This window comes from Pseudomonadota bacterium (assembly GCA_039196715.1).
In the GTDB taxonomy this organism is placed as follows: Bacteria; Pseudomonadota; Gammaproteobacteria; order CALCKW01; family CALCKW01; genus CALCKW01.
On record JBCCUP010000023.1, the window covers coordinates 1 to 57084 of the forward strand.

Below are 57084 nucleotides of genomic sequence, written 5' to 3' on the forward strand. Positions count from 1 at the left end.
CGCTGGCGGCGAGCACGGCGCCGAGTACGGCGGCGCACAGGGGCAAGCGGCTGCGCCGCAGCGTGCTCGATGAGGGGGAAAAGCACGGGAACGGCCGCAATCGCATCAACATATTCACTCGCTTGCGTAGCATTAAAGTAATACGTGGAGGTGCGGATCGGCAGCGCAGTGGAAACCTTGAGCGGAAATTGCTTTTTTTTTCGCGCGCCTGTGAGCTTGGGTGAGGTGTGTCGCCAGTCGCCCCTGCCGCTGGCCTCGGGGCCGGAGTGGGCGGTACAGTGTGGGCACGCCGCGACACAGATGAACCGATAGCAGCCATGCACAAACTGTTGTACGTCAGCGCCGTCTCGCTCGCCGTGCTGATGGGATGCAGTGGCACCGTGTCCACCGTGCCGCCAGCCTGGGACGTGGACCGCGACTACCGCCTGACGATCCTGCACACCAACGACCACCACGGCCGGTTCTGGCCCAATCGGCACGGCGAATACGGCCTGGCGGCGCGCAAGACGCTGGTGGATCGCCTGCGTGCCGAAGTCGCAGCTGAGGGCGGCAGTGTGTTGCTGCTGTCTGGCGGTGACATCAACACCGGCGTGCCCGAATCCGACTTGCAGAACGCCGAGCCGGATTTCAAGGGCATGTCCATGCTGGGCTACGACGCCATGGCCATTGGCAACCACGAGTTCGACAACCCGCTGTCGGTGCTCGACGAGCAACAGGGCTGGGCAAACTTCCCGATGTTGTCGGCCAACATTTATGACGAGTCTGGCGATCGGCGTTACCAGGCCTACGAAATCTTCGAGAAACAGGGTCTCAAGATTGCGGTCATCGGACTCACCACCGAAGACACCGCGCGCATCGGCAACCCCGAGTACATCAGCGAGCTCGAGTTTCGTGACCCCAAACCCGAGGCTGCGACGCTGATCACGCAGCTACGCGCCGAGGAAAACCCGGACATCGTGCTCGCCGTAACGCACATGGGGCACTACGTGAACGCGTTCAGTGGCATCAACGCGCCGGGTGACGTCGCGCTGGCACGGTACCTCGAGCCCGGCATGCTCGACCTGATTGTCGGCGGACACTCGCAGGAACCGGTTTGCATGGTGCGCGAACTCAACGCCTACGCGGACTTCAAGCCCGGCGATGTGTGCCAGCCCGATCGGCAGAACGGCACCTGGATTGTCCAGGCCCACGAGTGGGGCAAGTACGTGGGCCGGGTCGATCTGGTGTTTCGCAACGGCGAACTCGCGCTCGAGAACTACGAGTTGATCCCGGTCAACCTGAAGAAGAAAGTCACGGTGAACGGCGAAAGCACGCGCGTCCACATCCAGGACGAGATCGAGGCCGACACCGACGTCGCCGCGTTCCTCGCGCCCTACCAGGCGCGGGGCGAAGAGCTGATCGGGTTCAAGGTTGGCAGCAGCACGGGTCGCCTCGAGGGCGACCGCAACAAGGTCCGGTTCGGTCAGACCAACCTCGGTCGCCTGATCGCCACGGCGCAGGCGGCCAAGGCGCGGGCGGATTTCGGCGTGATGAACTCAGGCGGTGTGCGGGCGTCGATCGAAGCGGGCGACATCAGCTACCGCGATGTGTTGACGGTGCACCCGTTCGGCAACAGCCTGACCTACACCAGCATGACCGGCTCCGAGGTCGTGGACTACCTGAATGTGGTCGCGGCAATGCCGGTCGATTCTGGCGCCTACGCGCAGTTTGCCGGCATCAGCATGACGGTCACGCCCACCGGGGTGCGCAACGTGGTCATCGGCGGGGAACCGCTCGATCCGAAGCGCACGTACCGCTTCACCGTGCCGAGCTTCAACGCGGCGGGCGGTGACGGCTACCCGAAACTGATCGAACACCCGGGCTACGTCGACACCGGTTTTGTCGATGCCGATGTGTTGAAGGAATTCATCGAGGTGAACAGCCCCGTGGACCCGGCGAGTTTCGAGCCCGCGGGCGAGATCGTCTACCGCTAGGCGTGGCGACCGGCAACAAGACCGGGCCGACCACGGCGTCCGTCCCCGGCTTTCTGGCGGGTGTCGAGCCGCGGCGCCGTCGGGAGGATGCAACGGTGTTGCGGGCGCTGTTCGAGGAACTGACCGGGTGGCAGGGCGTGATGTGGGGCTCGAACATCGTCGGATTCGGCGCCTACCACGACGTCTACGCAAGCGGACGCGAGGGTGACTTCCTCGCGACCGGCTTCAGCCCGCGCAAAACGGGCTTGTCCATCTACATCTTGCCGGGCTACCAGGACGACAGCGCACTGCTCGCGCGCTTGGGCAAACACCGCGCGGGCGCATCGTGCCTGAGCGTGAACACGTTAGCTGACATCGACCTTGACGTGTTGCGCGAGTTGATCAAACGTGGACTCGCCGACCTCAGTGGGCAGTGGCCGGTCAGACCGTCGTGACAGGCTGAGCGGGTTGCAACGTCTGCCCTCAGTACCCGTACACCGGTGACCAATCGTCGCCCCAGGCGAGGCGCCAGAGTTCGCCGACCATGGTGTTTTGAATCGGACGCCCGCCGCGCCAGAGGTCGGCTTCGGGCCGGGCATGGGTGTCGAAATAGGCGTCGATGCGCGCCGCAAGGTGCTCTGCTGTGTCGCGGTGATCGGGGTCACCGACCAGGTTGTGCGTCTCCTGCGGGTCGGCGGTGGTGTCGAACAGCGCATCGCCGATGGGCACGTCGCCGCCGCTGAAGCGACGGAAGTAGCACCAGTGGTCGGTGCGGATCACACGGGTTTCCTCCTGCTCGGCGTACACCTCGTCTGCGCCCCAGTGCCCGGGCTCCTCGGCACCCGCGAGCAGCGGGGCGAGCGAGCGGCTCGGCGCGCTCGCGTCGGGTTCGAGCCCCACGCTGTCGAGCACGGTCGCGAACAGGTCGAGGTTTGAGACACAGCGGTCTGAAGTCCGACCCGACGCGATTGCTCCGCTGCGACGGATGATCAGTGGCACCGAGTGGGCGGCGCGGTGGAGGTTGGACGGCCAGGTCGATGCGCCGTGCCCCCAGAAGCCGTGGTGGCCGAGTGACAATCCGTGGTCGGCAGAGAAGACGACCAGCGTGTCGCCCTTGTCATCACAGGCATCGAGCACCTGGGCGATGGCATCGTCAATCAGGGAAATCTGGCTGTAGTAGTCACGGTAGGTTGGCAGGTGGTTGGGTGCCCGCATCAGCATCGAGAAATCCAGCCCACCGCCGCTTTGCGACTTGACCCGGTCGTAGTTGTCGACCGCCACCCGCGAGATAGGGTTGCGTGGGATGGTCGCGATCGGGCTGTCGTCGTAGAGGTGCGAGAAGCGGTTTCGCTGGCCCGAGTTCGTCGCAGGCCAGTGCCCATAGGGTGAGGGCAGGGGGAGGTAGGCGAAAAAGGGTCGGTCGGCGTCGCGGATGAACCGGGTCGCGCGCTCGCAGAAGAAGTCCACCGAGTGGCCCGTGTGGTCGAAGTGCCGGCCGTTGTCGGTCATGCGGTTCTGGTAGAAGCTGCGAACGTGGCCGTGCTCCATCGTGACCCAGTCGTGCCAGCCCGGCCCGGGTGTGGCCGTCTCCCCGAGGTGGTATTTCCCGAACAGCCCGGTGATGTAACCGTGCGCGGCCAGGCGCTCGGGCAGGGTGCGGTGCCCCGCCAGCGCGTGCCAGCCCGCGGGCCACGCCTGCCTGTTTCGATCGTCGATCCAGGAGTGCACACCGTGTTGGGACGGTAGCAAGCCGGTCAGGACCGAGGCGCGGCACGGCGAGCAGAACCCGTTCGGACAGAAGGCGCGGTCGAAACGCATGCCCTGCGCGGCCAGCCGGTCGAGGTTGGGTGTGTGGACTTCCGCATTGCCGTAACACCCGAGCGTCTCGGCCTGTTGGTTGTCGGTCAGGATCAGGACGACATTGGGTTGCGACATGCTGTTGTCCTTGCTGCGCTGGGTGGGCGGATTCACTGCAGAGCCGACCTGCTTCGCATCAGTGTCGCTTCAGCAAACTGATGTCGTGACAACCGGTGCCAGCACTGCGACTGTCAACCAAGCCAGTCCGACAAGCAGTACCACCGGCAAGACATACTTGACCAGCAGCTTGTACTGGGCTGCGGCGAGCTGCCAACCCAACAACTGCATGGCAAGCCGCTCGACAATCGACTGCTTGAACTCGCCCTGTTCTGCGGCCGCGACGACCCGCGTGCCTTCGGTGCGCACGCGCGCGAGACCGAGGTCGGCAAGCGACCGGCGTCGGGTGCGCAGGCGCTTGGAGTACACCCAGGTGCCGAGGAACACGAACAACGAGATGAACAGGGCGAGGTTCTGGTGGGTGTTGATGTCGTTCGGGCAGGTGCGCCAGGGCCACCAGACGCCGGCGAGGTAGGCGAGGAACACGGTCAGTGCAATCACACAGACGTTGTGGTTGGCCTGGCTTAACAGCACGTTTTCGTGGAGCCGCTGGCGCGCTTTGGTGTGCAGGGCAAACAGGTGTCCTATGTTGAGCGACACCGCGGCGGCGTCATCAGCTGATGCTGCACGCGCGTCGATGTGGATGGGTAACTGTCTGGTGGCGGAGCGCCCCCACGGTTTGGCCAGTGCCGTGGGTGCGTATTCGTCGTGGTTCGCCAGCAGTCTCGAGATGGCCGATTTGTGAATGACCGCTGCCGGTGCTCGCACCTCCACTTCGTCCAGGCTGTCCGTGACGCCCTGGTTGCACAGCATGTGGATGTTTCGTGGTTTGTAGCGGTAGAGCGCTGCGAGGCCGCGCCGGCTGTTGTGCAAGGGGCCGTCGAAGCGCGCCATGCCGCGGATCTGCGCTTCGTTCTCGGCTTTGAAACCGGCCTCGAAACCCTGCCGGGTGGCAGCGTGCTTGTATTCCTCGATCATCCATTGCAGCGCCTGGTTGGCCAGTGCGTCATCGGGGTAGCCGCCGCCGAGGTCGGCGTGCACGCCGGCGAACCACACCTGCTTGACGTCAGCGTTGCCGTGGGAAGCACATTCGTTCCAGATCAGCGGCTTGAAGGTTTGTCGTGCCTCGTCGAGTGCCAGGGCCTGGCGCGCACACTGCACCCGCGGGTTGATGTCGTGGTCGTTGAAACGCAAGGGTGTGATCAGGTTGTTGACCACCACAGCCAGCTCATCAATGGGCAGGCCGTAGGCAGCCACCGTGTCCCAGACGCCGAGAAACTGAATCCGTGGACTGCAGTAGGCCTCGGCGGCGCCGCCGAGGTAGCGCGCCTGAAAGCGCGCCTGCGTGTGGTGCCGGTAGGCGAGACTGAACAACGGCCCATGCGGCAGTGTGTTCGGGGCGCGGTCCTCGGCGCGCCAACTCGATCGAAACCGGTAGGTCCGCCAGGCCTCTTTTGCGATCCTGACCGCGCGGCCGCGACGGTCCGGCGGCAACCGATGCCAGGCTTCGGGGTCGTGCGTCGCGGCGGCGGCCATGTCGTCCTTGTCCGCCAGCGGCACGATGCCCAGCTTGCAGACCATGGCAGCCACCAGCCGCACGGTGAATGCACCGCGGCTGAAGCCGACCATGACGATGCGATCTCCCGGCTTGTAGTGCAGACACAGCGACGCGTAAAGCTCCTGCACGTTGCCTGCGAGTCCGATGCCGAAGGCGCCCCCGGCGGCGCGAGCCAACGGGAAATTGGAGGTGCCCACGCCATCGTCGTAGAACGCGAGTTGGTGACTGCCGTCGCCGAGGTGCAAGGCCTGGTAGAAGCGCCAGACGTTGCTGCGGTGCGAGGACGCCGCACTGTTGCCGGTACCGTCTGACAGCAGGTAAATCGTGCGTGGTGTCATCTTGTCCCCTCGGCAAACTCTCAGCGTCCGGCCCGGCCGTGCCTTTCAGAGGGCGCCGCCGTATCATGCAGACGCGCATCATCGGAGATTTGGCCGTGGACACCAAGACCCTTTTGGACGAATTGCTCAACGCCGGGCGCGAATTGGGCCAGCAGGCCAAGGCCAAGGGGAGTGGGCTCGCGGACTCGGTGCTGGACCTGCCGGACACCGGTCCGGAGCGCGACGCTGCTTTGGCCGGGCTCGGCAAGGGCGCGGCTGCTGCGGGTGTGCTCGCGCTGCTGCTCGGCACCGACGGCGGGCGCAAGTTGACCGGCACTGCGATCAAGCTCGGCAGTGTCGCGGCACTGGGTGGGGTTGCCTGGAAAGCGTGGCAGAACTGGCAGGCCAAGCAGGTGGCCACCCCGCCAACCGACGCCGACGCACCGGTGCCGAGGCCGGTTGATGCGCTGACCGGTGAGGCGGCCGATCTCCGTAGCCTGCGGCTGCTGCGCGCGATGATCGCCGCCGCGCGGGCCGACGGCCATGTTGACGACGAAGAGCAACGGCGCATCGAAGCCCGGCTCGGCGAGTTCGACCTGCCAGCCGACGCGATGGCGTTGCTTCAGGCCGAAATGCAGAAGCCCCTCCAGCCGAACGATGTGGCTGACGGCGTCACCGACCCCGAGGAGGCGGCGGAGATCTACCTCGCCTCGTTGACCGTGATCGACCTCGACAACTTCCTCGAGCGCGCGTGGATGGACGAACTGGCGCGGGCGCTGGCCTTGCCGGACGGTCTCGTGCAGGAGTTGTACGAACGCAGCCGCGCCTAGCGGGCTGCGCCGACGGCTCGTCAGGCCTGCCGTTCTGATTGCGCCTTATTAGGTCGCAAACTGTCCATTTCAGGCGATTAACAGGCGCCTGTTGATAAGTCGCCGCGGGCACCTGCGCCCACAATCGCGCCCACCGCGCAGGCGTCCGAACGGCACTTCAGTGCACGTGAAACGATTTCACGTGAACACAAGTGCGGTGCCGGGCCGCTTGTTCTGTTTCACCGCGCGTGGCCCCGCGCGCCCCAGCTGGACCCAAACGACCATGGCTGTCAAATCCGACATTGAAATTGCGCGCGAAGCGTCGATGCACCCGATCACCGACGTGGGCGCCAAGCTCGACATCCCGGCTGATCAGCTTCTGCAGTACGGTCCACACAAAGCCAAGATTGCCTACGATTTCATCAACTCACTCGCCGACCGACCGGACGGCAAGCTGATCCTGGTGACCGCGATCTCACCGACACCGGCCGGTGAAGGCAAGACGACCACGACCGTCGGCCTCGGCGACGGCCTGAACCGCATCGGCAAGCGCGCCACGGTCTGCCTGCGCGAGCCGTCGCTCGGGCCCTGTTTCGGCATGAAGGGCGGAGCGGCTGGCGGCGGCTACGCGCAGGTGGTGCCGATGGAAGACATCAACCTCCATTTCACCGGCGACTTCCACGCGATCGGCATTGCGCACAACCTGCTCTCGGCAATGATCGACAACCACGTCTATTGGGGCAACGCGAACGCACTCGACACCCGGCGCATCGCATTCCGCCGCGTGGTCGACATGAACGACCGCTCGCTGCGGCAGATCACGTCGAGCCTCGGTGGTGTGTCCAACGGGTTTGCCCGTGAAGACGGCTTCGACATCACGGTGGCCTCCGAAATCATGGCGATCTTCTGTCTCGCGAAGGACCTGGACGACCTGACGGACCGCATCGGCAACATCGTCGTGGGCTACACGCGCGAGCGCAAAGCGGTCCGCGCGCGCGACATCAAGGCGCACAGTGCCATGGCGGTGTTGCTCAAGGACGCGCTGATGCCGAACCTGGTGCAAACCCTTGAGAACAACCCGGCCTTCATCCACGGCGGACCCTTCGCCAACATCGCGCACGGATGCAACTCGGTGTCGGCCACCAAGACTGCGCTCAAGCTTGCGGATTACGTGGTCACTGAGGCGGGCTTCGGCGCCGACCTCGGCGCGGAGAAGTTCTTCGACATCAAATGCCGCAAAGCCGGGCTTGCGCCGGCGGCGGTGGTGGTGGTCGCGACCGTCCGTGCCCTCAAGATGCACGGCGGTGTGGCCAAGGCCGACCTCGGCGACGAGAATGTCGCGGCAGTTGAGGCCGGGTGCTCGAACCTCGCGCGGCACCTCGAAAACGTTAAGAAGTTCGGCGTGACGCCGGTGGTCGCAATCAACCAGTTCATCAACGACACCGATGCCGAGCTCGCGGCGGTCTCCAAAGTGGCCGAGGCGCTCGGTGCCAAAGCCATTGTCGCGTCGCACTGGGCCAACGGCGGCGCCGGCACCGAGGACCTCGCGCGCCACGTGGTCGAGGTGGTTGACGCCGCAGACACCAGCAGCTTCGCGCCGATCTACCCCGACGACATGCCGCTGTTCGACAAGATCAAGACCGTCTGCACCGAGATCTACCGTGCCGAAGAGGTCACGGCGGATGCGAAAGTGCAGAAGCAGCTCGCCGACTGGGAGGCCGACGGCTATGGCGATCTGCCGGTGTGCATGGCCAAGACCCAGTACTCGTTCTCGACCAACCCCGATCTCAAGGGCGCACCGGAGGGTCACACGGTCAACATTCGGGAAGTGCGCCTGTCGGCCGGAGCCGGTTTCATCGTGGCGATTGCGGGCGACATCATGACCATGCCCGGTCTGCCCCGCGTGCCGGCGGCAGAGGCGATACACCTCGACGACGCGGGGCAGGTTCAGGGACTGTTCTGACCGTCCTGGTCGCAATCGGCGTCAGCCCCAGGGCGGTTGTCTCTCCGACAGGCGTCCAGCGAGGAGCGCGCACGTTGGCTCCTCGCGTTTTCCCTGGCGGGCTACGCGCACGGGTGCCGTTTACCGTTGGCACTGCCCGCCGTGTGTGCCGGTGGCCTGCACCCGACGATCGGCCGACGTGCGCGGTGTGCGACCAGTCCAGGCCCCCTTCGGCTATTGCGCGGCGGTCGGGGAGGCGCGCGATGCTGTCCGCATCGTCTGATGCCATGCGAGCCGTGAGCGACATGCCGTGGGCAAGAACCTCATCGTGTGCTGCGATGGCACCGGTACCGAAATCACGACCAACGAATGGGACGTCCTGACGTTCCACCGTGTGCTCAAAGCCGGTGACGATCAGGTCGCGTTATATGGCCCCGGTGTGGGCACGCTGTCCGACAGCGACCGCTGGTCGACCTTCAAGAGCCGGGTTCGGGGCGTGTTCCGTCTGCTGACCGGTCACGGTCTGGACGCTAACGTGCTCGACGCCTACCGCTTCCTGATCCGGCACGACCGCGAAGGCGACCAGGTCTACCTGTTCGGGTTCAGCCGTGGCGCGGACACCGTGCGGGTGCTCGCCGGGCTGATCAACGTGATGGGCGTGCTGCGGCCCCACCAGTAGCACCTCAGCAGCTACGCGCTGGCAGCCTACAAGCGGTCGAGAGAGCAGGACGACCTCAGCATTGCCTGGCGCGTGCTGGAGGTGCTCGATACGCCACGGGTGACCGTTCGCTTCATGGGCCGCTGGGACACGGTGGCCTCCGTCATCGTGCCGCGGCTCGACCGCCTGCGCCTGCCGTCCTTCGAGACTCTGCCGTTCACCCAATGCAACCCCTGTGTCCAGGTGTTCAGGCACGCGATGTCGATCGACGAGCGACGGTGCATGTTTCGCCCGGCCCGATGGGCAAAGCCCCAGGTCTTCAAGGCCAGTCCGTACCTGAAGGACGACCAGACGGTGCCGCAAGACTGCAAACAGGTCGCGCTCACCGGGGTGCATGCGGACGTTGGGGGCGGCTACCCGGAGCGTGAGAGCGCAGCCTCGAAGTGTCCGCCGGCGTGGATGGTGGACGAGGCGCGCGAGCGCGGGCTGGTGTTTCGCGAACGGCTGGTCAAACGCCTGGTGTTCGGGGACACGCCTGCGAATACAGTCAACGGTGGACCGCGTGATTACCCGGCACCGGATGCCTGCAGCGTGCTGCACGACTCGATGTCGCCGAGTTGGCGCGTGTTGGAATACTGTCGCCGCCGGCGCCGTTTTCGCGACTACCCCGGCGGCGACGCGGAGACCGGCGTGTGTCTGCCGCGTGCCGAGCCACGGTACATCGCCGCAGACGCGCGCATCCACCCGTCGGTCTGGGACCGTATCGACGGCGACTAACTGCCGCCGAATCTGCGAGCGCGCGGCTCGGGCGCGAGTCGGGGGCCGTCCGGTCCGCCGTGAGGCGGGGGCGGCGACTACACTCGGTGTTCGCTGAACGGCAGGGTTGCCTGTGGACACCATTGACTTGTCTGCGCTCGAAGGTCTGATACCGGCGTTGGCCGATTGGCCCGCGCGCGTCGTGGCCATCCTGTTCGCGACGGCTGTTCTCGCTCTCGTGGCCAACCTGGTGCTGCGTCGGTTGCACAGCGGTTCCCACTGGCTGCCAGGCGTGTGGGACGACGCACTGCTCGATGCGCTGCGCCGGCCGCTGCCGCTGTTGGTCTGGACCGTCGGGCTCGGCCTCAGCCTGCCGCACTGGCCCCTGTCGGCCGACGGCAAGCTGCTTGAAAACCTTTGGGCGGCGCACAACACCGCGATTGAAATCGTGGTGTTGTGGTTCGTGTACCGGCTGTTCGACCGCGCCAGCCGACTGCACGTGGCAGCGCAGCAGGCGCGAGACAGCCGTTACGACGACAGCTCCGTGTACGCCGTGTCGCGGGTGCTGAAACTGCTGGTGGTGTTGGCAATCGTGTTGGTGGTTCTCAACGCGCTCGGCGTGTCCGTCACCGGTGCGCTCGCGTTCGGCGGGATCGGCGGAATCGCAGTCGGTTTTGCAGCCAAGGACCTCCTATCCAACTTTTTCGGTGGCCTGATGATCTTCATCGAGAAGCCCTTTGTCGTCGGCGACTGGGTGCGCTCGCCGGACCGGGAGATCGAGGGCACCGTCGAGGACATCGGCTGGCGTCTCACGCGGATCAGCACCTTCGACCGGCGTCCGATCTACGTCCCGAATGCGATCTTCAACACCATCGTGCTCGAGAACCCGTCGCGGATGGCCAACCGTCGACTCTCGCTGCAATTGCGGCTGCGATTGCAGGACCTGCACCGGGTCGAGGCGGTGGTGACCGACATTCGGCAGTACCTCGAGCAATCCGAGGCCATCGACCAGACGCAAACGTTGATGGTCAACTTCGATGCGATCGGTGAATCGGCCCTGTCCGTGTCGGTCTACTGCTTCACGCGCACGACGAGCTGGGCCGCATTCCAGGATTGCAAACAAGCCGTGTTGTTCGCCATCGCCGACATTGTCGAGACCCACGGCGCCGCACTGGCGCTGCCGGCCCGCGAGCTCCACGTGACCTCGTCGCAGGGTGTCACCACCCCCTGAGCGAGTGCCCGCGAACACCGGGTCGCAGCACGTGCGGTCAACCGGATGGAAACTCGGGCACCACCTGCGTCGCAAGCGTCTCGAGCACCCAGTCGATCGACTCGGACGAAAAGCGCAGGTTGAAAGCCACGTGGTTCACGCCGATCCGCTGCAACCCGTCGAGGTGCTTGAGCAACGCCGAGAGCCCCAGGCGGTAGCCGAGGTGTATCGGTGAGGGTGGCGTGTCCGGGTTTCGGCACAGGTCGATGTACAGGCTCTGCGAGAACGGCTTCCACGGCGATTCGGTGTCCTCCAGTGCACGCAGCCACTGGGCAAACGCGGTGGCCTGCTGGGCGAGCGGCCGGGGGTAGGTCAGCCAGCCGTCGCTGTGCTCGGCAATCCACTCGAGCGGTTGTCGGCTGTGTCCGGTCACGATCAGCGGGATGTCGCCGGCGTGGCTTTTGGGCAGGAGTTCGACGCGGTGGCTGTGAGCAGCGTGTGTGTCCGCCCAACCGGACGGCCGGTGCGTCGCAGCGCGCAGTACCGGCAGGGCCGCACGAAACCGCTCACCACGCGGTTCGAAGGGCACTTCGTACACGCCGTATTCGATCGGTCGATCGCCCGATGCCACGCCCAGAATCAGGCGGCCTTCGGTCAGGCGGTCAACCGACGCCGCAGCTTTTGCAAGGTCGATCGGGTTGCGCAACGGCAGGATGATCGATCCGGTGCCGAGGGCCACGCGCTCGGTGTGCGCAGCGAGGTAGCCTAGCCACACAAAGGGGTCGTAGAGCTGGCCCCCGTCGCCGAAGCTCGGGTCGATCAGGGGCACGTCTCGGCACCACAACGCCGCAAAGCCACCGGAGTCGACCGCGCGTATGCGTGGCAACGGGTCGTGCATGGTCGGCACGGCGCTGCTGTAGGTTTCCAGCGGCACCCCGACGCCGAGTGTCAGGTGGCCCTTCTGGTAGGTGCGCTGAAAGCCAAGCCCGAATCGGCGGTCAGCCATCGAGTGGGAAGTCGACGTGGATGTGGTTGCCGTCCGGGTCCCAGAGGTTGTACAGCGCCAGCCCTGCTTCGGCCAGTGTGGACTGTTTGTAGCGTGTGCCGGTCGTATTCAACCGGGCCTCGAAAGCAGCGTGATCGGTGGCTGAAAATGCAAAGTGTTCGAGTTTCAACTCCACCTCGGACCCCACGGCGTGGGGGTTGTCAACCTCGACCAGGTGAACCACCGCGGTGTCGCCCGCGTAGAGCCAGGCGCCGGCGAATGGAAACGCCGGTCGCGGCCCGTCGACGAGACCCAGGACGTGCGTGTACCAGTGCACCATTGCCTGGAGTTGGCCGGTACGGAGGTTGACGTGGTTGAGCGCGGTGATCGGCATCGCTGTGGCCTCGGTCACGGTTCGCCAGCCATTGTAAGCCAGGCACACGACCTGAACGGCCCTTGCAGACGACGGGGAATCGGCATGAGTGCAACGTTGTAATGTAAATGCTAACAATTCGCATTTACTAGGTGAAACTGATAACATCTCCCCGTCTCAAATTTGAATGGACCGACACATGCACATTTTCCAATCGCTGCGCGGCTGCGCACTCGGCGTGGTGGCCCTGGCCTCAGCGTCGATCTTCGGCGTCGCTCACGCGGCCCCCATGACAGTGACGGACATCGCGGGGCGCGAAGTGACGCTGCCCGAGATGCCCAGCCGGATCATCCTCGGTGAGGGCCGGATGATGTACGGCATCGCGCCGATCGTCGACGGCAACCCGTTCGAGAAGCTGATCGGCTGGAAGGACGATCTCGTCCTCTACGATCCGGATGCGTTTCGCAAGTTCGAGGGGGCCTATCCGGAAGACGCGGGTCGTATGGTCAACTTTGGCAACCCCTACGCTGGCGATTTCAGCATCGAGGCGGTGCTGGAAAACGAGGCTGACCTCCTGATCCTGGACCTGGGCAACCTGTTCAAGGCCGAGGAAACCGGCCTCATTGAGAAGCTCGACAAGGCGGGCGTGCCGGTCGTGTTCATCGATTTTCGCCGTAACCCGACCGAAAACGCCGTGCCGTCCATGCTGTTGCTCGGCCGCCTGTTCGGCGAAGAGAAGAACGCCGCGACCTTCATCGATTTCTACATCTCGCAGATGCGCAAGGTGTCGAACGTCATCGATACCATCCCGGCCGAGGACAAGCCGCTCGTCGTGATCGAAAACGCCGCCGGCTGGCAGGCTGACTTCTGCTGCTGGTCCTTCGGACCTTACAACTACGGCCGCTTTGTCGAACTGGCCGGCGGACTGAACTACGGCTCGACCCTGGCCAACGCCTACTCCGTGACCCTGAACCTCGAGGGGATCGTCGCGGCCGATCCGGATGTGATCGTTGGCACCGGTGCCAATTGGGTGGAGGCGCGGCCCGAGGTCACCTCGACGTTGCTCGGCTACGAGGGCAACCCTGAAGAGAACGCTGCGCGCATGCAGGCGCTCGCTGACCGTGCCGGCTTCAAGGAACTGCGTGCCGTGAAGGAGGGCAGGTTGCACTCCATTTACCACCAGTTCTACAACAGCCCCTACCACTTTGTGGCAATTCAGCAGCTCGCCAAGTGGTTGCACCCCGAGGATTTCGAAGACCTCGACCCGCAGGCGACATTCGATGACCTGCACAACCGCTTCATGCCGTTCGAGAACAGCGGGCAATTCTGGCTCTCCGACAACTGATCGCCCCGCGGTGCAGTGGCCCGATGCATCGGGCCACTGCACGGTGACCCAGCATGCTCGAAGCCGTTGACGCCAGCCATCACCGCCGTGAAACCGCGGCAGGCTACAGGTTGCGCACACTCAAGCGCGTGGCGTTGGTGTGTGCCGCGCTTGTCGCGTTGTTCGCCAGCCTGATTGTCGACATCACGACCGGCCCTGCAGACCTCAGCTTCTGGCGCACGTTCCAGGTGATCGTCCAACCGGCCGTTGCCAGTGTGCAGGAAGAGGTGATCATCTGGGATCTCCGCTTGCCGGTGGCACTCATGGCGATCGCCGTTGGCGCCATGCTCGGAGTCGCGGGTGCCGAAATGCAAACCATCCTGAACAACCCGCTCGCCGATCCCTTCACCCTCGGCCTGTCGTCCGCGGCCAGCTTCGGTGCTGCACTCGCGATTGTCTTGGGCTGGTCGATCGTGCCAGGTATCGGGGGGTTGATCGTGACAGTCAACGCGTTCGTCATGGCGATGCTGACCTCACTGGCGCTGTTCGGCTTCACGCGCATTCGCGGCGCGACGCCCGAGACCATGGTCTTGGTCGGCATCGCCATGTTGTTCACTTTCAATGCCCTGCTGGCATTCTTGCAGTACGGTGCGTCAGAGCTGCAACTCGCGCAGCTGATTTTCTGGCAGCTCGGCTCGCTGGCCAGAGCGTCGTGGGAAAAAGTGGCCTTGTGCGGGCTCGTGTTGCTCGTCGTGTTGCCGTACTTCGTCCGCATGGGCTGGCAGTTGACGGCGCTGCGCATGGGCGAAGAAAAAGCAGCGAGTCTGGGAGTGAACGTTGTGGCCTTGCGCCTGGGCGTGCTCGCCGGCGTATCGTTGCTCGCCGCAGTCGCGGTGTCGTTTGTCGGCGCGATCGCCTTCGTTGGTTTGGTTGGACCCCACATTGCACGGTTGGTCGTGGGCGAGGATCAACGTGGCTTTTTGCCGATGTCGGCACTGGCCGGTGCGCTTATCCTGTCGGGCACGTCGATCGTCTCAAAAGCCATTACGCCGGGTATCGTGTACCCGATCGGCATGATCACATCGTTGGTCGGCATACCCTTTTTCATCAGCCTGATTCTGAGCCAGCGCAAGAGACACTGGCAGTGAGCGGGCTGGTATTGGACGCCGTCAGTTTCGCCTACGGCAAGACGACCGTGCTGCACGACGCGACGGCGGGGGGTATGCCGCGCCGCAGTTTGACCGCGCTGGTTGGTCCCAACGCCTCAGGCAAATCGACTCTGTTTAAATGCGTGTCCGGCTTGCTCAAGGCCCGGTCTGGAGCAGTTAGGCTGGACGACGCAGACCTCGCCGCTCTGCACCTGCGGGCGCGCCTGCAAACGGTGTGCTTCATGCCTCAGTACTTCGCGTCCAACGCGGCGCTGAGTGTGTTTGATGTGGTGCTCATGGCTTGCAAGAATTTGTCGGGTTGGACCGTCTCCGATGGCGATATCAAGCGGGTCGCTGCCGTGCTCGAATCCTGCGGTATAAGCCACCTGGCAGACTCCTACATCGGTGAATTGTCCGGAGGGCAGTCGCAGTTGGTTTCCATTGCACAGTCTCTTGTGCGACAGGCCGACGTTTACCTCTTCGACGAGCCAACCTCTGCGTTGGACCTGCGTCACCAGCTTGCGGTCCTGCACCGTATCAAGACACATGTGGCGGCCTACAACGCGGTCGGCATCGTCGCCCTGCACGATCTCAACCTGGCTGCCCGTTTTGCTGACCAGTTGATCCTGCTCGGCAATGGACGCGTCCGCGCAACAGGCGCACCACAAGCGGTGCTATCCACACCCGAACTGGCAGACACCTATGGCGTGGAAATCGCTCTCGCCACGGGCCCTCAACAGGAGATTAGTGTTCATGCGTACTCGATTTAGTGCAAGCCTGTTCTTGTTCAGTCTGTTCATCGCCCTGCCTGTTGCTGCAGCGGACCACAAGGTCAAAATGCTCAATGCGGCCACGGGTGATGCGCAGCACACCAATGTCTTCGAGCCCCGGATTCTCTTCGTTGAGCCAGGTGACACCGTGACCTTCATTCCGTCCGACGCAGGCCACAATGCGGCGTCGAAGCGGGGTATGTTGCCTCAAGGTGCAGAACCCTGGAACAGTCCAATGGATGCAGAATTCACCGTGACGCTGACGGAACCGGGCGTGTACGGCTACATCTGTGTGCCGCACTACGAAATGGGTATGGTCGGGTTGATCGTTGTCGGTTCCGCTGAAACGAATTTGAAAGCGGCCAAGAAGGTGCGCCACCCGGGCTCGGCGCGCAAGGCCTTTCGTACGTTGTTCAAGGAGTTGGAAAGCAGCTTGCAATAACGCGAGCCGCGAGTGCGCCTGGGTGGCCAGCCAGGCGCCCCACGCATGCGTGGCGTGTTGGGGCCACCGTCAGTCGCTCAGCTCAGCGGTCGGTGTTGACGACGACTTTTCGAAGCAGTCTGTCCAACGTGCTGCGGTCGTGCTCGTCCGTGCCCTCGAGCGCCGTTTTCTCGAGCGATTTACTCATGCTGACGAGGTGCGCCACGCGCGACTCGCCTTGAGGTGTGCCGGTCGCGCGCAGCGTACGGCCCGATCCGTCGAGCGCACAGAGGTTGTCAGCCGCAAGGCTGGCCAACATGTCCGGCAGGGCGTGTGGCTCGACGAAGGTGCGCCCGGAGAGGTCACCGAGGGTGCGCCACGTGCCCTGTTCGAGCGAGGCGAGGATCCGCCACTCCGGCAGCGTGAGGCCACACTCGAGCACGGCGGCGTGCACCTGCCGCGCCATCTGGCGGTAGGAGCGGGATATCTGGTAGAAAAGCAGGCTGTCGATTTCGCCCTCGGCGTCGCTGACGGCGTCGACGTCGGGACTGCGCGGCGGACGGATTGGCGTCGAGGTCGCGTAGCCACCGTTGCAAAACACCAGACCCTCTCGTTTCTGCCGCTCGAAGTGCAACACCTCGCCGACGATGATCCAGTGGTCGCCGCCTTCGTACACTGCCCATTGTCGGCAATCGAATCGCGCCGCCGTGTCGGCGAGCACCGGCACGCCGTGCGCGTTGTCGGTGACCCTGACCTGACCGAATTTGTCCTCGCCCGGACGGGCGAAGGTGTTCGACAAACCACTCTGATCGCTGGCGAGCACGTGCACGGCAAAGTGGTCTGCGGCGCGAAAGGCGTCGCCGGACCACGCTGTCTTGGTCACACTCCAGAGGACCAGCGGGGGCTCCATCGAAACCGAGTTGAAGCTGCTTGCCGTCATCCCGATGGGCTCGCCCTGACCGTCGCGCGCCGTGATGATGGTGACGCCGGTGGCAAACGCGGAGAGCGCGTCGCGCAAGGCGCGCCCGGTGTCCGCTGAAGTGTCGTTGGCCATCTCGAGACTCCGTCAGTTGGTGCCCTCAAGCATGGCATCTACCCGCGCAATCATCTCCTCTCGCGGATACAGATCGAAGTAAGCCGCGTGCATCAGGTGGGGCGGTCCGAAGAAGAAGCGCTCGTAGAGCGTCTGCCGGCTGCCGAACCCGGACACGGCGGCGTCGTGCGCAAGCCGGTACAGGGAGACCCGTTCGCGTGCGTCGAGGTTCGCGACCTGGAAATAGGTTTCGACGTCGGCGGTCATGCCGTTGTCGAAGTCGAGTTCGCAGGGGGTGGCCATCAGCGACGAGCTGCCGAGCTGCTGGAGAATCTCCATCATGCGCGGGTAGAACTTCGGGAATAGGTTGCGGCAGGTGTCCAGTGGGCGGCGCAGCGGAATCACGTTGCCGTACTGGTCCTCGTGCGCCTCGTGTTCGGCCTGGTAGAGCAGTGCGCGGACGGTTTCAGTCATGAACATCACCTCCGACACCATGCCCTTGAGCGCGAGGTCCTTGTCCCGCCCGGTGGCCTTGACGATGGCACACAGCAGGCCCGTGATGAATTCCGCCTTGGCCAGCTTGCCGCACGCCACCTGATGCGCCATGTGAACAACCGCGTTGGTTGCGCCGAAGGCCTGGTTGCAGAGCTCGGGTTGGCGGTACATGAAGATGCGCTCCCAGGGCACCAACACGTTGTCGAAAATGACGACCGCGTCCATCTCCTCGAATTGCGAGGCCAGGGGCGCGTCGAAGCGCGACTTGCCGTGGTCGTAGGTGTCGCGGCAGATCAGCTTCAGTCCGGGGGTGGCAATCGGCAGTGCGAAGGCGAAGGCGAATGGCAGGTTGTCTTCGCTCGCGCGCAGCACGGTCGAGGGGAACACCTCGATCTCGTCGGCTGACGGCCCGAGCGTCGCCAACAACCGGGCCCCGCTGACGACGATGCCCGCGTCGGTCTCCTTCACCACGTGCAGTGCGACTTCCTGGCTGAACTTGCCCTCGCTTGCAAGCTTGTGGTTCACCGTGGGGTTGACCAGGGTGTGCGTGAGCACCTTGTCGTGGGTGCGCACGTAGTTGTAAAAGCCCGTCATGTTCGCGGCAAAGTCGGCCTGCCCCTCAGTACCCTGGGCCAGAAACGCCGTGGCGTGGGCGAACGCCATCAGGGAGGCGTTCTTGTAGTCTGGTGTGCGGCCAAACATGCCGGCGGACCACTTGGCCCACTCGTAGTAGGCCTTGCCGCGCGCGACGACATCTTCGCGCGTCTTGCTCGGCTTGAACGCCATGGCACTGCGGACACCGTCGTCGTGCGTGTAGGTGATGGTGTTCTGCCACTTCGGGTCGTGCTGCCGGTCCATGAACCGGCCGAGGGTGTCGATGCCGCGCGCGATGCCGGGTTCGGTCGTGACATCTGCAACGCGCTTGCCCTGGGTCCACACTTCGCGGTCGTCTCTCAGGCCGGCTTTGTATTGTTCGCCGGTGCGTATACCGTTGCCGATCGGGTAGGGCGTGGGGTTGGGGGTGTTCAACGATGCTTCACGGGTTGCCATCTAGACGGCCTCCTGAGTCAGTGCAGCCTCGGGTTCGCCGAGCACGTCGGCGAGAGAGACCGCTTGGGTAGCGTGTGACAGGGTATCGAGTGTGGCCTGCAGGTCGCGCCACTGCGCCGCGCTGACCTGGCTCTGAATGAAGTGGTGAATGCATTCGACCTCCGGCATGACGGTGTCGCCGAGGCGTTTGCCTGCTTCGGTTGCCGTGACGTTGACCAACCGTCGGTCGGTTTCGGAGCGCTGCCGTGCTATCAGGCCTTTTCGCGTCAGGCGGTCGAGCACGCCGACCAGGCTGGGCGCGGGGATCAGGGTCTGCCGGGCGAGTTCGACCGACGAGACCGCGTCGGTCTCCCAGAGCACGCGCAGAACCCGCCACTGCGTCTCGGTCAGGTCGTAGCGGGCAAAGAGCTCGCGGTACACCGGCATCACACCGTCGAGCGCGGTGTTCAGCAGCATCGGCAGGGAAGCGTGGAAGCTCAGCATGATTCAATCACATCTAAATCGTTAACATATTAATGACATGTGCCAGAGTGCCTGTCAAGGCGATAAAGTGCCGAGCAGGGACGCGACGCGCACACCGAGACACCGATGACCGACACCGACCTCTTTCCCGGATTCGAGACCCACCGCGTCGCGCAGGGTGAGTCGGAGTTGCACGTGCGGTGTGGCGGAGCGGGGCCACCCCTGCTGCTGTTGCACGGCTACCCGCAGACGCACGTGGCGTGGCACGCGGTGGCGCCGCGCCTGGCAACCCGGTTCACCCTCGTGATCCCCGACTTGCCTGGCTACGGGGACAGCGCGGGCCCGCCGGTCGACTCCGCCCATCGCAACCAGGCCAAACGCACGACGGCGGCAACGCTGGTCGAGCTCATGGCCTCCTTGGGCCATGCTGCGTTCCACGTGGCGGCGCACGATCGGGGTGCGCGCGTCGGCTATCGAATGGCGCTCGACCACCCGGACCGGGTTCGGCGGCTGGCCAGCCTCGACACCGTGCCGACGCTCGATATCTGGGAGGCCGCGGACAAGGCCTTCGCGTTGGACGCCTTCCACTGGCCCTTGTTGGCGCAACCCGCACCCTTCCCTGAAACGCTGATCGCCGGCAACCCGGACGTCTTTCTCGATCAGCTGCTCTCGACCTGGGCCGGCTCGACTGGCGCGCTCGACCCGCGCGCTGTGGCCGAGTACCGGCGGTGTTTTCGCCGCCTCAGCGTGTTGCAGGCGATGAGCGAGGACTACCGCGCGGGCGCAACGGTGGATGTCGCGCACGATCTCGCCGACCGCAACGCGGGGCGGCGGTTGCGGTGCCCGGTGTATGTGCCTTACGGAACGCGATACACAACGAGCTCGCCAGAACCGATCTGGCGGCGTTGGGCGGACGACGTGCGGGTCGAAGCGATCGACTGTGGCCACTTCATCGCCGAGGAGGCCCCCGCCCGTTGTGCGGACCGGTTGATCGATTTTTTCGAGGACACGTTCTTGGCTTGATTCGAGCCACGCGTGATCAGCGGCACGCCAGACAAAACCGAATCATCAAAACACACGTTGCATTGTGCAGGGCATGTCCAAGGCAGTGTCGGCTGGACGAGCGCGGCCATGTCAGTCTGGTGTTTGTCCGCTTCTTGGGCGACGTTACGACGTTTGCCTGAATCCGAGTAGAGACCACACGGGCCCCTGCACGAATAAACACCGTTGCCATGGCTGAGTGATCTTGTCGCATGCACCACTGCCCTCGGGATGCACGGAGTGGTACCGGCCTGCTTGTCTGGTTTCAATATCGTGTGCCGACGGCATAATGTGTGTAAATGCACAGGCAACCTGTGCTCAGACGGGTGCTTGTCATTGCAAGAGGCGCAGTTGGACCAGCGTGGGGAGTGCTCGCACGCGACATCGGTTGTGCCGCCACTCTATTTCAGGGATTCCCCCATGGCCAGCGAGCCTTTGTTCGATTTTGACAGCGTTGAGGCCCTTGAAGCAGTGGGCCAGGATGTGCGCAACGCGACCGAGTTCATCAAAGCACTTGCACACGAGGGCCGGCTGCTGATCTTGTGCCGACTCCACCAAGGCGAGTGCTCGGTCAGCGAACTCGAGGCATTGACCTCGGCCAGGCAATCCGCCGTGTCACAACAACTTGCACGGCTTCGCCAGGAAAACCTTGTCGTTACGCGTCGTGATGGCAAAACGGTGTACTACTCGATCTCCGACGAGCGTGTCCATCGCATGATCGGCGTGCTGCACAACCTGTTTTGCTCGCGGCCTTGATGCAGGCCCGCGCCGTTGTGAACGTGTCGAGGGTGGTTGATGCCACAGGTTGCGTGGCCGAGCGTGGTCGAAGCCAAGGTCGTCAGCGATTGCCGGTCTAACGGGGTTTTGCTGTTGGCCTTGTGATCGGGCGACTTCGGCCTTGTCACCCTTTTTCAGCAGGATACAGCTCGACACCCGTTTGCTTTATCGCAATGGCGCGTGGCGGACGTGCACGTGACGGCGAACCGGCTGTGTCAGTCGCAAGCCTGCACGAACCTGACACAAGTGAGCCGGTTGTCGGCAGTCACTGGCCAACACGCGTGTTTCTGAAATCGGGTGCGTGAGCCTTGCGGACGTGACGCTCACAGGTCGACCAGGCAGTGCAACGTCAACCTGCGTTGTTGTTTGCGATCGCTGTGGGTGGCGCCGACACAGGCCGCGTCGCGCTCTCGATTCCGGTTCGGTGCGCCGTATCCGGTGGGCGGACAGGGGTAGGTTGCCAGCCCGATGTCTTGCTGCCCTTCAGATGACCTGCCACTGCGCGAGGTGCTGTTGGCACCGGACTCCCGCGCCGGGATCTCGTGGATGTGAATGTCGCTCGGGACGCGCCGACGCGAAAACGAAATGTGCACCTTCCGCGCAGGACGGTGTCCCGTCCTCGAGCTGTCAATGCGCACGTCAGGTTGGCGTCTGCCGACAGTGGACCGGCCACCACAGACAAACAACGGCCTCTCCGAGCTTGGTAAAATCACGGAACCTCCAGGCGTTCTGGTCGCTCTCAGCGGAGCGAGATGCGCGCGCGCTTGAGCAGCCGAGCAACCAACCGTTTTCCGTTGGTGGGCTGGGAGCTGACAGCTCTGTAGCCTGCTGGCATTTTTTTGTCACATTGAAGCGATTATTATGAAAAATACTGCAAAACAACTCTTGTCTGCGCTTGCATTTGCTGCGATCTCGAACGTGGCGATCGCCGCTGATCACACCGTGAAAATGTTGAACAACGGGGCCGATGGCTTGATGGTGTTCGAGCCTGGTTTCATCCGAGCAGAACCGGGTGACACCGTGACCTTTGTCGCCACTGACGCAGGGCACAACACGGCCTCTGTGGTCGTGCCGGACGGCGCCACGGCGTGGAACGGAGCGATGGGCGAGGAAGTGACCATCACCCTCGACAAGGAAGGCGTGTACGTCTATCAGTGCACACCCCATCTCGTGATGGCGATGGTTGGCGTTATTCAAGTGGGCAGTGCTGTCAACAAGGCAGACGCAGAAGCCGCCGCGAGCACGCTGACAAGCACCATGGCGATGAATCAGGATCGCCTCGCCGGTTACCTTTCTCAAATTCAGTGACGAACCCGGGGCGTGCACGAGCGCGCCCCGCTCTCGGCTCTGTGAACGTGTCGATCACTCCGCGCGTTGGCACACCGGTGGACCCCGCAGCGGTAGCGCAGCTGCGGTTATCAGACGAGCGTGCCGAAGTCACCGTCGGTTGCGTTGCGCAAGGCGTGCGCCCCGTGGCCCTGAAACGCTGTGTCGCGTGATTGCCGGCTGTCACTGACCCTGGCGACGCCACTCGAATCGCATGCCTTTTGCGCTTCGGCTGGGGAAACCCGGCCAATGGGTGTGTTTGTCGGTAAAGGCCCCCTCGGACTCGTCGTACACACCGTCGTTGGCGTTCGGTACCAGGTCGAGGTAGGCATCGGCCTCGGTGTCGCCCTTGAGGTATTTGCTGAGCCAGGCGGTGACAAAGTGCTGTGACACGTTGTTCATGCGGACGGAGTCCCACACGGCGTCGCTGTAGTGCTCGGACACGTTGAAGCCGAGGCGCTCGTTGACGTAGAAGCTCTCCGCAGGAGCCGGCATCGGTGCGCCGGCGTTGTGATTGGCGTTGTCGAACGTCAACAGCGCGCGTTCGACGGCTGTCGCGCCTTCCCACAGGGCGCGTACACCGTTCTCGTAGCCAGACACGTCATCCTGAGAACCGGCCACGAACAGCATCGGTATGCGGATGCCCGCGAGGCCGGTGGCGTCCCAGAACCCCGTGTTCATGCCCCACGGCGCAAAGGCGACCGCGGTCTTGATACGTGAATCGAACAGCGCATCGTGTGCCTCGCTCCCGGCCCTGTGGGCTGCCAGGGTCCCGTGTGGGGCGGCCCAAGGGTAGTCGATGGCGGTTTGCGTGACGCCGCCACCGGCCGTGATCACTGCGCCGTAGCCGCCCATGGAGTAGCCGATAACGGCGGTGTTTTCCGTGTCCACACGGCCGGCGAGGACGTGCGAAGCGGTCGCGTTGAGGCGTGCCATCTCGTTCAACACGAAAAGCTGATCCAGCGACCGGTTCACCAGTGTGGACCCGAATGCCGCCTGGGTGCGGTAGGTCGAGTCGGTGTGATCAATCGACACCACCACGTAGCCCTTTGACGCCATGTTCTCTGCCAGGTGCGAGAGCAGGAAGCGGTTGCCCGGGTATCCGTGCGACACGATGACGAGCGGAAACGCGTCGCCGTCGGCGTGCACCTCGGCGTTCCGGATCGCCCGTCCGTGCAGCTCGACTTCGGTCGTGGCGTCGCGCAGAAACACGTTCAGCACAGTGTCGCCGTCACTGCCGGGCACCGCGGGGTACCAGACCTCGAGTGTCAGCGGTCGGTCGTAGCGCGGCAGTGGGTCCGGTCTCGGTGCGTCGTTGCTCAGCGCGAGGATATCGAGCTGATTGGAGTTGACCACCTCGAGGGTTCGCACGCCGATGGCGTGGTCACCGTACGCGGCCAGGGCAGGGGCATCGGGCCGTTGGGTGTCTATGCGGTTTTGTGCCATGAGGGGAGCGAGCGTCAGGCTCAGCAACGCGAGCGTTGCCGTGCGAATCAAGAGAAGTGCAGTCATTGCCGTGCCGTCCGTGCGTGGGTGCGTCCCAACCACCGTACGGGTTGCATGCAGTCGGCGCCAGTGTTGGCGGGTGTTGCGTTCGGCACGGACGGGTCGCACCGCGTGGCAGCGCCACCTGCTACATGGCCTGAAACAGGTGGCGGTACACCCGGCTGACGCTCGGTTGTTTGTCACAGCCATCGAGTTGCAGCGTGACCTTGCCCGAGTCATCCCGGGTGGCGGACCGGATGGCCAGCAGGTTGACGATGGCACTGCGGTGTATCTGTTGAAAACGGTCCGGGTCGAGTTGCGGTAACAGCGACTTCAACGGCTCACGTATCAACGCCTCACCGTCCGCGGTGTGGACTGTGACGTACTTGTCCGCGGATTCGAACAGGATGACGTCCTCGACCGGGATGACCCGGACCGTGCTGCCCGAGCTCGCACGAATGATCTGCAACCGGGTCTGCTGCGGGGTGTCGGCGCGTGGGACGGCGTGAAGCAACTGCTGCAACTGCGTGGTCAGGGCGGTGTCGTCGCGTGAGGTGATCCGCACCCGTTCACGCAGACGGCGTACGGTTTCCGTCAGTCGGGCTGCCGTCACCGGCTTGAGCAGGTAGTCACACGCTGCCGCTTCAAAGGCCGCCACCGCGTACTGGTCGAACGCGGTCGTGAACACCACGAGCGGCGCCGGGGTGCTGTCTCTGTCCGGCCAGTCTTCGACGATCGACTGGGCGATCTCGATGCCGCTGGCCCCGGGCATGTTGATATCGAGAAAGGCGACGGTGGGTTTGTGGCGGAAGATCGCGTTGCGCGCGGCCTCGCCACTGGACTCGGCCGCGACGACCTGCAGCGCGGGCCAGGCCGTGGCCAGCTCGACGCGCAGCGCGTCGAGCAGCAGTGGCTCATCGTCGGCAATGATGGCGGTGTACGGGCTCATGACGGTTGTGCCGTGTCAGGCCTCGGCAACGTGAGCGTCACCCGAGTGCGCGCTGCGCCGTCTTCGGGACGGGTGTCGATCTCGACTACAGCACGCCCTGCGTAGAGCGCGGCGAGGCGTTCCTCGACATGGGCGAGCCCGAATCCGCCGCCGTGGTGGGCGCCGGGGCCTGGCGCGTAGGGTGCACCGGTGTTCGCCACGCAAAGCTGCAGCTCGGTCGCCGTGACCGTGGCGATCAACGACACGGTGCCGCCGTCCAGCGCCGGCTCGACACCGTGTTTCACTGCGTTCTCGACCAGCGGTTGCAACAACAGCGAGGGCACCTCGAGCGACAGTGCCTCTGGCGGTATCGACTTGGTCACGGCCAGGCGGTCGCCGAAACGCACCTGTACCAGGGCGAGGTAGTCTTCGATCAAGGCGAGCTCCGATGCCAGCGTGTGGAAGGGTTGCTGGGATGACGTCAGCGAGGCGCGCAGGAAACCGTCGAGGTGGTCCAGCATGGCCAGCGCGCGGTCGGTGTCGCTTCGGATCAGCGCCCGCAGGTTGGCGAGCGTGTTGAACAGCATGTGCGGCTCAAGTTGCGCTTGCAGCAGGGCGGTCTTGGCCCGTTCGGCCTGCCGCGCGTGTTCGGAGGCTTCGAGCTTCAGCGACACCATCTTGTGTTCGCTGCTGAAGTACCAGTTCAATCCCGTGCTGGCGACAATCGCTGTGACGACCGTGACGGCGAGTGTGCTGTCTTCGAAGGCGTGGCTGCCCGCTGTCGAGGGGATGTCCAGCACCCAGGCGGACAGCGTCAGCCCGCAGACCAGCCCCAGCCCGGTGGCGAGCGCCAGTGCGACGCCGCGGTAGGCCAAGGTGTCACGGTTGCGCCGCACAAGCCATCCCATCGAAACGGTGACAAGTGTCGCGATGCACAATCCGATGGCCTGTGAGTGCACGAAAGACGCCCAGAGGCCATGTTGGCCGATGGCAGGCACGCACAGCCACAGCACGACCGCAATGACGGTGCAGAACGCCGAGGTCTGCAGCAGTACACGGGCGGTATACAAGCTTGTCATGATATCGAACCTGGGTCAGTGGCAAACAGCCGAATTCGATTCAACGGGAGACAAACTGGCCGTGCAAACCCATCGGCAGGCCGTATGTCAGCGTCGCCTCGGCGACAGGGCCGTCTTCGACGTGTGCCGCGTTGAACACCGAGATACCCGTTCGGCGCGTTTTCCAATTGTAGTGGGTGCCAATCACCCACCCGACACCGGCCGTGCCGTGCGGCGCAGGCACGAACAGATGTTCCTCGGCCAGGGTGTTGCTGCCGTAGTCGTACAGCGCCTCTGTCCCACGTGCGCGGTCGAACACGGTGACCGTGTTGAAGCCGAAGGCCGCAGGTGGCAGGGATGCCGCGCGCCCCATCATCACCAGCGCATTGGTGCGGCGGCCGGTGAATCGCTGGTCGAATCGAGGAAAATCGATGCCCGAGGTGGGCAGAGTGTCAATCTCTGCGGTGCCGGTCAGCAAATTCAGGCGGATCTCGGCGGCTTGTGCGCGGCCAACGGTCGCCGGCAGACGCTGACCGCGTGTCGCGGCCTCGATGTCGGCCATGAGCGAGTGAAAGTCGGGCGCTGTTGCCACTTCCACGCGCAGGCTGCCGCCATCACGCCAGGCGTTGCCGAGGTGGAAGGCAAAGAACGCGGGCAGTTCGAAGCGGTGGCTGACCGACAGTGTGTCCTTGTCCACCAACAACACGTGCACAGCGCCGTCGCTGTCCCACCGGAGCCTGTCCAGAAACGGGCTTGCGGGATCGCCCTGGCGGTCGAATCGAATGGGTTGAAGCACAAAGACGAGGTGCTCTTCGGTGATGGCGAAATCGTGCACCATGTCGGCGTTCGGCGCGTCGATCAGGGTGACCCGGTGCATCGAGCCATCGGCGTTCAGGTCGTAGAGCACCAACTTGCCGCTGCCACTGAGGTAACCGAAATTCCAGATGCGGCCCGTTGGGTCAACGCGCGGATGGGCAGAAAACGGCAAGCCATCGGTGTCTGTCGAGAACACGTGGCGTTCGAGCGTTTCCAGGGTCTCCGCGTGCAGGCGGTATGGTGATCCGGCCTCCCACAACGCGAGGATATCGTCGCCGACGGGCAGCACGTTGATGTTCGCGACGTTCACGTCGTCCGGGTGCGCAACGGTACGACCGTCGTCAAAACCGGTGCCGAAACCGCTCCAGAGAAACCTGCCGGCCTGCGCCTCTATGGCCGAGCGGGCCGTGTCCACCATGCGCGCTCGGTGCGTGAGGTGGTCGCCGTCCAGGGCGAAGGCATGCACCATACCGTCGCCGTCAAACCAGTGGTTGTAGCGGGTATCTCCGCGTTGCATGCGCGCGGGGCCGTTGCGGTACAAGGTGCCGCGCAATCCGGCCGGTAACGGTGCGTTGAACCGCACGCGCGTCGGCCCGTAGGTGTCGGGCACGTCGCGAAAACTACTCGCGAAGGCCTGCTGCGCATCAGGGACACGGTCCACGGCGCCGGCCCGTGGTGAACAACCGAACGCGTAGGCGAAACCGCCTGCGACCGCCGATTGGCAAAACGCGCGGCGATTGAGCTGGGGTTGGGCGGTTGACATGTCAGGCCCTCAACGCATCGTGATGGACAGGGCGTAGCCATCGGTCGGCACCGTGAACCGGGCGTCCTCCCACCCCGGCGGGCCGAAGACCCGCTTGCCCTGCAGTGATGCCCCCCAGGGCTCTCGCGGCAGGCCGAGCAGGTTCGTGTCGAGTTCACCGTTGCCGTTCCGGTCGTGCATCACCATCACCGCGTAGTCGCCCGGTGCGAGGTTGCTGAAGGTGAACTGCATGGTGCCAGCGACGGCCGGTGCCTGCTGTGCGGCGTGCACGGTCTCGCGGAAGCTCGATGCACTGCTGTATAACGCCAGCATCACCATGCCGTCGTTGTCAGCGACGGGATCGAGCGTGATTGTGAGGTCGGCGGCGGTGGCGGTGCCCGTGCAAACGGCGGCGAGAAGGGCCGCGCGCAACGCGCGGTGAGGGCGGTGTGTGTTCATGCTGTCGTGGCTCCTGTCTCAGGGTGGTCTGGGTGCGGGGGTGTTCCGCACCCGCTCGAAGGCTATCGTCGGCCGGCCTGGGTTGACGTGCGAGCGCGACGCGACGAAGCGCGCGAGCGGGCGACCGGCGGTGAGTACGGTGCGTGAACGGGACGATCGAGCGTCCGTCCCGCCGGCGGGGGTGGGGTCTTCGGAACGACAGGCCCTGCTGCGGCCGGGTGGATCAGCGCTGTGCGGGGTCGATGCGCAGCAGCAGGCCGGTGGCCAGCGCCAACAGCCCGGCGGTGATCAGAAACGGTGCACCGGGCATGTCCAGACCGCCGCCCGGCCGGGTTGCGAGGTAGAAGGCACCGGTGGCGATCGGGGGTGTCAGCACGGCCGTCAGCGCCGTGATGGCGCTGAGGATGCCTTGCAGTTCGCCCTGCGCGTCGGCACCGACACGCCCTGACAGCGTTGCGGTCAGCGCAGGCGGGGCCAGATCGGACAGGGCGGCCAAACAGATGAGCACAAACACCAGCCACGGGGCCGCGACAAGCGCAAAACCCAATGCCGCCAAGCTGCCGGCGACACACCCCCACAAGGCAATCCGCCACTCGCCAAAGCGCGACACTGCGGGCCCGACGAGCACACCTTGGACCAGTGCCAGCAGGATGCCGTAGGCGGCGAGCGACGCGCCGATCAGCCCGGGTGACCAGCCGAACTGCGCCGTGCTCCAGTAGGCCCACAACGTCGGGTAGATGTGGTTGCCGAGGTGGAACAAGGCGACCACGATGAGCAGCGGAGCGATGCCGGGTAGCGTGAACGCCGCCGCCAGGGCGCGAAACGGGTTTGTGACCCGCCAGTCGATCGGTCGACGGCGATGTTGCGGCAGGGTTTCGGGAAAGGCGAGGGCGCCAAACAGCAGGTTCGTGCCGGCGAGCACCGCGGCGAGCATGAACGGTGCGCGGATGTGCCAGCTGGCCACCAGGCCGCCGAGCGCCGGCCCGAGCACGAAGCCGATGCCGAACATCGCGCCGATCAAGCCAAAGCGTGCGGCGCGGCCGGATTCCGGGGTGATGTCGGCAATCACGGCGCTCGCGGTCGCGTACGTGGCCCCGGCCGCGCCGGCGATCGCCCGCCCCGCCAGCAGCACAACGAGGCCGCCAGCGAGGCTCAGGATCACGTAGTCAACCGTGAGTGCCGCGAGGCCGACGAGCAAAACCACGCGCCGCCCGAACCGATCCGACAACGCTCCCAGCAGCGGGGCGCAGAGGAACTGCATCGCGGCGTAGAGCATGCCAAGGACACCGCCCCAGAGCGCCGCGTCGCTCACACTGTCGAGGCCCAGGGACTGCAGCAGCGCGGGCATCACGGGGAAAATCAAGCCGATGCCCATGGCATCAATGCACACGGTGGCCAGGGCAAAGCCAAGTGCGGCACGTTCGCCACGCGCGGGGCGGGAGTGGGTCATGGCGTGGCGCGGTCGGTCGGGTGCTCAGTGTCGCACGCCACGGCTTCGGTGTCTGTGGGGCATTTTGCTGCACAGTGAACTGCGCCTTTGCGCCATAGTACCGTGCTCTGGCGCAGAGATTCGATACGCCCTGCGTGACATGGCGGACTGCGTTATGCTTGTCCGTTACCCGATACACGCAGAAAGCGGAACTTCGATCACATGAACATTCACGAGTACCAGGCCAAGGCGGTGCTGAAAGGGTTCGGCGCACCTGTCGCCGAAGGCATGGCCATCCTTGACAAATCGGACGTCGACGCGGCGCTCGCAGCGGTTCCCGGCCCTGTACGCGTCGTCAAGAGCCAGATCCACGCAGGTGGGCGCGGCAAAGGCAAATTCAAGGAGCTCTCGGCAGACGCCGCGGGCGGTGTGCGGCTTGCCAAATCCGACGACGAGGTGCGTGCGCACGTCGAGGAGATGTTCGGCAACACGCTCGTGACCAAACAAACCGGTGCGTCGGGCAAACAGGTGAACCGTCTGTACCTCGAGGCCGGTGCGGACATCGCACGGGAGCTCTACTGCTCGATTCTGGTCAACCGCGAAACCGGCAAGGTGGCGTTTGTTGCGTCGACCGAGGGTGGCATGGACATCGAAGCGGTGGCCGAGGCCACGCCCGAGAAAATCCACACGATCGACGTCGACGCAGCGGCCGGCGTGGACGCGACGACCGCGGCGAAGCTCGTCGCCGCGTTTGAACTCGAGGGCGCAGCGGCCGAGCAGGGACCGGCCCTGTTCAACTGCCTCTACACCGCCTTCACCGAGACGGACATGAGCCTGCTCGAGGTCAACCCGCTCGTGGTGCTCGGCGACGGTGGCCTGCGCGTGCTCGACGCGAAGGTCTCGTTCGACGGCAACGCGCTGTTTCGGCACCCGGAAATTGCCGAGTTGCGCGACGAAACCGAAATGGATTCAAAGGAGGTCGAAGCGGCCGAGCACGACCTGGCCTACATCGCCCTCGACGGCAACATCGGTTGCATGGTCAACGGTGCCGGGCTTGCCATGGCGACCATGGACATCATCAAGTTGTACGGCGCAGAGCCGGCCAACTTTCTCGACGTGGGCGGTGGTGCGACCACCGAGAAGGTGACGGCGGCGTTCAAGCTGATCACGTCCGACCCCAACGTCCAGGGCATTCTGGTCAACATCTTCGGCGGCATCATGCGCTGCGACGTTATCGCTGAAGGTGTGGTGGCGGCCGTCAAGCAGGTCGGCCTGGAAGTGCCGCTGGTCGTCCGACTCGAGGGCACGCGCGTGGAAGCCGGCAAGACCATCATCAACGAGAGCGATGTGGCTGCGGTGGCCGCAGATGACCTCGACGACGCCGCACAGAAAATTGTCGCGGCCATCAAGGGAGCTGCCTGATGTCGATCATCGTAGACGCCAACACCAAGATCCTGGTTCAGGGACTGACCGGCGGCACCGGCACCTTTCACACCGAGCAGGCGCTTGCCTACTACGGCACGCAGATGGTCGGCGGCATCCACCCGAAGAAAGGCGGTACCGACTGGGTCGGCAACGTCGACGGCACGGAAACCACGCTACCCGTGTTTGCCTCGGTTGCCGAGGGTGTCGAGCGCACCGGCGCCAACGCCTCGGTCATTTACGTGCCGCCTGCGGGCGCAGCGGCAGCGATCATCGAAGCCATTGACGCCGAGGTGCCGTTCATCACCTGTATCACCGAGGGCATTCCGGTGCTCGACATGGTCAAGGTGAACGCGCGCCTCGCCAGTTCGAACTCCAGGCTGCTCGGGCCGAACTGCCCCGGCATCCTGACCCCTGAAGCCTGCAAGATCGGCATCATGCCGGGCTCGATTTTCCGCAAGGGTTCGGTGGGTGTGGTCTCGCGCTCCGGCACCCTGACCTACGAGGCGGTCTACCAGACCAGCCAGGCGGGTCTCGGGCAGACGACGGCTGTGGGCATCGGCGGTGACCCGGTCAAGGGCACCGAATTCATTGACGTGCTCGAGATGTTTCTCGCGGACGAGGCGACCGAGTCGATCATCATGATCGGTGAGATCGGTGGCAGCGCCGAGGAAGACGCGGCGCAGTTCCTGGCGGACGAAGCCAAGAAGGGGCGCAGCAAACCCACCGTCGGGTTCATCGCCGGCCGCACCGCCCCGCCCGGACGCACCATGGGGCACGCAGGTGCGGTGATCTCCGGTGGCAAGGGCGGCGCGGAAGACAAGATCGACGCGCTGGAAGCAGCGGGTGTCTCGGTCTCACCGTCGCCGGCCAAACTCGGCGAAACACTCGTCGCCCGACTCAAGGGCTGACTGTCCTGCGGGCTGCGGCCCGGGACTGTGTCGGTGTGCCCATTCGGGGCACGCCGAACGCAAGCTACCGTTCCCCGGGGCGTCGACCGACGCCCGATTCACACGGGTGAGCACTCACCCGGCAGTGCGCTCACCGGCACGGCAGCAGAACCGCTGCTCGGCGTTCGGCAGTGCCAGCGCATCATCATCCCGTCACTCAGATCCAGCGCCAGCCACAGCTCGGTCTGGTCCAGCGAGCCGGTCGCCGGGCCGAAGGTCGCAACCAGGCGCTCGCGGCCCGCTTCGTTGGCAAAGTGAACCCGGGCAATCTCGGCGTCGCGGTTGCCGTCGAAAACGTACTCCGTGTCGTTTGCCGGCAGTGAGCCGGTGACCGCGTAAGTCTCGGCCACACGGTTCTTGGTCTCCTGCAACACGGTGAAGGCGTTGGACACCAACGACTTGCGCACCGAGTTGCCGTACTGCGGCGCCGCGATGGCGGCGAGGATACCGACAATGGCAAAAACGATGAGGAGTTCGATCAAGGTAAAACCCGTCTGGTGGCGACGCATGGCACTGTCCTGTGTTGTGTTTTTGTGAACTGGCGCGTGTGTGCCAGCCACTTTGCCAACGCGTTCGAGGAAAAGGTGTGCGGCAGTTCTCGTTTTGTGTGTCGTAACCGAAACACGTCGACGTCCGGGTTTTGGGGAGTGTGAGGTGCGTCACGTGCCACTGCGGCGTGGCCGCGGGCGCAGGCGGGCGGCGTTGCGGCTCAGCTCACCCGCGTGCGCAGTGCGGCCGGCGGGTCTCGGCGGCAGCCGGCGCGCAGTCGGGATCGGGGGGCGCAGGCCGCGGGTCGGCAGATGGCGCCGTACGGGCGCGGGCGGGGCACGCGGACGGTCTGTGGGAACGTGGCCGCCAGCTGCGCTGATCAGGCCTTATCGGCACTCGCTCGGCAGCGCATCTTCGGGCAGCGCGTGGCCGCCAGAACCGCCGTTGAAGTTCATGCAGGTCCAGCCGAGCATGCCTGGTGTCGACTCGTCCATGACCAACCAGAGCCGCTTGTTGTTGAGGCCCGGCGAACCGGGCCCGAAGTGCGCCACGATGCGTGAGCCCCAAGGCGCTGCCGTGTACCAGTGGACGTAGGCGATTTCGGCGTCGGGGTCGTTGTCCTCGTAGAAGCGGTCGCTGTTCGACGGCATGGCGCCGCCCAGCGCGTGGTTTTCCATGATCTGCAGCTTCGCCGATTGCATCAGCCCGAAGGCCGTCGAGACCGTGGCCTGTTGCACGTAGGTGCGGTAGCTTGGCACGGCGATGGACGCGAGGATGCCGATGATCGCAATGACGATCATCAGCTCGATCAGCGTGAACCCGGATTGGCGTCGCATCATGGTGTGACCTTCATCGGTGTGATCGGACTAGCGGCAGTGTCAGTGCACGCTTGAGCACACCGGCGCGTCAGCGCAAGGCGATGGACCGGCTCAGATTCCGGTTTTGTGTCCTGCGGTCATCACAGCGGCGTGCGGCAGCAAGGTCGCCAGCAGTTCGGGCAGCAGTTTCGGCGTGGCAGCCACGATCGAACCGGATTGCAGCCAGTTCTCGCCACCCGCGAGGTCGGTGACCAGGCCGCCGGCTTCGCGCACCAACAGGGCGCCTGCGGCGATGTCCCACGCTTGTAAACGGCTTTCATAGAAGCCGTCGAACTGCCCGGCGGCCACCGACGCGAGGTCGAGCGCGGCGGCGCCCGGCCGGCGGATACCCACGGTCTTCTCGGCGAAGGTGCGCAGCACCGCGAACTCGGCATCGAAATCGTCGCCCTCGCGAAAGGGCAAACCCGTGCCGAGCAGCGCCGTGTTGAGCGAACGACAGTTGCTGACGCGGATGCGGCGGTTGTTGAGCTCGGCGCCAGCGCCGCGGGAGGCGGTGTAGATGTCCTGCGAGACGGGGTTGTACACCACGGCCTGTTCCAGGCGGTTGCGGTAGGCCAGGGCAATCGACACGGCGAACTGCGGAAAGCCGTGCAGAAAGTTGGTCGTGCCGTCGAGCGGGTCGATGATCCAGCGGTAGCCGTCGTCCGCCTTGCCAGCCAGCTCGCCGCTCTCCTCGGCCAGAAAACCGTGGTCGGGGTAGGCCTTGTGGAGCACGTGGACGATTTCCGCTTCCGCTTGCCGGTCGACGTCGCTGACGAAGTCCTTGGCGCTTTTTTCGGTGACGCGCACCCGGTCGAGCCGGTCAAAGTTGCGCATGATAATCTTGCCGCCCGCGCGCGCAGCGCGCACGGCGATATTGAGCATGGGGTGCATGGCTGAAGCAGGTAAAGAGCGTCGACAGCAGGATAGAGTAGCGAACAATGACTGAGCGCGCGACCACACCGGGGTCGGCGGTGCCGGCCGGCGGCGCGTTGGATCGGCTGCGTTTCGTGTTGGTTGAGACGTCACACCCAGGCAACATCGGGGCGGCAGCACGCGCGCTGAAAACGATGGGCTTCGGCGAGCTCGTGCTGGTCTCGCCACGCCACTTTCCGAGCGCAGAGGCGACCGTGCGGGCTTCAGGCGCCGACGACATTCTGCAGCGTGCGCTGGTGTTCGATTCATTGGCCGAGGCGATTGCCGATTGCAGTGCCGTGTTCGGCACCAGTGCGCGATCCCGCAGCATCGAGTGGCCGACCCACACGCCCTGGGCGCTCGCTGCCGAAATCGCCGAGCGCCCGGCCGAATCCGCGGCAGGCCCCGTGGCCGTGGTGTTCGGTCGGGAGAGCAGTGGCCTGACCAACGACGAATTGATGCTCTGTTCGGCGCGTGTGCACATTCCGGCGAACCCGGACTACAGCTCGTTGAACGTGGCGTCTGCCGTGCAGATCCTCGCCTACGAGATCGCCAGCCACAGCGCACGCCACGGCGGCACAACAGCGCCGACGAGCGACGCAGATCCCCGGGCCGATCAGGACGACATGAACCGCTTCTACCGGCACCTGGAGTCGGTGTTGGTCGAGATCGGCTATTACGACCCGGAGAAGCCCCGCCAGCTCATGCGTCGTCTGCGCCGGCTGTTCAACCGCTCGGCACTCAGCCGGTCGGAGTTGCAGATCCTGCGTGGCGTGTTGGTTGCGGTCGAGCGGGCGAAGCGCGCCTGACCGGGCAGGCGGTGACCGAGTCGTCACACCAGTACCGGGCGAACGGGGATCGCGGGTCGGGGGCGGCGCAAGCGCGTTGACGCGCAAACACCACAAGGTTCTGACAGCCCGGCACCGTCGCGAGCCAGACGTGGGCAAAGGCCGCGCGGACAGCACCAACCAGCGCGATGGCGTGACGCTGGTCCGTCGGCAACAGGTTGACGACGCAGACACCGTCCTCGCCCAGGTGCTCGGCCAGCACGCCGTGAAAGGCTGGATCCGCTGCCGGCCCCGACCCGTCCCGGGTGCTGTGCAAATCGCAGAACACGGCGTCGGATGGCGCTTGGCTCCGGTGCACATACCGCTCCGCACTCGCCATGACGACGTGGTCGGGGTGCGTGCCACCAAACCACCGGTGCGCGATCCGCACCACGGCGTGTTCCCGTTCGACCGAGGTCACACAGGCGTCGGGCACGTGTTGTCGCAGTGCGCCGGCGAGCGTGCCGCAGCCGTAGCCGAGGTCCAGTACCCGGAGGGGTCGTTCGGCGAGGCAGAGGCCCGACAACATGGTCCGGATGTAGCCGAGCGCCGGGGTGTCTGGCGTACGCCGGTCGATGGCGGCGTGGATCGCCCCGTCAGGCGTCTCCAACCAACGCCACCGAGCCTGCTCGAAGACGCGCCACTCCGCGCTTTCGCCGGCCTCCTGGTGAACTAAGGTGGCCCGATTCGTGTCCGGGTAGTCAGTATCGGCAAACATCGGTGTCGGTCGTGCGGTGCATGCGGTTTGTGTGTGCGAATACCGTTCCGCCGTGGGTCGGGGCGCTGCGTTGACACCCGCGCGGCCGGTGCGGGACACTGGTGGGTCGAAAGCGGCGTGCGTTGCGCACGCGGCAAAACGGCCTCAACAAGCGGGGTGGTACCCATGTGGCAATTGATCAAAGAAGACGTCAACAGCGTGTTTGGCCGTGATCCGGCGGCACGTAACGTGTTCGAGATCGTTACCTGTTACCCAGGTGTCCACGCCATCCTGTTTCACCGCGTCAACCACTGGCTGTGGGGGCGGGGGTTCAAATGGCTCGCGCGCTGGTTGTCGTCGGTTGCGCGGTGGTTGACCTCCATCGAGATTCACCCCGGTGCCGAGATCGGACGCCGCTTTTTCATTGACCACGGCATTGGCGTTGTCATCGGCGAAACCTCGCAGATCGGCGACGACGTGACGCTGTACCACGGTGTCACGCTTGGCGGGGTGGCAAGTTTCGAGGGCGAAGGGGGCAAACGGCACCCGACCCTCGGCAACGACGTGGTCGTGGGTGCCGGCGCGAAAATCCTCGGTCCGTTCACCGTCGAGGACGGCGCGCGCATCGGGTCGAACGCGGTGGTGCTCAAGCCGGTAAGCCCTGGTGCCACGGTCGTCGGTATCCCCGGGCGCGAGGTGGCCCGCAAGCGCGGTCTGGACGCCGAACGCGCCGATTTCGCGCGGCAGATCGGTTTCGACGCCTACGGTCAGACCGCCGACATGCCGGACCCGGTCGCCCAGACCATCAACGGCATGCTCGATCACATGCGGGACATGCACGGTCGCATGGATCAGATGTGTCACGCGATGCGCGCCATGGGACGTCAGGTCGACACGCTGAAACCCCTGGAGATCGACTTTCCGTGCGACGAGCTCGCCGAGACAGCCACAGCGCAGACACCGGACGAGGCGAACGACGGCGCGATCGCGTCTGACGCACCCCCCGAACCGCCGTCGAAGGCCGCCAACGCCTAGCGCGGGCGGGGAGCACACCCATGCGACTGACGACACGAGGCCGCTACGCGGTCGCGGCCATGTTCGACCTGGCGCTGCAGCCGGCGAGTCAGCCGGTTGCGCTGGCCGACATTGCCGGTCGGCAGGACATTTCCCTGTCCTACCTCGAACAGCTGTTCGGCCGCCTCCGGCGTGCGGGCCTGGTCGAGAGCGTGCGTGGGCCCGGCGGCGGATACCGGCTCGCACGCGAGACCGATGCGATTTCGGTGGCCGAGATCCTCAGCGCGGTCGATGAACTGCTCGACGCGACCCACCGCGGTAGCCACAAGACGTGCCAGCGAGAACAGCGTTGTCCGACGCACAACCTGTGGCAGGCGCTGACCGTGCAGATCGAGCACTTTCTCAGCCGGGTTACCTTGGCCGATCTGCTGGTCGAGCCCGGCAACGCCGAGCAGCCGCTGCGGCACATGAAGCTGCCCAGCGCGACCGGCTCGACCCCGGCCCCTTGAGCGGCCTGTGCTACCTCGATAACGCTGCGACCACGCCGGTTGACCCGCGCGTGGCCGATGCCATGGCCGCGTGCCTGACTGTCGACGGGGTGTTCGCCAACCCGGCCTCTTTCAGCCACGCCCACGGCTTGGCGGCGGCCGACCGGGTCGACGCCGCGCGCGATGCCGTTGCCGCCCTGGTGGGCGCGTACCCGGAGGAAGTCGTCTTCTGTTCGGGTGCCACCGAGGCCAACAACCTCGCGTTGCTCGGGGTGGCGGGTCGCCTTTCGAACCCCGCTCACATGGTCAGTGTCAAGACCGAACACAAGGCCGTGCTCGACCCGCTCGCGCGGCTTGCCAAGGCCGGCTGGCACATCGACCTGCTCGACGTCGACGCGGCGGGCCGTGTCGATCTTGGCGCGCTCACGGCAGCGATGCGCCCCGACACGGCGCTCGTCTCCGTGATGCACGCCAACAACGAAATCGGGACCGTGCAGGACATTGGCGCGATCGGCGCGGTGACGCGCGCGCGCGGCGTGCTCTTGCACGTGGACGCGGCCCAGAGCGTCGGCAAGATCCCCGTCGACATGCACGCCATGCAGGTCGACCTCCTGAGCGTCTGTGCGCACAAGTTTCACGGCCCCAAAGGCGTCGGTGCGCTGTGTGTGCGGGGTCGGCCTCCGGTGCGCCTGCAACCGCAGATCCTCGGCGGTGGCCACGAACGCGGGCTGCGCTCGGGCACCCTGGCAACGCACCAGATTGTCGGCCTCGGGACCGCGTGTGCGGTGGCAGCGGACGCGCTCGCCACCGAGTCGGCACGGCTGGCTGGGCTCAGGGATGCCCTCTGGTCACGCCTGCAGCGGTTGCCTGGCGTGCGCTTGAACGGGGCGATGACCGAACGCCTGCCGGGTAACCTGAACGTCTCGATCGACGGGGTCGAGGGCGAGAGCCTGTTGCTTGCACTCGAGCACGTTGCCGTTTCCAGCGGCAGCGCCTGCACCAGCGCCGACCTGACCCCGTCGCACGTGCTGCGGGCGATCGGGTGCACCCCCGAGCAGGCGCAGGGGTCGCTGCGTATCAGCTTCGGGCGTTTCAACAGCGACGCTGACGTCGACCTGGCCGCGCGCGACATCGAACAGGCGGTGCAGCGGTTGCGCGCGCTGTCCCCCGGTGGCTGAGCGCCTGTCCGAGGCCGTGCGGTCGCGGTTCCGCGCGCCGCGGTTCGCGCTGACTGGCGCGTTGGCGGGGGGCGGCGCCACGGGTGCCAGCGGCGCGCGCGCCGCGGGTGCCCTGGTCGAGGTGCACCTCGGTGTGGGTGGCGACGGCGCGCTGCACGCCCGGTTTCGAGCGTACGGTGACCCGGCGACGATCGCCGCAGCGGAGTGGGTGTGCGAACAGGTTGACGGTGCGCTGCCGCCCGTCTCGCCGCCTGCGGTTGCCGCCGTCTCGCGAGCGCTGGCGCTCCCGGCCAGCCGGCAGCACGCCGCGCAGCACGCGGTCGATGCCTTGCGGGCCGCGCTTGGCCGCCTCGACTGACGTGCGCCTCAGCTGGTCAATCTGACAACTGAATCACGCAGCGGACGGGCCATTGCGGTACACTTGTGGGTTTACCTAACCCGTGGCTGGCGTGACGCCAGCCGCCCCTGACGAGGCACCAGACCATGGCCGTTGAGCGGACCCTCTCCATCATCAAACCCGACGCCGTCGCCAAGAACGTGATCGGCAAGATCTACCAGCGTTTTGAGGATGCCGGCTTGCAGATTGTCGCTGCCCGCATGATGCACCTGAGCGCTGAGCAGGCAGGCGAATTCTATGCGGTCCACAAGGAGCGGCCGTTCTACAACGACCTGGTCAGCTTCATGACATCCGGCCCCGTGATCGTGCAGGTGCTCGAGGGCGAGAACGCCATTGCCGCGCACCGTGACGTGATGGGTGCCACCAACCCGGCCGAAGCGGCCTCGGGCACCATCCGCGCCGACTTCGCGAGCTCGATCGACGAGAACGCCTGCCACGGCTCCGATGCCGCCGAAACCGCCGCGGTCGAGATCGCGTTCTTCTTCGGCGACGACGGCGTCTGTCCGCGGACCCGCTGACGGACCCATGTCTGCCCTGTCCCCCAGCGTGACCGTCACCGGTGCGCCGGTGATCACCGGGCGCACCAATCTGCTCGGCCTCGACGAGGGCGGCATGGTGGCCTTTGTCGAGTCGTTGGGGGAGAAGCGGTTCAGGGCTCGGCAATTGTTGAAGTGGCTGTACCACCAGGACGTCCGCCAGTTCGACAACATGACCGACCTGAGCAAGGCGTTCCGGGCGGCGTTGCGCGAACACGCCGAAGTGCGTCTGCCCGAGGTCGAGCATGCACACGTGTCGCAGGATGGCACCTGCAAGTGGCTGTTCAAGGTCGACAGCGCGAACGCGGTGGAGACGGTGTTCATTCCCTCCGAGGACCGCGGCACCCTGTGCGTGAGCTCGCAGGTCGGCTGTGCGTTGGATTGTTCCTTCTGCGCCACCGCGCGGCAGGGCTTCAACCGCAACCTGAGCACAGCCGAGATCGTCGCCCAGGTCTACCTCGCGTCCGAGCTGCTGCGCAGTGACGCCTACCGGGCGGTGGGCTTTCGGCGGATCACGAACATCGTGATGATGGGCATGGGGGAGCCGCTGGCGAACTTTCGCCAGTTGGTCCCGGCGCTCAACCTGATGCTCGACGACAACGCCTGGGGCCTGTCCAAGCGGCGGGTCACGGTCAGCACCTCGGGCATCGTGCCGGCGATCGACCGCCTGCGAGAGGCGGTCGACTGCTCGCTGGCGGTGTCGTTGCACGCGCCCGACGACGCGTTGCGCGACGAACTCGTGCCGATCAACCGCAAATACCCGATCAAGGATCTCATGGCGGCCTGCCGTCGCTATGTCGAGCGGGACCACAAAACCCACATCATGTTCGAGTACGTGATGCTCGCCGGTGTCAACGACTCGCCTGAACACGCCCGTGCATTGGCTAAACTTGTCAAATCCGTGCCGTGCAAGGTCAACATGATTCCGTTCAACCCCTTTCCGGGCTCCGGTTACACCGTCTCCTCCGAGACGGCAATCAATCGGTTCTGGGATGTCCTCAACCGCCAACGGGTGCGCACAATCAAGCGCCGCACGCGCGGTGACGACATTGACGCTGCCTGTGGGCAGTTGGCTGGGGATGTGACGGACAAGAGCCGGCGCGCGGCCAAATTTGCTGAACCTCGATTTGGAGAGTCGCGCCCGTGAACCCCATCATCACCAAGCTTGTCCGCGCCTGTGTCGCATGCCTTGTAGCCACCGTGGTCCTTGCAGGGTGCGCCTCGAACCGCGAAGCGGCGAACGCCAACATGGCGCGCGCCTCGCAGCTCAACGCCGAGCTGGCGCTCGGCTACCTGAACCAGGGCGACCTGCAGCAGGCGAAAGCGAAGGTCGAGAAGGCCCTGGTCCAGAACCCGCGCAACCCGCTGGCGAACAACCTGCAGGGCGTGGTGTTCCAGCGCCTGGACGAGCCGACCCGGGCCGGTGCGCATTTCCGCCGCGCTGTGGAGTTGGCCCCGGACGAGCCGGAGTACGCCAACGCGTACGGCGTCTTCCTGTGCGAGCGCAAGCAGTACGAAGAGGGCATCCTCCAGTTCCTCGACGTTGCCGAGAACCCGCTCTACCGCACCCCGGCGCTCGCCTTCGAAAACGCGGCCAACTGCGCGCTGCAGGCCGGCAAGACCGGTATCGCCGAGAGCAATCTCGTGCGCGCGCTCGAGATTCGCCCGCGTTTCGCCACTGCGCAGTTGAGCCTCGCCAAGTTGCAGGCGGATGAGGGGCGCCCCGATGACGCCATGGATTCCCTTCAGGCGCTCGAGCGCTACGCGCCGAGCAGTGCAGAGAGCCTCGCTCTGGGTGCCCGGGTTGCGCGTCGGCTCGGCAACCGGGACGTCGCCAACAGCTACGTTCGGAAACTGCAGCTGAGCTTCCCGAACTCCTATCAGGCCAAGGTCCTGGCAAACGAGAGCTGACGCACCGCGTCACCGATTCAACGAGGCCGCCCGTACGGCACACGGCAGACATGAGCATAAACAGCCTGCGCGGTATGCACGACATACTTCCGTCCCAGTCGAGCGAGTGGCAGCGGCTTGAGCGCGCGGTGCGCACGCTGATGAACGCCTACGGCTACGGCGAAATGCGCACACCGGCGCTCGAAAAGACCGCGCTGTTCGCGCGCGGCATCGGTGAGGCAACCGACATCGTCGAAAAGGAGATGTACGCCTTCGACGACCGCAACGGTGAATCGATCGCGTTGCGCCCCGAGAACACTGCGGGTTGTGTCAGGGCGGCGATTCAGCACGGTCTGCTCGGCCAAGGCGTGCAACGGGTGTGGTACAGCGGCCCGATGTTCCGCTACGAGCGGCCGCAGAAGGGCCGCTATCGGCAGTTTCACCAGATCGGTGCGGAAGTCTATGGCGCCGCTGGCGCGCTCATCGAAGCCGAGCTGATCTGCCTCAGCGCGCGGCTTTGGCGCGAGCTCGGTATCGACACGGCCGTCTCGCTGGAACTCAACAGCCTGGGTACGCTCGAAGAACGGCAGGCGTTTCGGGCCCAGTTGGTGGCCTATTTCGACGCCCACCGCGCTGCGCTCGACGACGACAGCGAGCGCCGCCTGGCCTCGAACCCGCTGCGCATCCTCGACAGCAAGAACCCGGATATGCAGGAGCTGATTGCCGGCGCGCCGTCTTTGGAGGCGTGTTTCGGTGACGACTCTCGGGCCCACTTCGAGGCGGTGCAGTCGGCGTTGAGCGAGGCCGGCATTGCGTTTTCGCTGAACCCGCGCCTGGTTCGGGGCCTCGACTACTACTCGCACACGGTGTTCGAGTGGACCACCGACCGACTCGGTGCACAGGCGGCGGTGTGTGGTGGCGGGCGCTACGACGGGCTGGTCACCCTGCTCGGTGGCAAGTCGAGTCCGGCCGTGGGGTGGGCGATCGGCATGGAACGCCTGCTCGAGCTGGTGTCGGAGTTGCGGGGCGCCGCCCCGACCGTGGCGCCGCAGGTGTTCGTGGTTGCGGCAGCAGGCCAGGCGGAATCCAGGGCGCTGGCGCTTGGAGAGCGTCTGCTGGACAGCGTTCCAGGCTTGCGCTTGCAGTACAATGCGGTGGGGGGCAGCTTCAAGGCCCAGTTCAAACGGGCTGACAAGAGCGGCGCCGAGGTCGCGCTGATCCTGGCCGACCAGGAACTGGCGGACGGCACCGTCACGCTCAAGCCGCTGCGCGGCGTGGGCGAACAGCAAACCGTCTCCGTCGACCAGCTGATCGAGCAGGTGACACACATGATTTCAGGAGAATAGGCGCGTGGCCTACGAAACAGACGAACAACAGGTAGAGGCGCTCAAGGCCTGGTGGGACGAAAACGGAACGTCGATCATCGTCGCCGTGGTCGTCGCGTTGGCTGTGGTGGGCGGCTGGCGTGGTTGGCAGGCCTGGCAGGGCAAGCAGGCGCAGCTGGCCTCGCGCGTGTACGCGGAACTCATCGAAACGGTTGAGCGCAACGACGCGGCGGCGGCGGGCCACTTCGACACCTTGAGAGCGGACTACGCTGGCACACCGTACGCGACTCTCGGCGCCTTTCACGAGGCGAAACGTCTGGTCGAGGCGAGCGACCTGGGCGGCGCGGCGACGGCCTTGCGCTACGCGGTCGACAACGCAGACGACGCGGACCTGAAGGCGGTTGCCGCCCTTCGCCTGGCGCGTGTGCTGTTGGAGCAGGGCGACCACGCGGCGGCGCTGGACGCGCTGCCGGCCGAGGCGCCCGCGTCGTTCGAGGCGCTGACCGAAACGGTGCGTGGTGACGTGTTGCTCGCCCAGAACAAAACCGCTGAAGCCCGCGCGGCCTACGAGCGTGCGCGGGAATCGAGTGCCGACGTGGCGGACGAATCGCTGCTCGACATGCAGATCCTCGACCTCGCCGGGCGCGCCAACCCGTGAGACCCTGGCGCGCCATCGCTGCGTCGGTCTGTGTTGCCCTCGGTGTGACGGCCTGCGCGTCGAAGCCCGCGGTGCCGCCGACCGAACTCGAGCCGATCGCGGCGCCCAGTGTGTCTTTCGATCTTGTCTGGCAGGCCGGGTTGCCGGGTGAGGCGCGGTTTGACGGCGCGTCCTTTGCGCCGGCGCTTGCGGATGGCGTTGTTTATGCGGCGAGTGCGTCGGGTGCGTTGAAATCGTTCAGTTTCAACGAGGGCAAGACGCTCTGGGAGCGAGACCTCGACCGCCCGCTTTCGAGCGGCACCAGCGTCGACACGCAGAGCCTCTACGTCAGCACGCGCGACGGCTCACTGCTGGCGCTCGACCGCGAATTCGGCACCGTGCGCTGGGAGGCCATGCTCGACCGCGAGGTGCTGCGGGCGCCGCTTGTCGACGCAGGGCAGGTGTTGATCAGCACGACCTCGGGCGAACTGTACGCGCTCGACGTCGTCGATGGCAGTGTGCTCTGGCAGTACCGCTACCAGGCGCCGAGCCTGACCGTCCGCGGCGCGGGCTACAACGTGTACGTTCCGGGCGGGTACCTTGCTTCACTCGACGACGGGCGGCTCGTGGCGCTCGAGGAGCGCAACGGTCGGGTGATCTGGGAGAGCTACATTTCGACACCGCGCGGCCGCACGGCAGTGCAGCGCATCGTCGACGTCGACGCGCCGCCTGTGGTGGTCGGGGGGGCGGTGGTGGTCGGCTCTCGGCGCGGTGATGTCACGGCGCTGGATGGGCGCACGGGCGAACAGAAATGGTCCCAGGTGCTCGATTCCGTGGCCGGGCTGGCCGGGGATGACGACGCTCTGGTTGTGGTCGAACGCGACAGCACGCTGGTTGGCCTCAACGCGACGACCGGCGAGCGGCTGTGGACCACCGAGGCGCTGCGCGGGCGGCAGTTGAGCGACCCGGTCAACCACCGCGGTGCCATCCTGCTCGGCGATTTCGATGGCTACATTCACGCCGTGAGCCCGCGCACCGGCGCACTGGTTGGCCGGTACCGGGTCAGTGACACAGCCGTGCGGGCACAGATCATCTCCGCCGGGACGGACGTGCTGGTGCAGAGCCGCAACGGCGACCTGGCGCGACTGGCGGTGGTCGGCGGCGCACGGTGACCGACGAGCAGGCCGGTGGCACGCCACCAGGCGCCGCCACGCCAGTGGACACCACGCCAATGGGTGCCACTCCAGTGGGTGCCACACCTGTCATTGCCCTGGTCGGCCGCCCCAACGTGGGCAAATCGACCCTGTTCAACCGCTTGACGCGCTCGCGAGACGCGTTGGTCGCTGACATCCCCGGGCTGACCCGCGACCGCCGCTACGGCGACGGCGTGGTCGGCGGCTTCCCCTACATCGTGATCGACACCGGTGGTTTGCAGGACCTGGAAAACCCGCTGGGTGGCGACGTCGGTCGGCAGGCGTGGCAAGCCGTGGACGAAGCTGATCTCGTGCTCTTTCTGGTGGACGGTCGCAGTGGCCCAACGGCCGACGATGACGACATCCTGAGGGCGTTGCGGGGCCGCAAGGCGCCGACGCTGTTGGTGGTCAACAAGATCGACGGCATCGGCGAAGACCGGGCGGTGGCGGACTACTACAGCTTCGGGCTCGGCGAGCCGGTGCCGATCGCGGCTGCGCAGAACCGCGGCATGAGTCACTTGCTGGCGACGGTGGCCGACGCGCTCGCCGTCACGCCGTTGGCAGAGGGCGAGCCCCGAGAGGCGGCCGCGGCTCGGCCCAAGCGGCGCGGGCCGCCGCGCATCGCCATCATCGGGCGCCCCAATGTGGGCAAATCCACCTTGATCAACCAACTGATCGGCGAGGAACGCCTGGTGGCCTCCGACATCGCCGGCACCACGCGCGACAGCATCACGGTGCCGTTTGACCGGGGCGGCCGTCGCTACGATCTCATCGACACCGCGGGTGTGCGCCGCCGCGGCAAGGTCCGCGACGTGGTCGAGAAATTCAGCGTGGTCAAGACCCTGCAATCGGTTGATGCCTGCGAAGTCGCCGTCGTCCTGATCGATGCCACCGAGGGGCTCACCGAGCAGGATCTGCACGTGCTCGGGTACGCGTTCGACGCCGGACGCGCCATGGTGCTCGGGGTCAACAAGAGCGACACCCTGGACAAGGCCGCGCGGGACGGCCTCAAGGCGGAACTGGCTCGGCGGCTCGGCTTTGCCCGCTTTGCCACGACGCATTTCATCTCGGCGAGCAAGGGGACGGGCCTGGGCCAATTGCTGCGCGCCATCGACCGGGCCTACGCCTCCGCGACGACCGACCTCGCGACGCCGCAGTTGACCCGCTTGCTCGAGCACGCGGTGACCCAGCACCAACCGCCGTTGGTCCACGGGCGGCGGATCAAGCTGCGCTATGCCCACCAGGGTGGCAGCAACCCGCCGGTGATCGTCGTCCACGGCAAACAGGTCACACAGGTGCCCGCCGCCTACCGCCGATACCTCGCCAATTTCTTCATCGAGCACCTGATGCTCGAGGGCACGCCGCTGCGGATCGAATTCCAGGGCGGTGACAACCCGTTTGCCCACCGCGCGACCGGCGGCGGACCGGCGCCGGTCAAGTCGCGGAAACGCCCGGGCAAGGGAGCAGGGTCTCGGCAGCAACGCCGCTGAGGACGGCCCGCGCGCGCCCCAAGGTAGTAATTTAGTACTTTATTTTCTCCTGAGCCGGTCGATTCCGTCTGAAACCGCGGCCGCACCGGCGTGCGCGGTTCGCATCGGGAGTCTCAATGGACGGATCGGTACTGGCTTTCTCTGCCCTCTGCGTCGCCTGCGTGGTGCACGGCGGGTGCTACGTGGCACGACGGCTGCTGTTGCGCGCTGCGGTGACCGACGGTTGGGATCTGCTGTCCCGCGCCTTGCACAACCGTCACGACATGCTCGACAGCGTGCGCCGAATCGTGCGCCGGGACGGCCTCGAGCAATCGCTCGGTTTTCACGCCGTAACCGAGGCTCAGTCCGCGGCGCGCGAGGCACTCAAGGGTGATGACTTCCAGCGGATCGTCGGCGCCGAACACCGCCTCGGGGCACGCCTGGAGGCGGTGATGGCGCTGATCGCCGACCACCGGTCACCGGACACCGACGCCGGTGCCGGCGGTTTGGACGATCTGCACGCCTGCTTGACGGTCGCCAACACCGCGGTGGACATCGCGGCGTTGCGGTACAACACCGCGGTCGAACGGAACAACGCGGAGGTGAACGCGGCGCGTTTCGACTGGATCGTCGCCTTCAGCGGGCCGGCATACGCGCTCGCGTTCCGGCCCGCCGGTCAGCGCATCGAAACCGATGAACCCTATGTGCTGATCGCGTGAACCGGAGAGGGTCAGGTCGCCGAGGCGCTGTCGAGGCGGTGCTGTCGGCGTCGCGCGAGCAGCATCACGCCGACGATGACAGCGGCGCCGGTGAGGTTGTAGAGCGTCTCCAGCGGCCAGTAGGCGCCGACCGCGCCGAGGGCCATCAATGGGTAGTCGAGCGGGGTCAACGGGCCTTCGGAGAACATCTGCAGCAGCGTGTTGGTGGCGTAGATGCCGAAGAGCGAGAAGACCGCGATCTGGGTGACCTCGAGCGCACTGCCGGTCAGTAGCGGTGTGTACGCGAACAGCAGCGGCACGATATAGAGCCCCTTCGCCACTTTCCAGGCCTCGAATCCCGTGGCCATCGGCCGTGAACCCGCGATACCGGCGGCAGTGAACGCCGCAAGGCACACCGGCGGTGTCACGTTGCTGTCCTGGCTCAGCCAGAACACGATCAGGTGTGCGGTGAGCAGGAAGCCGGTCATCAGCGCCGGGTCGACGATCATCGGGCGAAGGGCGATGGCGATATCAAAGGGCAGGGCGGCCATCAGCGCGGCCGCCGCTTCGGGCGTGAGCCCGTCGGCGAGGCCGGCCACGTGGGGCGAGTCCAACAGGCTCAATGTCGCCAGGGCCATCGGGTCCGACACGCCGGCGACCAGGTGCTGGAGGATGACGGCGTCGGCGAGCAGCCCGGCCAGCGCCGGGGCTGACAGGATCGATAGCACGATGTAGGCGGCGGTCACGGGCAGGCCCATGCCGAGCACCAGCGACGCGATCGTCACCAGCGCCAGTGCGAGCAACATCGACCCTTGTGACCACTGCGTGATCATCAAGGCGAAGGTGTTCGCCAGGCCAGAGGTTGTCACGGCGTTGTTGATCAGGCCGACAGCGACCAACAGAATCGCGGTCATGACGGACGTCTTGATGCCGAGCGACAGCGCGCGCAGGATTTTCTCTGGCGTCATCTTGTTCGGTGTGAGCCAGCTCACTGCGATCAGGCTGAAGATCGCGAGGCAGGCCGCGTAGTTCGGCGTTCGCCCCATGACCAGCAAGGTCGTCATCAACGCGAGCGGAAAGAGAAAATTCAGCACGCCCGCGACGATCTTCTGGCGATCCACGGGTTCGACGTTTTCGGTGCCTATGTTGTATTTTATAGCTTCGATACGGACGACGAAAGCCACCGACAGGAAGTACAGCAGCGCGGGAATGATCGAGACCAGTACGATGTCGGCATAGGGGATGCCGGTGTAGCTCGCCATGATAAAGGCGCCTGCGCCCATGATCGGCGGCATCAACTGGCCACCGGTCGAGGCCGACGCCTCGACTCCTGCGGCGAATTGTGGCCGAAAGCCGTTGGCTTTCATCAAGGGGATGGTGATCACGCCGGTTGACGCGGTGTTGGCGATTGCCGACCCGGAAATCGTGCCGGTCAGCGCCGACGAAATCACGGCCACGAATGCCGCGCCGCCGCGGAAGCGGCTGGCGACCGATTTCGACATTTCAATGACGAAGTCAGACGCCCCGGAGACGACCAGAAAAGCGCCGAAAATCATGAACAGCGTGATGTTCGATGACGAGATGCTGGTGATGATGCCGAACATGCCCTCGTCGTTGTACAACGACCGGAACAGCACATCGTCGAGCGGCAGCGACGCCGCGCGGAACGCGCCGGGCAGCCACTGGCCGAGAAACAGGATGTACGCGATGGCGAGCACGATCAGCGCGGGGATGATCCACCCTGTCAGCCGCCTCGACAGCTCGATGGCGCCGACGATCACCAGCAGGCCCGCGGTCCAGTCCAGCACCGACAACTGCCAGCTCTGGCCGGTCTTCGCGAGTGTGGCTGCGTAAATGCCGTTTTCGGCGGCAGCGACCCAGAGCGCGGCGAGCGCCAGCGCGACCGCGAACGCGCGGTTCAGCCAGACCGCCCAGGGCTTGCCACCCGTAAAGGTCGTCAGGGTCGCGAGCAATGCAAACCCGGCGTAGTGAATGCAGTTTTGCCAGCGGTCCGACTCGGTGATCACCAGGTTGGTCGCGATGTGCCAGAGCGCAAAGGCGCACACGCCGAGGTACAGCAGCGTGTTGAACCGGTTGCGGTCTCGCAGGGCGTTGGGATCGAAGAACGCGGGCAGCGTTTCGTCGTTTGCGTTGGGTGACGTGGTTGCCATGTCAGCGTCCGGACACGCGTGTGGAGTTCAACGGAGCAGAGTGCCCGCGCAGCGAAATGGCTGCGCGGGCGAGGGTGACCGGGTCAGTCGGCCAGCAGGCGCTCGGGCAGGTCGATGCCCATTTCGCTGTAGTAGCGTGCCGCGCCCGGGTGCAGTGCCACCGGCAGGCCCGCCGTCGCTTTCTCGACAGCCATGGCTTTGGTCGCCGGGTGGATGGCCTGCAGGAAGGGCAGGTTCTCGTAGATCGACTTGGTCAGCAGGTACACGTGCTCTTCGTCGACGCTCGCGTTCACCGCCAGAAAGTTCGGCTGTGCGATGGTCTGGATCGGCGCGTCCTGGTTCGGGTAGGTGCCTGCTTCGATGGTGTAGGGAACCCAGAGGTTGCGGCCGCCGTCCATCTTCGCCGCTTGCTCAGCGGTCACGTCCAGCACGGTGAAGCCGTCGCCGTTGGTTGACATCAACTTGGTGATGGCGCTGGTTGGCGGGCCGGAAGGCAGCCCGGCACCGACCACCTGGCCGTTGGCCAGCGCATCCGCGGACGGGCCGTAGCCTGCGTGGTAGAGCTCGTAGTCTGCCTCGATGTCGAGGCCGAGGCCGGCGAGGAGGACGGTGTTCGATCCGATCGTTCCGGAGTTCTGCTTGCCAAAGGCCATGGTGCTGCCCTTGACGCCCATGAGGTCGTCGACGGTGCCAGTGGCGGCCTTGTCTGCGGCGAGGACGAACTGCTCGACGTTCTGCCAGAGCATCGTGACCGAGCGCATGCCGGTCTGCGGCTCGCTGACCGGGCCGGTGCCGGTGGCGGCGTAGTGGCCGTAGAGGCCCTGAATGATCGCGAACTGTGCGGTGTCGGCGGCGAGTGCCTGGACGTTGGCGCCGGAGCCAGCCGAGTTCACTGCCGTGAGGCTGAACTTCTGCTTGGGCAGCAGCTTCACCTTGCTCAACGTGGCAATGGCGGTGCCGACGGGGTGGTAGGTGCCACCGGTCGAGGCGGTGTTGAGGATGTAGTCCGTGTCGGCGTGTGCCAGGGTGGACGCGGCCAGCGCCGCGCCCAGGGCAACCGACTTGAGCGTGCGGGAGAGGGGGCTCGTCATGAGAGCAGGCTCCAGTATGTGAAATGGGGCCTGCTATTTTTTGCTACTGCGCGCCGATGATCAATTTGATCTATCCATTTGATAATTGTGGATAAACTGATCGGTTGGCAAGGGCCTCGTTCAGCTGTGGAGCAGGGATAGGCAATTTTTTGCCGAAATTCACTCGCCGCCTTTGAGCTGTTTGCGGGAGAGGCCGAGCTTGGACATCTTGTCGTTCAATGTGCGGCGGTTGATTTGCAAGCGAGCCAGGACGGCACCGACCTGACCGTCACAGGCGATCAGTGCCTGCTCGATGAGGTACCGCTCGTAGGCCTGCACCCGCGCCTTGTAGGGCACGTCGAGGTCGTCGAGCTCGAAGGCGATGCGCTGAGACGCCGCCGAGCGCTGCGACATCGAGACGACGCGTGAGACGTGCGCCAGCAGGGTGTCGGGCTCGACGGGCTTCTCGAGAAAGTCGATGGCCCCCAGGCGCATTGCCGCCACCACGTCGCTGAGTTTCGCGTAACCCGAGATGAAGAGGATCGGCAGCAGCGGGCGGTGCATGCGCACGGCCTCGGCGAACGCGAGGCCACCCATGCCCGGCATGCGCAGGTCGGTGATCACAAGGTCCGGCGCCACGTCGGCCAGAATCGAGAGCGCGTGGGCGGGGTGGTCGGCGACGGTCACACTCTGGCCGTTGAGCCGCAGGAAACGGGCGTAGGCGCCGAGCACGTCGTGATCGTCGTCGACCAGCAGCAGGCGTGCGGTGGGTGTGTCGCTCACGGTGTGTCGGCGGCGTCCAGCGGCAGCCGCAGGGCGAATCGGGTGGTGTGCTCGGGGGTGCGCTCGTGTGACAGACGGCCGTGGTGATGAAAAGCGATCTGGCGCGCCAGGGCCAGCCCGAGTCCGAGCCCTCGGGTGTTGTCCTGGCCTTGCACGAAGGGTTCGAACAGCGCGTCGGAGAGGTCCGCGCCCACGCCGGGCCCGTTGTCCTCCACTGCCAGTTCAACCCAGCCGTCGGTCACGGTCGCAGTCAGCGTGACGCAGGGGGCGGCGGTGTCGGCGACAGCCGTCTCGGCGTTGTGCAGCAGGTTCAGCAGGGCTTGTTGCAGCAGCACCGGGTTGCCGTTGACGCGCTGGACCCCGACGTCGCCGTGCGTGCTGACGAGATCGGCCACGGGGGATTGCTCTCGGCGCAGCGTGTCCACCACGTCAGCGACCAGGTCGGTCACGCCGATCTCGGTGAACCGGGTGTCACCCGGCCGCGCCAGCGTGCGCAGCGCCGTCACCACTCGGCTGATGCGCTTCGTCGTGCGCTCGCAATCGCGCACAGTGCGCACCATTTCGTCGTGGTTGCCGCCCGGCTTGTCGAGCAGGGTGTGCAGGCTTGCCAGGTTCAACCGCAGGCTCGCCAGCGGCTGATTGACCTCGTGGTTGATCGCGCTCGACATGCGGCCCAGTGCGGCCAGGTTGGAGTTTTCGATCAGGGCGCGCTGCGCGCGCTCGAGCTCACGGGATTGCGCCTCGACCTGTTGGGTCAGGTAGCGGGCATGGTGCTGCTCGGCATTGGCCAGGTTGCGTTGGCGCCACCAGTCGCGCATGAGCAGCAACAGCAGGCTGAGCAGCGCCATCACGCTGATGAAATCGCGCACGACGGAGCCGAGTACGTGCTGCTGAGCCTGCAGGACGCCCACCCGCCAGTCCTCGGTTTCCAACTGTGCGCTGGCGGCAAAATACCGGTTGCCGCGCCAGTTCGCACGGCCGGCCTGCCAGTGTACGTCGGGCTCGGCCTGCGTTGTGATCGGGTAGTGTCGAACCTGCTGCAGGGTGCGCACGGCGTCGGTGGAGAGCGATCGTGTGGTGCGGTAGAGCAGGGCGGGGTCGCTCGCGAGGATGGTGATGCCGGCATCGTCGACGAGCACGGTGTCCTCGGCACGCGCCGACCAGATGTCGGCAAGGTGTGACAGCGACAGTTTGAACACCAGTGCCCCGATCACGCGGCTGCCGCCGAGCACGGGCTGGCTGACGAAGTAGCCCGGCTCGCCGGTGGTGGCGCCAACCGCGTACTGGGTGCCGCGCCGGCCCGCCATCGCGTCGGCAAAGTACGGCCTGAACCCGTAGTTGCGCCCGATGAAGCTGTGCGGTGTCGCGTGGTTGCTCGAGGCGACCGTGAGGCCGCTCCGGTCCATCAGGAACGCGTGTTCGATGTCGGTCTGCTGCTGGACTCGGCTGAGCAGGGTGTTGGCCTGGTCGGTGGCCTGCGGCGTCGGCTGCTCCAGTGTGCCCACCAGCCTCGGGTCGCCGGAGAGCACCGTCGGTAGCTCGGCCAGGCGGACCAGTTGGCTGTCGATCTCACGGGCGTGCAGCGTGGCCAGCGCTTCGAGGTCGATGTGTTGCTGGCGGGCAGCGTAGGCCCACAACGCGGCGGCGACGAGTGCGGACAGGGCCACCACGAAACCGACCTGGGCTGCGCCGACCCGTGACAACGGGGGCGTGGCGCTGTGACCCGCAGCGCCGAGCGGTGACTCAGACACCAGCCCGCCGTCGCGTTTGCGCGGGAGCGGGCGACGGCATCGCGAGACCAAGGCTCGCGCACCGTCGCAGCACTGGCGTACAATGGTGGGCTTTTCTGTTACGACGCCCGGTGCAGTCCATGAAGAAACTCGCAGTCTTGCCTGGGGACGGTATCGGTCCCGAGATCATGACGCAAACCGTGCGCGTCGTCGACGCGCTCAACGCGCGTTTCGGCTTGCAACTCGAGACCGCATCGCACGCGTTCGGTGGCGCCGGCTACGACCACGCCGGCACCCCGTTGCCGGACGACACCCTCGAGGCCTGCCGCGCCGCCGATGCGGTGTTGATGGGCGCAGTCGGTGGCCCGCAATACGACGGGTTGGAGCGTGCGTTGCGCCCCGAGCGCGGACTGCTCGGCCTGCGCTCCGCGCTCGACATGTTCAGCAACCTGCGGCCGGCGATGCTCTACCCGGAGCTCGCGGACGCGTCGTCGCTGCGGCCCGAGCTGGTGGCCGGGCTCGACATTCTCATCGTGCGTGAACTGACCGGCGGCATCTACTTCGGTCACCCGCGGGGCATCGAGGTGCGCGACGGTGTGCGCACGGGCTTCAACACCATGGTGTACAACGAAACGGAAATCGAACGCATCGCGCGCTCGGCGTTCGACGTCGCCATGGCACGCGACAAGCGCTTGTGCTCGGTCGACAAGGCCAACGTGCTCGAAGTGTCCGAGCTGTGGCGCGAGGTCGTGACCCGGGTGGGCGCGGACTACCCGGACGTCGAGCTGTCGCACATGTACGTCGACAACGCAGCCATGCAACTGGTGCGCGACCCGCGTCAATTCGACGTGATGGTCACTGGCAACCTGTTTGGCGACGTCCTGTCCGACTGCGCTGCCATGCTCACCGGGTCCATCGGTATGTTGCCCTCGGCCTCGCTGAACAGCGACGGCCGTGGTTTGTACGAGCCTGTCCACGGCTCGGCGCCCGACATCGCCGGTCAGGACATCGCGAACCCGCTCGCGGCGATCCTGTCGCTGGCAATGGCGTTGCGGTACTCGCTTGGCGAGGCCGACCAGGCCGACCGCGTCGAACGGGCCGTCGGCGCGGTGTTGGCCCAAGGCTTGCGCACCGCGGACATCGCACGCGGCGCTGACGCTGTTGGAACACAGGCAATGGGAGAGGCTGTGATCGCAGCCCTCGCGTAACCGCCGCACAGCGCTGCGGCTTCACTCTGGATGGGAGACTCATGAAAACTGGATTGGTGGGATGGCGTGGCATGGTGGGTTCCGTGCTCCTCGAGCGCATGCGTGCTGAAAACGACTTCGCGACCATCACCCCGACCTTTTTCACCACCTCCCAGACCGGCCTGCCGGCCCCCGCCGAGGCCGGGGCCGGGGCGGTCCTGCAGGACGCACACGACCTCGCGGCGCTGGCCGAGATGGACGTGGTCATTTCCTGCCAGGGCGGCGACTACACCAAGGCCGTGCATGGCCCGCTGCGGGCCACCGGCTGGGACGGCTACTGGATCGACGCGGCGTCGGCACTGCGCATGAGCGACGACGCGGTCATCGTGCTCGACCCGGTCAACCACGAGGTCATCGATCGGGCACTGAACGGCCAGGTGCGTGACTTCATCGGCGGAAACTGCACCGTGAGCCTGATGATGATGGCGGTCGGTGGGCTGCTGAACGCCGGCCTGGTCGAGTGGATGTCGGTCATGTCCTACCAGGCTGCAAGCGGCGGCGGTGCGCGCCACATGCGCGAATTGGTCGCGCAGATGGGCGCCTGCCACGATCTGGTCGCGGATCAGCTGGCCGACCCCGACAGCGGCATCTTCGACATCGACCGCGCGCTGACCGAAGGCATGCGCTCGGGTGCGTTGCCGTGTGAGGTGTGGCCGGTGCCGCTCGCGGGCAGTCTGATCCCCTGGATCGACACCGATGTCGGCGGCGGACAGAGCCGAGAAGAGTGGAAGGGGCAGGCCGAGACCAACAAGATCCTCGGGCTTGGCTCCGACCCGATTCCCGTCGACGGCACCTGCGTGCGGATCGGGGCGATGCGTTGCCACAGCCAGGCACTGACCATCAAGCTCACCCGCGACGTCCCGCTGGACGAGATCGAACAGCTGATCGCCTCGAGCAACGACTGGGTGCAGGTGGTCGAGAACGGCCGTGATGTCACCACCGAGCGGCTGACACCCACCGCCGTGACCGGCACGCTGGACATCGCGGTCGGGCGTCTGCGCAAGCTGTCGCTCGGGCCGCAGTACCTCAACGCCTTCACCGTGGGTGACCAATTGCTCTGGGGTGCGGCGGAGCCGCTGCGCCGGATGCTGCGTATCCTCGTCGCCCGCTAGGGCCGATGCTGCAAGTCGGGTTGCGTGCCCCGACCGCACAGGTCGGGGCCGACGGTGCCCAGCTGGCGGCACGTTGTAAATCATTGTCTATCATCAACAGGTAAGAGACCCGGCCGGTGACTGGCGCGTGTGCGCACGCTTGCGCTTACACGGTTGTTGGCGAGGTGTGCATTCCCAGCCAGGTTGTTCGGTTCACTAACACGGTGCCTGAAAAGTGAAAAAGGAATCCTCAAACGTGCGGAGTTTCGCAGGCGCGACTGCCGTGTCCATGGCCCTTGCGAGCGGTGGCGCGCAGGCACTTGGACTGGGCAGTATTCAGCTCAACTCGTCGTTGAATCAGCCACTGAGTGCCGACATCGAAGTGGTGACCGACTCGGCTGAGGAAGCACAGGGTCTGGTCGCAAGACTTGCCTCGCAGGAAGCGTTCATCAAGGCGGGCATCGATCGCCCCTTTCGCCTCACCGAACTCGATTTCGAGCTGCGCGAGAGCGATGGGCGCACCGTCATTCACGTCAGCAGTGCACAACCGATCAACGAGCCGTTTCTGAACTTCCTGGTCGAGGTGGGTTGGGAGCGGGGCAGCCTGGTTCGGGAATACACCGTGTTGCTTGACCCGCCGGTGTTCCTCGCCGAACTCGACGGCAGCGACGCGGTGACGGCAAGTGAATCGGGTGGGGCCGACGACCCCAGTCTGCCGCAGCGCATCGAGCGCGCCGAGGCCGGGGTGCTGAGCGAGGACGAGCTCAAGGCCGAACTCGAAGCCGTCAATGCGGTGATCGAACTCGACGAGACCGCCGACACCGACGGCGCTCAGATCGTCGAGCTCGAGGAAGTCGGCGACTTGCTGGTGGCAGCCCCGGCCCCGGCGCCAGCCGACACCGTGGCGGCTGTCGAGGCGTCGACCGACGGGGCCGAGTCCGCGGTGGTGACACCCGTCGCCGAGTCGGAAGGCAACAGTCAGCAGTACACCGAAACCATTCTCGAGGACATCGATTCGGTTGTCGCCGAGCTCGATCAACTCTTCGAACAGTCGCAGGGGGCGGGTGCGGCTGCGCCGTCGCAGCCGGACACGGTTGTGGTTGCCACACCCGAACCGACACCTGCGCCCACCACAGCGGCGCCGTCATCGTCCCCGACGGCTTCCGAGGTGGGACCGGTACGAAACGGCCAGACGCTCTGGAGCCTCGCCAAGGCGAACCTGCCCGCTGGCGCCACCATCGAACAGACCATGGTGGCCATGCTGCGCGCCAACCCGGCGGCCTTTGACGGTGACAACGTCAACGCCCTGCGTCGCGGTTCGATCCTGCGCATGCCCGACGCCGACACCGTCCAGGGGATCAGCGAGGCCGAGGCACGTCAGCTGGTCAACGCGCAACACACGGCGTGGCGTGCCCTGCGCGGCACTGAGGCGCCGAGCCAGGTCACCGCACGCATCGAGGCCGGTGAGGAAAGCGGGTCGGGAGCCGATGCTGCGGCGGCCGACGCTTCGGCAGCCGATGCTGCGGCAGCCGGGTCGGACAGCGAAGCCACTGCCGTGGCGGATCTCGCGGCCAGCGACGACGGGGACACTGCAGCCTCTGACGCCTCAGCGTCGACCGGCGAAGACACTGCGACCGACCTTGCTGCGTCGGCGACAGGCGAAGCCACAGCTGCAGGTGAGGCCACAGCCGGCGAATCGGCCTCGGACGATGGTTCGCTGTCGATCGTGGCGGGTGAGGCCAGTGACGGCGCCAGCGACGGCACACAGACAGACACCGCCTCGACCGCGCGCATCGCATCGCTCGAGCAGGAGCTCGCGGTGGCCCTCGAGGACATCGAGAGCGAGCGTCAAAACGCCGAAGAGATGCAGTCCCGGGTCCTCGACCTCGAGAGCGCAGTCGAGAAGATGAACCGGCTGCTAGAAGTGCGTAACGCTGAACTCGAGCGGTTGCAGAACCTGGGTCAGGCGCAAACCGCCGTCGAGGACGCTGCCAACGCCCAGATCGACGGGCTGAAGGCCGAGCTCGACGCAGCCAACGAGCAGCTCCAGTCGCTTGTGGCCGACGGCGACCTGCGCCAGGCGGAAGCCAGCGCTCGGATCACGGCCCTCCAGGCCGAGCTCAGCGCCGCCAAAGCGGCGGCCGAAGCCGAAGTCGCCCGTCTGACGGGCGAGGCGGAAGCGGCGAAGGCCGCAGCCGACGCTGAGGCGGCAGCCGCGGCCGAAGCAGCCGCAGCTGCAGACGCCGCCCGTGAGGCGCGGTTGGCAGCCGAGGCCAAAGCAGCAGCTGAGGCCGAAGCGGCTGCTGAAGCCGCTGCCGAGGCCGAGGCATCCGCCGCGGCACGGCTCGAAGCCGAAGCCAAGGCGGCTGCAGAAGCCGAGGCGGCCGCCGCAGCCGAGGCCGAAGCTCAGCGAGTCGCGGCAGAACAGGCCGAGGCGGCCCGGCTGGTGGCCGAGGCCGACGCGGCGCAGCCCTGGTACGCGCCGTTGCTCAACCCACGCAACGCTGCGCTGATCGGCGCGGGCTTCGCGGGCCTCTTGTTCCTCTGGTTCCTGTTGGCACGACGAGGGCGCAACCGTGACGAGGATCCCGAGCTCGCCGATGAGCTGGCCGACACCGTCATGGAGGAGCCGGCCGACGAGCTGGCCGATCAGACGCGCTACGACGCCGATCAGATCGACGACGAGCTCAGCGCCGACGCCACCACTGACGCGACCGTGGTCGCAGCGGCGGCCGGTGGGCTTGGTGCGGCTGGCGTGGCGGCGGGCTACGC

The 57084-nt window shown here is 65.7% G+C and carries 52 protein-coding genes and 1 pseudogene (1 of these 53 only partly in view); 31 read left to right on the plus strand and 22 right to left on the minus strand.

The genetic code is table 11. The features are described 5' to 3' along the window. Window positions 1-317: 317 nt before the first annotated feature. Both ushA and AAGA11_10035 read left to right on the plus strand, forming a co-directional pair. Window positions 318-1973, plus strand: a complete 1656-nt coding sequence (ushA, locus tag AAGA11_10030) for a bifunctional UDP-sugar hydrolase/5'-nucleotidase UshA (GenBank protein ID MEM9603190.1) — start codon at window positions 318-320, stop codon at window positions 1971-1973. Window positions 1974-1975: 2 nt separating this feature from the next. Beyond that, entirely contained in the window at window positions 1976-2407 is a 432-nt protein-coding gene (locus tag AAGA11_10035; protein MEM9603191.1) for a DUF1801 domain-containing protein, read from the plus strand. Window positions 2408-2435: 28 nt separating this feature from the next. On the opposite strand, the gene AAGA11_10040 is transcribed toward AAGA11_10035, so the two are convergent. Beyond that, on the minus strand, window positions 2436-3887 hold the full coding sequence (locus AAGA11_10040) for a sulfatase-like hydrolase/transferase (GenBank protein ID MEM9603192.1): 1452 nt from the start codon (window positions 3885-3887) through the stop codon (window positions 2436-2438). Window positions 3888-3956: 69 nt separating this feature from the next. Continuing rightward, the gene (locus AAGA11_10045) at window positions 3957-5762 is read right to left on the minus strand and encodes a DUF2235 domain-containing protein (protein MEM9603193.1); all 1806 of its coding nucleotides are present in this window, start codon (window positions 5760-5762) and stop codon (window positions 3957-3959) included. 95 nt (window positions 5763-5857) lie between these two features. Between AAGA11_10045 and AAGA11_10050 the strand changes: the two genes are divergently transcribed. The 4 genes and pseudogenes from AAGA11_10050 (at window position 5858) to AAGA11_10065 (ending at window position 11137) form a co-directional block, all read left to right on the plus strand. Further along, entirely contained in the window at window positions 5858-6571 is a 714-nt protein-coding gene (locus tag AAGA11_10050; GenBank protein MEM9603194.1) for a tellurite resistance TerB family protein, read from the plus strand. Between the two features lie 262 nt (window positions 6572-6833). After that, a complete protein-coding gene (locus tag AAGA11_10055) occupies window positions 6834-8513 on the plus strand; it encodes a formate--tetrahydrofolate ligase (GenBank protein ID MEM9603195.1) in 1680 nt (559 codons plus the stop codon). A gap of 307 nt (window positions 8514-8820) precedes the next feature. Next, a pseudogene (locus AAGA11_10060) lies at window positions 8821-9927 on the plus strand (DUF2235 domain-containing protein). Window positions 9928-10039: 112 nt separating this feature from the next. After that, entirely contained in the window at window positions 10040-11137 is a 1098-nt protein-coding gene (locus AAGA11_10065) for a mechanosensitive ion channel domain-containing protein (GenBank protein ID MEM9603196.1), read from the plus strand. Window positions 11138-11174: 37 nt separating this feature from the next. Here the strand turns inward: AAGA11_10065 and AAGA11_10070 are convergent, their stop codons facing one another. Further along, window positions 11175-12122 (minus strand): TIGR03571 family LLM class oxidoreductase, encoded by a 948-nt coding sequence (locus AAGA11_10070; protein ID MEM9603197.1) that lies wholly within the window; start codon window positions 12120-12122, stop codon window positions 11175-11177. Further along, window positions 12115-12513: a VOC family protein gene (locus AAGA11_10075; GenBank protein MEM9603198.1), complete on the minus strand. Its 399-nt coding sequence runs from the start codon at window positions 12511-12513 to the stop codon at window positions 12115-12117. Before AAGA11_10075 ends, AAGA11_10070 begins: the two co-directional genes overlap by 8 nt. A gap of 160 nt (window positions 12514-12673) precedes the next feature. Here AAGA11_10075 and AAGA11_10080 point away from each other — a divergent pair, with 160 nt between their 5' ends. Genes AAGA11_10080 through AAGA11_10095 form a run of 4 tightly spaced genes read left to right on the plus strand, consistent with a single transcriptional unit; the run spans window position 12674 to window position 16158 of the window. Further along, the gene (locus tag AAGA11_10080; protein MEM9603199.1) at window positions 12674-13819 is read left to right on the plus strand and encodes an ABC transporter substrate-binding protein; all 1146 of its coding nucleotides are present in this window, start codon (window positions 12674-12676) and stop codon (window positions 13817-13819) included. A 53-nt stretch (window positions 13820-13872) separates the two neighbouring features. Then, complete coding sequence (locus tag AAGA11_10085; GenBank protein ID MEM9603200.1) at window positions 13873-14946, plus strand: iron ABC transporter permease; 1074 nt, start codon at window positions 13873-13875, stop codon at window positions 14944-14946. Beyond that, window positions 14943-15716 (plus strand): ABC transporter ATP-binding protein, encoded by a 774-nt coding sequence (locus AAGA11_10090; protein MEM9603201.1) that lies wholly within the window; start codon window positions 14943-14945, stop codon window positions 15714-15716. The genes AAGA11_10085 and AAGA11_10090 overlap by 4 nt, the downstream gene beginning before the upstream one ends. Continuing rightward, window positions 15700-16158, plus strand: coding sequence for a pseudoazurin (locus AAGA11_10095; protein ID MEM9603202.1), 459 nt, complete (start codon window positions 15700-15702; stop codon window positions 16156-16158). The genes AAGA11_10090 and AAGA11_10095 overlap by 17 nt, the downstream gene beginning before the upstream one ends. An 82-nt stretch (window positions 16159-16240) precedes the next feature. Here the strand turns inward: AAGA11_10095 and AAGA11_10100 are convergent, their stop codons facing one another. Genes AAGA11_10100 through AAGA11_10110 form a run of 3 tightly spaced genes read right to left on the minus strand, consistent with a single transcriptional unit; the run spans window position 16241 to window position 19198 of the window. Beyond that, window positions 16241-17191, minus strand: coding sequence for a flavin reductase (locus AAGA11_10100; GenBank protein ID MEM9603203.1), 951 nt, complete (start codon window positions 17189-17191; stop codon window positions 16241-16243). A gap of 12 nt (window positions 17192-17203) precedes the next feature. Continuing rightward, window positions 17204-18715, minus strand: coding sequence for a 4-hydroxyphenylacetate 3-monooxygenase, oxygenase component (gene hpaB / locus AAGA11_10105; GenBank protein ID MEM9603204.1), 1512 nt, complete (start codon window positions 18713-18715; stop codon window positions 17204-17206). Continuing rightward, window positions 18716-19198 carry a MarR family transcriptional regulator gene (locus AAGA11_10110; GenBank protein MEM9603205.1) on the minus strand — a complete coding sequence of 161 codons (483 nt, stop codon included), beginning with the start codon at window positions 19196-19198 and terminating at the stop codon, window positions 18716-18718. A 105-nt stretch (window positions 19199-19303) separates the two neighbouring features. Between AAGA11_10110 and AAGA11_10115 the strand changes: the two genes are divergently transcribed. Both AAGA11_10115 and AAGA11_10120 read left to right on the plus strand, forming a co-directional pair. Beyond that, window positions 19304-20200 carry an alpha/beta hydrolase gene (locus tag AAGA11_10115; protein ID MEM9603206.1) on the plus strand — a complete coding sequence of 299 codons (897 nt, stop codon included), beginning with the start codon at window positions 19304-19306 and terminating at the stop codon, window positions 20198-20200. Window positions 20201-20638: 438 nt separating this feature from the next. After that, window positions 20639-20974, plus strand: coding sequence for a metalloregulator ArsR/SmtB family transcription factor (locus tag AAGA11_10120; protein ID MEM9603207.1), 336 nt, complete (start codon window positions 20639-20641; stop codon window positions 20972-20974). A 344-nt stretch (window positions 20975-21318) separates the two neighbouring features. Here AAGA11_10120 and AAGA11_10125 read toward each other — a convergent pair whose 3' ends face one another. Next, window positions 21319-21588 (minus strand): hypothetical protein, encoded by a 270-nt coding sequence (locus AAGA11_10125; GenBank protein MEM9603208.1) that lies wholly within the window; start codon window positions 21586-21588, stop codon window positions 21319-21321. A 268-nt stretch (window positions 21589-21856) separates the two neighbouring features. Here AAGA11_10125 and AAGA11_10130 point away from each other — a divergent pair, with 268 nt between their 5' ends. After that, window positions 21857-22303 carry a pseudoazurin gene (locus tag AAGA11_10130; GenBank protein MEM9603209.1) on the plus strand — a complete coding sequence of 149 codons (447 nt, stop codon included), beginning with the start codon at window positions 21857-21859 and terminating at the stop codon, window positions 22301-22303. Between the two features lie 201 nt (window positions 22304-22504). Here the strand turns inward: AAGA11_10130 and AAGA11_10135 are convergent, their stop codons facing one another. The 6 genes from AAGA11_10135 to AAGA11_10160 all read right to left on the minus strand — a co-directional run bounded on the left by AAGA11_10135 (window position 22505) and on the right by AAGA11_10160 (window position 29259). Continuing rightward, a complete protein-coding gene (locus tag AAGA11_10135) occupies window positions 22505-23767 on the minus strand; it encodes a dienelactone hydrolase family protein (GenBank protein ID MEM9603210.1) in 1263 nt (420 codons plus the stop codon). Window positions 23768-23954: 187 nt separating this feature from the next. Beyond that, entirely contained in the window at window positions 23955-24755 is an 801-nt protein-coding gene (locus AAGA11_10140) for a LytTR family DNA-binding domain-containing protein (GenBank protein MEM9603211.1), read from the minus strand. Further along, complete coding sequence (locus AAGA11_10145) at window positions 24752-25813, minus strand: histidine kinase (protein MEM9603212.1); 1062 nt, start codon at window positions 25811-25813, stop codon at window positions 24752-24754. Before AAGA11_10145 ends, AAGA11_10140 begins: the two co-directional genes overlap by 4 nt. Window positions 25814-25853: 40 nt before the next feature. Next, window positions 25854-27371 carry a carotenoid oxygenase family protein gene (locus tag AAGA11_10150; GenBank protein MEM9603213.1) on the minus strand — a complete coding sequence of 506 codons (1518 nt, stop codon included), beginning with the start codon at window positions 27369-27371 and terminating at the stop codon, window positions 25854-25856. Between the two features lie 9 nt (window positions 27372-27380). Further along, the gene (locus AAGA11_10155; protein ID MEM9603214.1) at window positions 27381-27809 is read right to left on the minus strand and encodes a DUF2141 domain-containing protein; all 429 of its coding nucleotides are present in this window, start codon (window positions 27807-27809) and stop codon (window positions 27381-27383) included. A gap of 223 nt (window positions 27810-28032) precedes the next feature. After that, window positions 28033-29259 carry an MFS transporter gene (locus tag AAGA11_10160; protein ID MEM9603215.1) on the minus strand — a complete coding sequence of 409 codons (1227 nt, stop codon included), beginning with the start codon at window positions 29257-29259 and terminating at the stop codon, window positions 28033-28035. Between the two features lie 201 nt (window positions 29260-29460). Here AAGA11_10160 and sucC point away from each other — a divergent pair, with 201 nt between their 5' ends. Next, entirely contained in the window at window positions 29461-30660 is a 1200-nt protein-coding gene (gene sucC / locus AAGA11_10165) for an ADP-forming succinate--CoA ligase subunit beta (GenBank protein MEM9603216.1), read from the plus strand. Further along, on the plus strand, window positions 30660-31571 hold the full coding sequence (gene sucD, locus AAGA11_10170; GenBank protein MEM9603217.1) for a succinate--CoA ligase subunit alpha: 912 nt from the start codon (window positions 30660-30662) through the stop codon (window positions 31569-31571). Before sucC ends, sucD begins: the two co-directional genes overlap by 1 nt. 98 nt (window positions 31572-31669) lie before the next feature. Here the strand turns inward: sucD and AAGA11_10175 are convergent, their stop codons facing one another. The 3 genes from AAGA11_10175 to AAGA11_10185 form a co-directional block, all read right to left on the minus strand. Beyond that, complete coding sequence (locus AAGA11_10175; protein ID MEM9603218.1) at window positions 31670-32119, minus strand: prepilin-type N-terminal cleavage/methylation domain-containing protein; 450 nt, start codon at window positions 32117-32119, stop codon at window positions 31670-31672. A gap of 366 nt (window positions 32120-32485) precedes the next feature. After that, the gene (locus AAGA11_10180; GenBank protein MEM9603219.1) at window positions 32486-32938 is read right to left on the minus strand and encodes a prepilin-type N-terminal cleavage/methylation domain-containing protein; all 453 of its coding nucleotides are present in this window, start codon (window positions 32936-32938) and stop codon (window positions 32486-32488) included. A gap of 90 nt (window positions 32939-33028) precedes the next feature. Next, window positions 33029-33850 (minus strand): inositol monophosphatase family protein, encoded by an 822-nt coding sequence (locus AAGA11_10185; GenBank protein MEM9603220.1) that lies wholly within the window; start codon window positions 33848-33850, stop codon window positions 33029-33031. A gap of 47 nt (window positions 33851-33897) precedes the next feature. Here AAGA11_10185 and AAGA11_10190 point away from each other — a divergent pair, with 47 nt between their 5' ends. Further along, a complete protein-coding gene (locus tag AAGA11_10190) occupies window positions 33898-34680 on the plus strand; it encodes an RNA methyltransferase (protein ID MEM9603221.1) in 783 nt (260 codons plus the stop codon). Here the strand turns inward: AAGA11_10190 and AAGA11_10195 are convergent. After that, window positions 34613-35416 carry a hypothetical protein gene (locus AAGA11_10195; GenBank protein ID MEM9603222.1) on the minus strand — a complete coding sequence of 268 codons (804 nt, stop codon included), beginning with the start codon at window positions 35414-35416 and terminating at the stop codon, window positions 34613-34615. The two genes, AAGA11_10190 and AAGA11_10195, sit on opposite strands and share 68 nt — an antisense overlap. 165 nt (window positions 35417-35581) lie before the next feature. Between AAGA11_10195 and cysE the strand changes: the two genes are divergently transcribed. The 12 genes from cysE (at window position 35582) to AAGA11_10255 (ending at window position 46241) form a co-directional block, all read left to right on the plus strand. After that, window positions 35582-36430 carry a serine O-acetyltransferase gene (cysE, locus tag AAGA11_10200; protein ID MEM9603223.1) on the plus strand — a complete coding sequence of 283 codons (849 nt, stop codon included), beginning with the start codon at window positions 35582-35584 and terminating at the stop codon, window positions 36428-36430. Between the two features lie 20 nt (window positions 36431-36450). Beyond that, window positions 36451-36918, plus strand: coding sequence for an Rrf2 family transcriptional regulator (locus AAGA11_10205; protein MEM9603224.1), 468 nt, complete (start codon window positions 36451-36453; stop codon window positions 36916-36918). Then, a complete protein-coding gene (locus tag AAGA11_10210; protein ID MEM9603225.1) occupies window positions 36915-38075 on the plus strand; it encodes an aminotransferase class V-fold PLP-dependent enzyme in 1161 nt (386 codons plus the stop codon). Before AAGA11_10205 ends, AAGA11_10210 begins: the two co-directional genes overlap by 4 nt. Next, the gene (locus tag AAGA11_10215; protein MEM9603226.1) at window positions 38068-38433 is read left to right on the plus strand and encodes an iron-sulfur cluster assembly scaffold protein; all 366 of its coding nucleotides are present in this window, start codon (window positions 38068-38070) and stop codon (window positions 38431-38433) included. Before AAGA11_10210 ends, AAGA11_10215 begins: the two co-directional genes overlap by 8 nt. Window positions 38434-38558: 125 nt before the next feature. Next, complete coding sequence (gene ndk, locus AAGA11_10220) at window positions 38559-38990, plus strand: nucleoside-diphosphate kinase (protein ID MEM9603227.1); 432 nt, start codon at window positions 38559-38561, stop codon at window positions 38988-38990. 7 nt (window positions 38991-38997) lie between these two features. After that, a complete protein-coding gene (gene rlmN, locus AAGA11_10225) occupies window positions 38998-40155 on the plus strand; it encodes a 23S rRNA (adenine(2503)-C(2))-methyltransferase RlmN (protein MEM9603228.1) in 1158 nt (385 codons plus the stop codon). Continuing rightward, the gene (gene pilW / locus AAGA11_10230; GenBank protein ID MEM9603229.1) at window positions 40152-40919 is read left to right on the plus strand and encodes a type IV pilus biogenesis/stability protein PilW; all 768 of its coding nucleotides are present in this window, start codon (window positions 40152-40154) and stop codon (window positions 40917-40919) included. Before rlmN ends, pilW begins: the two co-directional genes overlap by 4 nt. A gap of 50 nt (window positions 40920-40969) precedes the next feature. Continuing rightward, complete coding sequence (gene hisS / locus AAGA11_10235; protein MEM9603230.1) at window positions 40970-42244, plus strand: histidine--tRNA ligase; 1275 nt, start codon at window positions 40970-40972, stop codon at window positions 42242-42244. A gap of 4 nt (window positions 42245-42248) precedes the next feature. Next, complete coding sequence (locus tag AAGA11_10240; protein ID MEM9603231.1) at window positions 42249-42881, plus strand: tetratricopeptide repeat protein; 633 nt, start codon at window positions 42249-42251, stop codon at window positions 42879-42881. Continuing rightward, complete coding sequence (gene bamB, locus AAGA11_10245; protein ID MEM9603232.1) at window positions 42878-44032, plus strand: outer membrane protein assembly factor BamB; 1155 nt, start codon at window positions 42878-42880, stop codon at window positions 44030-44032. The genes AAGA11_10240 and bamB overlap by 4 nt, the downstream gene beginning before the upstream one ends. A 59-nt stretch (window positions 44033-44091) precedes the next feature. After that, window positions 44092-45543: a ribosome biogenesis GTPase Der gene (gene der, locus AAGA11_10250; protein MEM9603233.1), complete on the plus strand. Its 1452-nt coding sequence runs from the start codon at window positions 44092-44094 to the stop codon at window positions 45541-45543. 116 nt (window positions 45544-45659) lie between these two features. Beyond that, the gene (locus tag AAGA11_10255) at window positions 45660-46241 is read left to right on the plus strand and encodes a hypothetical protein (protein MEM9603234.1); all 582 of its coding nucleotides are present in this window, start codon (window positions 45660-45662) and stop codon (window positions 46239-46241) included. Window positions 46242-46252: 11 nt separating this feature from the next. On the opposite strand, the gene AAGA11_10260 is transcribed toward AAGA11_10255, so the two are convergent. The 4 genes from AAGA11_10260 to AAGA11_10275 all read right to left on the minus strand — a co-directional run bounded on the left by AAGA11_10260 (window position 46253) and on the right by AAGA11_10275 (window position 51995). Further along, complete coding sequence (locus tag AAGA11_10260) at window positions 46253-48391, minus strand: TRAP transporter fused permease subunit (protein ID MEM9603235.1); 2139 nt, start codon at window positions 48389-48391, stop codon at window positions 46253-46255. A gap of 83 nt (window positions 48392-48474) precedes the next feature. Continuing rightward, a complete protein-coding gene (locus AAGA11_10265) occupies window positions 48475-49482 on the minus strand; it encodes a TAXI family TRAP transporter solute-binding subunit (GenBank protein ID MEM9603236.1) in 1008 nt (335 codons plus the stop codon). Between the two features lie 159 nt (window positions 49483-49641). After that, a complete protein-coding gene (locus AAGA11_10270) occupies window positions 49642-50244 on the minus strand; it encodes a response regulator (protein MEM9603237.1) in 603 nt (200 codons plus the stop codon). Next, window positions 50241-51995 (minus strand): cache domain-containing protein, encoded by a 1755-nt coding sequence (locus AAGA11_10275; protein ID MEM9603238.1) that lies wholly within the window; start codon window positions 51993-51995, stop codon window positions 50241-50243. The genes AAGA11_10270 and AAGA11_10275 overlap by 4 nt, the downstream gene beginning before the upstream one ends. 119 nt (window positions 51996-52114) lie before the next feature. Here AAGA11_10275 and leuB point away from each other — a divergent pair, with 119 nt between their 5' ends. From leuB to AAGA11_10290, 3 genes are all read left to right on the plus strand, one after another. Then, window positions 52115-53182, plus strand: a complete 1068-nt coding sequence (leuB, locus tag AAGA11_10280; GenBank protein ID MEM9603239.1) for a 3-isopropylmalate dehydrogenase — start codon at window positions 52115-52117, stop codon at window positions 53180-53182. Window positions 53183-53223: 41 nt separating this feature from the next. Then, window positions 53224-54333, plus strand: coding sequence for an aspartate-semialdehyde dehydrogenase (gene asd / locus AAGA11_10285; protein MEM9603240.1), 1110 nt, complete (start codon window positions 53224-53226; stop codon window positions 54331-54333). A gap of 235 nt (window positions 54334-54568) precedes the next feature. Then, on the plus strand, window positions 54569-57084 hold the 5' portion of the coding sequence (locus AAGA11_10290) for a FimV/HubP family polar landmark protein (GenBank protein MEM9603241.1). The gene runs 1138 nt beyond the window's last position; 2516 of the gene's 3654 nt are visible here — the first part of the coding sequence; the start codon lies at window positions 54569-54571; its stop codon lies off the right edge, out of view.

What these genes read in the sequence shown, in the direction of transcription:
- ushA (MEM9603190.1), top strand. Translation starts at nt 318, where the DNA reads ATGCACAAACTGTTGTACGTCAGCGCCGTCTCGCTCGCCGTGCTGATG.
- AAGA11_10040 (MEM9603192.1), bottom strand. Translation starts at nt 3,887, where the DNA reads ATGTCGCAACCCAATGTCGTCCTGATCCTGACCGACAACCAACAGGCC.
- AAGA11_10045 (MEM9603193.1), bottom strand. Translation starts at nt 5,762, where the DNA reads ATGACACCACGCACGATTTACCTGCTGTCAGACGGTACCGGCAACAGT.
- AAGA11_10055 (MEM9603195.1), top strand. Translation starts at nt 6,834, where the DNA reads ATGGCTGTCAAATCCGACATTGAAATTGCGCGCGAAGCGTCGATGCAC.
- AAGA11_10070 (MEM9603197.1), bottom strand. Translation starts at nt 12,122, where the DNA reads ATGGCTGACCGCCGATTCGGGCTTGGCTTTCAGCGCACCTACCAGAAG.
- AAGA11_10080 (MEM9603199.1), top strand. Translation starts at nt 12,674, where the DNA reads ATGCACATTTTCCAATCGCTGCGCGGCTGCGCACTCGGCGTGGTGGCC.
- AAGA11_10085 (MEM9603200.1), top strand. Translation starts at nt 13,873, where the DNA reads ATGCTCGAAGCCGTTGACGCCAGCCATCACCGCCGTGAAACCGCGGCA.
- AAGA11_10095 (MEM9603202.1), top strand. Translation starts at nt 15,700, where the DNA reads ATGCGTACTCGATTTAGTGCAAGCCTGTTCTTGTTCAGTCTGTTCATC.
- AAGA11_10100 (MEM9603203.1), bottom strand. Translation starts at nt 17,191, where the DNA reads ATGGCCAACGACACTTCAGCGGACACCGGGCGCGCCTTGCGCGACGCG.
- hpaB (MEM9603204.1), bottom strand. Translation starts at nt 18,715, where the DNA reads ATGGCAACCCGTGAAGCATCGTTGAACACCCCCAACCCCACGCCCTAC.
- AAGA11_10110 (MEM9603205.1), bottom strand. Translation starts at nt 19,198, where the DNA reads ATGCTGAGCTTCCACGCTTCCCTGCCGATGCTGCTGAACACCGCGCTC.
- AAGA11_10115 (MEM9603206.1), top strand. Translation starts at nt 19,304, where the DNA reads ATGACCGACACCGACCTCTTTCCCGGATTCGAGACCCACCGCGTCGCG.
- AAGA11_10120 (MEM9603207.1), top strand. Translation starts at nt 20,639, where the DNA reads ATGGCCAGCGAGCCTTTGTTCGATTTTGACAGCGTTGAGGCCCTTGAA.
- AAGA11_10130 (MEM9603209.1), top strand. Translation starts at nt 21,857, where the DNA reads ATGAAAAATACTGCAAAACAACTCTTGTCTGCGCTTGCATTTGCTGCG.
- AAGA11_10135 (MEM9603210.1), bottom strand. Translation starts at nt 23,767, where the DNA reads ATGGCACAAAACCGCATAGACACCCAACGGCCCGATGCCCCTGCCCTG.
- AAGA11_10140 (MEM9603211.1), bottom strand. Translation starts at nt 24,755, where the DNA reads ATGAGCCCGTACACCGCCATCATTGCCGACGATGAGCCACTGCTGCTC.
- AAGA11_10145 (MEM9603212.1), bottom strand. Translation starts at nt 25,813, where the DNA reads ATGACAAGCTTGTATACCGCCCGTGTACTGCTGCAGACCTCGGCGTTC.
- AAGA11_10150 (MEM9603213.1), bottom strand. Translation starts at nt 27,371, where the DNA reads ATGTCAACCGCCCAACCCCAGCTCAATCGCCGCGCGTTTTGCCAATCG.
- AAGA11_10155 (MEM9603214.1), bottom strand. Translation starts at nt 27,809, where the DNA reads ATGAACACACACCGCCCTCACCGCGCGTTGCGCGCGGCCCTTCTCGCC.
- AAGA11_10160 (MEM9603215.1), bottom strand. Translation starts at nt 29,259, where the DNA reads ATGACCCACTCCCGCCCCGCGCGTGGCGAACGTGCCGCACTTGGCTTT.
- sucC (MEM9603216.1), top strand. Translation starts at nt 29,461, where the DNA reads ATGAACATTCACGAGTACCAGGCCAAGGCGGTGCTGAAAGGGTTCGGC.
- sucD (MEM9603217.1), top strand. Translation starts at nt 30,660, where the DNA reads ATGTCGATCATCGTAGACGCCAACACCAAGATCCTGGTTCAGGGACTG.
- AAGA11_10175 (MEM9603218.1), bottom strand. Translation starts at nt 32,119, where the DNA reads ATGCGTCGCCACCAGACGGGTTTTACCTTGATCGAACTCCTCATCGTT.
- AAGA11_10180 (MEM9603219.1), bottom strand. Translation starts at nt 32,938, where the DNA reads ATGATGCGACGCCAATCCGGGTTCACGCTGATCGAGCTGATGATCGTC.
- AAGA11_10185 (MEM9603220.1), bottom strand. Translation starts at nt 33,850, where the DNA reads ATGCACCCCATGCTCAATATCGCCGTGCGCGCTGCGCGCGCGGGCGGC.
- AAGA11_10190 (MEM9603221.1), top strand. Translation starts at nt 33,898, where the DNA reads ATGACTGAGCGCGCGACCACACCGGGGTCGGCGGTGCCGGCCGGCGGC.
- AAGA11_10195 (MEM9603222.1), bottom strand. Translation starts at nt 35,416, where the DNA reads ATGTTTGCCGATACTGACTACCCGGACACGAATCGGGCCACCTTAGTT.
- cysE (MEM9603223.1), top strand. Translation starts at nt 35,582, where the DNA reads ATGTGGCAATTGATCAAAGAAGACGTCAACAGCGTGTTTGGCCGTGAT.
- AAGA11_10205 (MEM9603224.1), top strand. Translation starts at nt 36,451, where the DNA reads ATGCGACTGACGACACGAGGCCGCTACGCGGTCGCGGCCATGTTCGAC.
- ndk (MEM9603227.1), top strand. Translation starts at nt 38,559, where the DNA reads ATGGCCGTTGAGCGGACCCTCTCCATCATCAAACCCGACGCCGTCGCC.
- rlmN (MEM9603228.1), top strand. Translation starts at nt 38,998, where the DNA reads ATGTCTGCCCTGTCCCCCAGCGTGACCGTCACCGGTGCGCCGGTGATC.
- hisS (MEM9603230.1), top strand. Translation starts at nt 40,970, where the DNA reads ATGAGCATAAACAGCCTGCGCGGTATGCACGACATACTTCCGTCCCAG.
- der (MEM9603233.1), top strand. Translation starts at nt 44,092, where the DNA reads ATGGGTGCCACTCCAGTGGGTGCCACACCTGTCATTGCCCTGGTCGGC.
- AAGA11_10255 (MEM9603234.1), top strand. Translation starts at nt 45,660, where the DNA reads ATGGACGGATCGGTACTGGCTTTCTCTGCCCTCTGCGTCGCCTGCGTG.
- AAGA11_10260 (MEM9603235.1), bottom strand. Translation starts at nt 48,391, where the DNA reads ATGGCAACCACGTCACCCAACGCAAACGACGAAACGCTGCCCGCGTTC.
- AAGA11_10265 (MEM9603236.1), bottom strand. Translation starts at nt 49,482, where the DNA reads ATGACGAGCCCCCTCTCCCGCACGCTCAAGTCGGTTGCCCTGGGCGCG.
- leuB (MEM9603239.1), top strand. Translation starts at nt 52,115, where the DNA reads ATGAAGAAACTCGCAGTCTTGCCTGGGGACGGTATCGGTCCCGAGATC.
- asd (MEM9603240.1), top strand. Translation starts at nt 53,224, where the DNA reads ATGAAAACTGGATTGGTGGGATGGCGTGGCATGGTGGGTTCCGTGCTC.